We start from the raw sequence: 57,483 nt of genomic DNA on the forward strand, positions 1-57,483 counted from the left end.
CCGGCGCGCAGGCTGCGGCGGCCGAGTCGAAGAAGTGGTCCAAGTGGGCCCTGATCGTCGGTATCGCCTGGATCGCGATCGTCCTGGTGTGCTGCCTGGGCGGCGGCCTGCTGGGCTCGATGAGCGGCAGCAACGCCAGCGGTTTCTGAGCACCGGATGCAGCCCGGTCAACCCGGTCAGGACCCGTACGGCCAGCAGCCGCCGTACGGGGACCCGACCACGCCCCCGCCGGCGAACCCGTACGCGCCACCCCCGGCGAACCCGTACGCGCCACCGCCGGCGAACCCGTACGCCCAGCCGGCCGACCCGTACGGTCAGCAGCCCCCGGCCGACCCGTACGGTCAGCAGCCCCCGGCCGACCCGTACGGTCAGCAGCCCCCGGCCGATCCGTACGGTCAGCAACCGGAGGCCCAGCCGCCGGCCTCCCCCGGGCCCTACGGTCCGTACGCGCCGCCGGCCGGTCCCCCGCCGGCCGCCGGGCAGCCCCCGGCGTACGGCCAACCGGCGTACGGGCAACCGGGCTACGGGCAACCGGCGTACGGGCAACCGGGTTACGGGCAGCCCTACGCCGACCCGTACGGCCCGCAGCCCTACGGCGGCACGCCGATGTACCCGAACGCGGGTTTCACCGGCGCGCAGGGGCAGCAGAACACCCTCGGCCTGGTCGCGATGATCCTCGGCATCGCCTCGATTCCGTTGAGCTGCTGCTACCTCGGCATCCCGCTCGGGTTGGCCGCGCTCGTGACCGGCTGGCTCGGTAAGCAGAAGGCCGACCAGGGCCTGGCCGGCAACTCCGGTCAGGCACTCGCCGGCCTGATCTGTGGCGCGGTCGGGCTGCTGCTGGGTCTGCTGCAGATCGTGGTGGTCGCACTGAATGTCGGCGGGTCGGCGCTGTATCCCTGATCAGCAGCCTGCCCGCAGCCAGGGGCGTCCCGGTGCGTCCGGGACGCCCCTGGCGCGTCAGCGGGCCAGTTCGACCGCCCCACCTCGTGCGGAATCCGCACACCGCCGCCCCTCCGGGCGGCGGAGAGGGTCAGGTCGCGGGTCGGGTGAGCCAGCGGGTGGCAGCGGCACCGAGCAGTGCGCCGGCACCGGTGACCAGCAGTGCCGCGAGCGCCACCTGCCAACCGACCGGCCCGACCTGCGCCAGCCGGCCGCCGCCCAGCGGCCCACCGGACGCCTTCGCCGCCGCGCCCAGCAGCAGGCCGGCCACCGGTCCGGCGAGCGCCGCCGGCACGAGCAGCCGCCGCCAGGACAGCGATCTCCGTTCGGCGTTGGCCAGGCGCAGTAGGCGGCGCGCGAGCAGCCAACCGGTGGCCATTCCCACGAGGACGGGCAGCGCGAGGACGGTGACCGCGCCGAGCCCGGCCACCGGCCCGCTGGGCAGGCCGGCGAACAACGGCAGTGCCGGTAGCGCGCCGACCGACACCTCGCTGGTGCGTACCGCCGTGTCGGTGCCGACCGCGAAGCCGGGGCCGAGCAGGTAACTGGCCGACCACACGCTGACGTTCGGCGCGTACGCGAGGCTGACCAGGGTGATGCCGGCCTGACCGGCCACCCCGGTTTGGTAGGCGCCGATCAGGTCGGCCGCGTCGCCACCACCGGTCGCCACGGCCAGCCCGGCCACGGCAGCGCCCGCGCCGAGCAGCACCAGGGCGGCGACCAGGCCGGCACGTACGCCCTCGCGCAGCGGCATCGGCGTCTGCTCGGCGAAGACCTCCGCCACGCCGGTCGTCCGGGCCGCACCGAAACCGGCGGCGAGGGTGCCGACGGTCGCGAGCGTCAGCCCGGCGCGCACCGGCGACACGCTGGGCCCACCGGCTCCGACGAGCATGGCGGCGAGCGCTCCCAGCAGTCCGTACGCGACGCCGACGGCAGCGGCGGCGGCGAGCGTACGGCCCGGCGACCGGCCGCCGCGGGCACCGATCGCGCGGCTGGCGTGCACCCCGGCCCGGACCAGCCGCCAGACCGCCAACACCGTCACCGCGAGCGGCGCCAGGCCGAGCGGGCCGGTGGCCATGACCAGGGGCACCCCGTGCCCGAGGAGCCAACCCGCCGCTCCCGCCCGTGCGGCGTCGAGCAGGCTGCCGGCGTCCTCGCTGAGTTGGAACAGCCACAGCGCCAGCGCCACGGGCAACCAGGTGGTCACGGCCGCCCCGATGGCGGCGACAAGTGCGGCGACCGGGAGCGGTGCGTGACTGCGCCCGGAAGGTGCCGTCCGCGCGGCCGGCACCCGGCGCGGCGGGCCGGCGCGGCCGGGTGGCTGGCCACCGGCGCCACGGGCGTCGGTGGCCCGGCGAGGCTGGTCAGGGGTGACAAAGGACATCGGCTCTACTCTGGCATGCCGGGCCGGCCCCGGCTGCCCGACACCGCCCGTCGTGTCGGGCAGCCGGCGCGCCGAACACCCGAGTTCGGCTGATCCGGCGTGGGCGGGCACCGTCTCATCTAGCCTCGGCACAGGGGCCGTGACCGACGTCGCGGCAGCATGTGACCGGAAGGGGAGTCGTGAACGCTCCGTATCCACCGCCCCCGCCGCCACCCGTCGGCCGGGACCGTACGACCCTCTGGGGCGTAATCGGCATCGTGACCGGTGTGCTCTGCTGCGGCATCCTCGGCATCGTCTTCGGCTGGTTGTCGATCCGCGACGCACGCCGGTACCGCCAGTCGCCGGTGCTCGGCTACGTGGCCATCGGGCTGGGCGTGCTGAACATCGTCGTCAGCCTGATCCTGCAGGCCACCGGGAACTACCCGTACTGGAACCGCTGAGGGGCCGACCTTCCGGTCGGCCCCTCAGCGCGTGTTTCCCGCTCAGCCCGCGGACATGATCTCGCGCATCAGGTTGGCCGTCTCGGTCGGCGTCTTGCCGACCTTCACGCCCACCGCCTCCAGCGCCGCCTTCTTGGCGTCGGCGGTGCCCGCCGAGCCGGAGATGATCGCACCGGCGTGCCCCATGGTCTTGCCGGGCGGGGCGGTGAACCCGGCGATGTAGCCGACCACCGGCTTGCTCACGTTGGCCTTGATGAACTCGGCCGCCCGCTCCTCGGCGTCGCCACCGATCTCACCGATCATGACGATGGCGTCGGTGTCCGGGTCGGCCTCGAACGCGGCCAGCGCGTCGATGTGGGTCGTCCCGATGATCGGATCGCCACCGATGCCGACACAGGTCGAGAAGCCGATGTCGCGCAGCTCGTACATCATCTGGTAGGTCAGCGTGCCGCTCTTGCTGACCAGACCGATCCGGCCGGAGCCGGTGATGTCCGCCGGGATGATGCCGGCGTTCGAGGCACCCGGCGAGGCGATGCCGGGGCAGTTCGGGCCGATGATCCGGGTCCGCTCGCCCTTGGCGACGTTGTACGCCCAGAAGGCGGCGGTGTCGTGCACCGGCACCCCCTCGGTGATCACCACGGCCAGCGGGATCTCGGCGTCGATCGCCTCGATGACCGCGGCCTTGGTGAACTGCGGCGGTACGAAGATGACCGTGACATCCGCGCCGGTGTCCTTCATCGCGTCGGCGACGCCGGCGAAGACCGGCAGCTCGGTGCCGTCGAAGTCGACGGTGGTGCCCGCCTTGCGCGGGTTGACACCGCCCACCACGGTCGTGCCGGCGGCGAGCATCCGGCGGGTGTGCTTGGAACCCTCGGAACCGGTCATCCCCTGGACGATGACCTTCGAGTCCTTGGTCAGCCAGATAGCCATGTGTCAGACCCCCGCAGCCGCCAGCTCGGCGGCCCGCTCGGCCGCGCCGTCCATGGTGTCGACCCGCTCGATCAGCGGGTTGTTCGCGCCGTCGAGGATCGCCCGACCGGCCTCGGCGTTGTTGCCGTCGAGGCGGACGACGAGCGGCTTGGTGACCTGCTCGCCCCGCTGCTCCAGCAGCTCCAGCGCCTGCACGATGCCGTTGGCGACCGCGTCGCAGGCGGTGATGCCGCCGAAGACGTTCACGAAGACGCTCTTGACCGACGGGTCGGAGAGCACGATCTCCAGTCCGTTGGCCATCACCGCGGCGCTCGCACCGCCGCCGATGTCGAGGAAGTTGGCCGGCTTGACGTTGCCGTGCCGCTCCCCGGCGTAGGCGACCACGTCGAGGGTCGACATGACCAGGCCGGCCCCGTTGCCGATGATGCCCACCTCGCCGTCGAGCTTGACGTAGTTGAGGTCCTTCTCCTTGGCCGCCTGCTCCAGGGGGTCCACCGTCGCCTGGTCGACAAGTGCCTCGTGGTCGGGGTGCCGGAAGCCGGCGTTCTCGTCCAGCGACACCTTGGCGTCCAGCAGCAGCAGCTTGCCCTCGGCGGTCTTGGCCAGCGGGTTCACCTCCACCAGGGTGGCGTCCTCGGCGACGAAGGCCCGCCACAGGCCGACCGCGACGTCGACGACCTGGTCGGCGACCTCGGCCGGGAAGCCGGCCGCCTCGACGATCTCCCGCGCCTTTGCCTCGTCCACGCCCTTGACGGCGTCGATCGGCGCCTTGACGACCTTCTCCGGGGTCTCGGCGGCGACCTGCTCGATGTCCATACCGCCGGCGACGCTGGCGATGCAGAGGAACGTACGGTTCGCCCGATCGAGCAGGTACGAGAAGTAGTACTCCTCGGCCACGTCCGCGGTCACCGTGATCATGACCTTGTGGACGGTGTGACCCTTGATGTCCATGCCGAGGATGTCGGTGGCGCGGGCCACCGTCTCCTCCGCGCCCTCGGCCAGCTTGACGCCGCCCGCCTTGCCTCGTCCGCCGACCTTCACCTGTGCCTTGACGACCACCCGGCCGCCGAGGCGTTCGGCGATCGCGCGGGCCTCCTCCGGGGTCGTGGCGACGCCGCCGGCGAGCACGGGAAGTCCGTGCCGCTCGAACAGGTCCCGCCCCTGGTACTCGTACAGGTCCACGATTGCGCGTCCCGTCCCGTCTCTGCGGCGCACCGTCGCGCCGCCACCAGCGTATGGAAAGAAAACAGTGTGATGCCCGACATCAGTTGAAGTTGACGCAGGCGGTCGAACCCTCGCCACCGCGACCACGCGCCGCCGCCGACCTGACGGTGCGGCCCGCAAGGGGAGGTCGGAAAGGGTTCATTGGGCGCAGCCTAGCGATGCCGGCACCTCCGGCAACCGAGCGGGTGTGTGGTGTGCGGTAATGCACAAACCAGGTTGGCGTCGGGTCACACCGGAGCGCACCCGTCAGGGCGCGGACCGAGCCACGTCACCCGTTCGAGCGATCTTGCCTGGGTGGTGACGGTTCTCCGCGGTCCCGCGTAACCCCGCTGGAGGGACGTCGTTGAGTCAGGTGTCGGAGCGCTGGAGAGCGCGAAGACGGAAACGGCCGATGCCCTGTCGGTCGAGGGGTGGCGGCGGGGCATCGTGCATAGAGGGGCCGGACGTGTGAGGGGTGCGTCCGGCCCCTCCCCCTGTGCTCAGGCCACCGGCTGGGCGACGTTGTCCCGCACCCACTCCACGATGGACGTGGTGGTGGCGCCCGGGGTGAAGATCTTGGCCACGCCGAGGCGCTCCAACTCCGGCAGGTCGGCCTCCGGGATGATGCCCCCGCCGAAGACGACGATGTCCCGGGCCTGCCGTTCGTCGAGCAGTTCGAGGACCCGGCGGAACAGCGTCATGTGCGCCCCGGAGAGCACCGAGAGGCCGACCGCGTCGGCGTCCTCCTGGATCGCGGTCTCCACGATCTGCTCCGGGGTCTGGTGCAGGCCGGTGTAGATGACCTCCATGCCGGCGTCGCGGAGAGCCCGCGCCACCACCTTGGCACCACGGTCGTGGCCGTCCAGGCCCGGCTTGGCGACGACGACCCGAACACGAGAGCTCATCTGGGCATCCCTTTCACCGGCTCTGCGGCATTCACCTGAACGAACGGTAACCCGCCCGGCCTCGGCCGGGGAACCGGGGCCGGCAGGGCGAGCGGTAAACAGGGGTCGCCGTACGGATTCGCCGCAACCCCCTGCCGCGTCACGTAGGTACCACTGTCACCTCACGCAGAGGCACGACGGGCACGGGGGGCGTCAAGCGGGACGCCTCCGCCGATCGGTCACGGTGTGCGACGAACGGAGGATAACGAGGACACTCCACTACACCCGCGAGCCATGACAATCTCGGACGGAAGCGGACAGAACGTTGCAAGCAATTCGGCGTTCCGGCTTGTGACGGGACTGACGGTTGGCTACCGTGTCCACGGTTGTCATCAGGTCTACGGACGGGTGACGACGCGACCAGCCGACGGACGGTCACCAGATCCGGACGACGGTTGATCCGCATCGGAACCCCGACAACGGAGGGTATGCGTGCGCCAGCGCCTGTCGTCTGAGCCCGATCGATATCGCGGCCGCCGCCGCGTACCCACACCCCCGCGCAGCCGCTACGCCGCGGTCGTCACCACCGCCTTCGTCGGCGCCGGTGTGGTGGCGCTGGGAGCCAGCGCGATGCCGGACGCCAAGAGCGTCAGCCCGACGGTGCTCGACGAGCTCAAGCAGGCCTCGATCAGCAACCAGGGCGTGGCGGACCGGGCCGATGCCGCCGACCGGGCCTCCCGGGACGGCCGCGATGCCCCGGAGAGCGTCGAGGACACCGGCGTCTGGCTGTTGCCCCTGCAGGGCTACGACTTCAACTCCCCCTACGGCATGCGCTGGGGCAAGCTGCACACCGGCGTGGACCTGGTGGCGCCGGAGGGCACCCCGTACGTCGCGATCCACGAGGGCACCGTCACCAAGGCCGGCTGGTTCGGCGGCTACGGGAACGCGGTCATCGTCCAGCACGCCGACGGCAGCGAAGCCATCTACGGCCACTCCTCCGCGCTCAGTGTGCGCGAGGGGCAGCAGGTCAAGGCCGGTGACCAGCTCGGCCTGGTCGGCAACACCGGTCACTCCTACGGTTCCCACCTGCACCTGGAGATCCATGTCAAGGGGGAGCCACTCGACCCGGTGCCGTGGCTGCAGGAGCGCGGAGTGGACATCAAGCTGCAAGTCGAGGCAATCTACAGCGAGGTAGCCGCGTCCTGACCGGCCGTGACGTCCGTTGACCGCCCGGATCTGTCGATCCGGGCGGTTTCGCGTGATGCCCGCGACGGACAAGTGTCCCAGCTCACTCCGACAACTGTGACGGACGGCACAACGGCCGACCAGATCAGCATCGGGCAGTCGGGACCAGTCCGGCACGAAGACGGACAGCGGCGCCGGCCACCGCCCGCGCCGCTCACACCCCCGGTACCCGGCACCGCCCGGACCGACACCAGGATTTCGAGGTCACGTACCACTCGAAGCCAGTGAGGTCCGTACCCGTGCAGGACGACAGCCCCACCCCTATCCGCGAGATCCCCCACGCCCCGGCACGCCACCGTCGACGGATGAGCCGGCGTTCCCGCCTGCTGGCTGTCGGTGCGGCCGCCCTGGCGGCGCTCGGCGTCGGCGGTGTCGTCCTGACCGACCGCGATGAGCGGCCGACCACCAGCCCGGTCGCCCTGGACCCAGCGACCCGGGCAGCGGCCGCCGAGCGGGCCGACCGGTCGGCCCGCCAGCCCGCCGCCTCGGGCAGCCCGTCGCCGAGCGCCAGCCCCACCGCGAAGCCCAGCCCGAAGCCGAAGGCCAGCCGGACGGCCACCGCCAAGCCGAAGCCGAAGCCGAAGCCGAAGCCGAAGAAGAGTACGAAGCCGAAGTCCTCCTGGGTCCTGCCGATGTCCGGAGGTGCGGTCACCTCCTGCTACGGGCCCCGGTGGGGCACCCTGCACGCCGGAATCGACTTCGCCATGCCCGCCGGCACCCCGGTGCGCGCCGCCTTCGGTGGCACCGTGACCAAGGCCGGCGACGTCGGCGACGGGTACGGCATCTCGGTGGTCATCGACCACGGCAACGGCTACCTCACCCACTACGCCCACCTGAGCACGGCCAGGGTGAGCGTGGGCGCGAAGGTCAGCACCGGGCAGACGATCGGTCTGGAGGGCTCCACGGGCGACTCCACCGGCCCGCACCTGCACTTCGAGGTGCACCAGGGTCAGATGTGGAACCAGATCGACCCGGCGCCCTTCCTACGCGCTCGGGGCATCGACGTGGCCTGCTGACCCCCGACCGGCTGACCGGGTCAGATCTTCTCGATCGGGGCGTGGCGCAGCACCAACCACAGCGTCTGGTCGCCGAAGTCGATCTGCGCCCGGGCACCCGGGCCGTGCCCCTCCACGGTCACCACCCGGCCGAGACCGTACCGCTGGTGGTTGACCCGGTCCCCGGCGGTGACCTTCGGCCCCTGCGGCAGCTCGCTCGCGGTGGCCAACCGACTGCCGTCCACCCCGAGCTTGCGGGCCAGCTGGACCGCCCGGGGCGTACCGCCGGCAAAACCACCGCGACCGCCGGGCGCCCGGTCCGCACGGCCACCCACGCCGCCACCACCCCCACCCCACGAGGTGTACGACCCCTCGGTCCGCTCCCAGCGGACGAGTTCGGGTGGCAGTTCCTCGACGAACCGGGACGGCGGGTTGTAGGACGGCTGGCCCCACGCGGAGCGGGTCACCGCCCGGGAGAGGTAGAGCCGCTGCCGGGCACGGGTGATGCCCACGTACGCCAGCCGGCGCTCCTCCTCCAGCTCCCGGGTGTCGCCGAGCGAGCGTAGGTGCGGGAAGACGCCGTCCTCCAGGCCGGTCAGGAACACCACCGGGAACTCCAGGCCCTTGGCGGTGTGCAGCGTCATCAGGGTGACCACGCCCTGGTGCTCGGGGTCGTCGGTGGGCACCTGGTCGGCGTCGGCGACCAGTGCGACCTGTTCCAGGAAGCCGGCCAGGGTGGCCCGTTCGCCCTCCGCGCCGGTCGCCTCGATCCGCTCGGTGTACTCGCGCGCGACGCTCACCAGCTCCTGGAGGTTGTCGACCCGGCCGGCGTCCTGCGGGTCGAGGCTCTCCTCCAGCTCGGTCAGGTAACCCGAACGGGTCAGCACCGCCTCCAGCACCTCCTCCGGGGTGCCGTCGACGGCCAGCTCACGGGCGGAGTCGAGCAGCGCCACGAAGTCGGCGATGCCGTTGGCCGCTCGGGTCGAGATGCCCGGCGCGTCACCGGCTCGCCGCAACGCGGCACCGAAGGAGATCCGGTCCCGGCTGGCCAGTGCCTCCACACAGGCCTCTGCGCGGTCGCCGATGCCCCGGCGCGGGGTGTTGAGGATCCGGCGCAGGCTCACCGTGTCGTCGTCGTTCACCACCGAACGCAGGTAGGCCAGTGCGTCCCGGACCTCCTTGCGCTCGTAGAAGCGCACCCCGCCGACGACCTTGTAGGGCAGACCGAGACGGATGAACACCTCCTCGAAGACCCGGGACTGCGCGTTGGTGCGGTAGAACACCGCCACGTCGCCCGGTCGGGTCTCCCCGTCGTCGACCAACCTGTCGATCTCCCGGGCCACCCAGTCCGCCTCGGCGTGCTCGGTGTCGGCGACGTACGCGACGATCGGTTCACCCGCGCCGGCGTCGCTCCACAACCGCTTCGGCTTGCGCGACGTGTTGCGGTCGATCACCGCGTTCGCCGCGTTCAGGATGGTCTGGGTGGAGCGGTAGTTCTGCTCCAGCAGGATGGTGCGGGCGTCGGTGAAGTCGCGCTCGAACTCCAGGATGTTGCGGATCGTCGCGCCCCGGAAGGCGTAGATCGACTGGTCCGCGTCGCCGACCACGCACAGCTCCGCCGGGTCGAGGCCCTCGGTGCCGGAGACCAGCTCCTTGATCAGGATGTACTGCGCGTGGTTGGTGTCCTGGTACTCGTCGACGAGCACGTGCCGGAAACGACGGCGATAGCTCTCCGCGACGTGCGGACGCGACTGGAGCAGATGCACCGTCGTCATGATCAGGTCATCGAAGTCGAGCGCGTGGGCCTCGCGCAGCCGCCGCTGGTAGAGGGCGTACGCCTCGGCCAGGGCGCGTTCGTTGGGTCCGTTGGCCCGTGCGGCGAACGTCTCCGGGTCGACCAGCTCGTTCTTCAGATTCGAGACCTGGGTGGCGAGACCCCGCGCCGGATAGCGCTTCGGATCGAGGTCGAGTTCACGGGCGACGAGTTGCATCAGCCGGCGGGAATCGTCCGCGTCGTAGATCGAGAAGGTGGACTTCAGGCCGGCCTGCTCGTGCTCGGCACGCAGGATCCGCACACAGGCGGAGTGGAACGTGGAGACCCACATCAGCCGGGCCCGTGGGCCGACCAGGGCGGTGACCCGGTCCTTCATCTCGCCGGCGGCCTTGTTGGTGAAGGTGATCGCGATGATCTCGCCGGGGTGCACGTCCCGGGCGGCGAGCAGGTACGCGATCCGGTGCGTCAGCACCCGGGTCTTGCCGGACCCGGCGCCGGCCACGATCAGCAGCGGCGAGCCCGCGTGGGTCACCGCGTCCCGCTGCGGACCGTTGAGCCCCTCGACCAGCTCCGCCGGATCGAGGCGGCCGGGCGCGGGACGGTGGGGTGGCAACGCCCGGGCAGGCTCGGGCTCGGGCGGGGACGCGGGGATGTCGAAGAGAGGATGCATCGCACGGCGAGTCTATGCCGCCGGCCCGACATCCCCCGCCCACGGCACCCACCGACCAGATGTGGGGAAGGGACGGCTTTCCTTGCGTGCCACCCCGGAGAGCGGCATACTCGACAGCGTGTTCGATGAGCGCTTCTACTTTTACTACGGCTCCGGGAGTCCGGCAGCCGTAGGTCGCGCCTGATCGATCAGACCTACGAAATGCCCCGGGCTCTCGGAGCCCGGGGCATTTCGCGTCCCGGGATCCGGGCAACGGGCACCACATCGCGAGAGGTACCCGAAGATGACAGACGTGATGGAGCAGAACGGCAGCGCGAACGGGGCCGGTCCCGCCGGGCCCGAGGCTGGTGCCCCGGCCACCGGCACCGCCGAGCCGGACGCCGCCAGTCGGATCGCCGAGATCCGGGTACGGATCGACGAGATCGACCGAGCGCTGATCGAGTTGTGGCAGGAGCGGGCCGCACTCTCCCGGGAGGTCGGTGCGACCCGGATGGCCTCAGGCGGTACCCGGCTCGTCCTCTCCCGCGAACAGGAGATCCTGGAGCGCTTCCGGTCAGCCCTGGGCGCGGACGGCACCCAACTGGCCCTGCTGCTGCTCCGCGCCGGCCGGGGCCCCCTCTGAGCCACCCCACCCGCCTCCCGCACCATCCAGGTAAGTGTGGACCGGGGCGCCGGCTGCTGGTGACGGCCGACGCCCCGAATCACTGAGGAGGCACTACCTTCACCGCTGCTTCCGGTACGGATGGACGGAGCGGCGGCGTCTGTGGGGCTACTCCGACGCGTGCACCACGTCGCGCACCTCGGCGAAGTGGCAGGCGCTCGGGTGACCCGACTTGTCGCGGATCTCCAGCAGCGGCTGCTGCTCGGCGCAGACGTCCTGGGCCTTCCAGCACCGGGTGCGGAATCGGCAGCCCGAGGGCGGGTTGGCCGGCGACGGCACGTCACCGGTCAACACGATCTGATCCCGGTGCCCGCGCAGCCTCGGATCCGGCACCGGCACCGCCGACAGCAACGCCTGCGTGTACGGGTGGGTCGGGTTGTCGTAGATCTCGTCCTCGGTGCCGATCTCGATGATCTTGCCGAGGTACATGACCGCGACCCGGTCGGCGATGTGCCGGACCACCGAGAGGTCGTGGGCGATGAAGATGTACGACAGCCCGAGCTCCTTCTGGAGCTTCTCCAGCAGGTTGATCACCTGGGCCTGGATGGAGACGTCCAGCGCGGAGACCGGCTCGTCACACAGGATGATCTCCGGGTTGAGCGCCAGCGCCCGGGCGATGCCGATCCGCTGCCGCTGGCCGCCGGAGAACTGGTGCGGGTACCGGGTGATGTGGTCCGGGTTGAGACCGACCAGATCGAGCAGTTCCTGCACCTTGGCCCGTCGCCTGGCCTTCGGCAGCACGTCCGGGTGCACCTCGAAGGGCTCCCCGACGATGTCGCCGACGGTCATCCGCGGGTTGAGCGAGGTGTACGGGTCCTGCATCACCAGCTGGATGTTGCGCCGGCCCCGACGTCGCTCCTCGGCGCTGACCTTCGACATGTTCTTGCCCTGCACGAACAGGTCACCCGAAGTCGGCGTCTCCAGCCCGACCAGCAGCCGGGCCAGCGTCGACTTGCCACAGCCGGACTCACCGACGACGCCGAGCGTCTCGCCGCGCCGCAGCTGCAGGTTGACCCCGTCGACCGCCTGAACCGCGCCGTACTGCTTCTTGAAGACGATGCCCCGGGTCAGCGGGAAGTGCTTGACCAGGTCACGGGTTTCCAGCACCACGTCACTCATCACCCTTGACCTCCTTCCAGAAGTGGCAGGCAGCCGTCCGGCTCGGCGACACCTGGTACAGCGGTGGCGCCGGGTCCTGCCGGCAGACCTCCTGCGCGTACCCGCACCGGGGGTTGAAGGCGCAGCCCGGCGGGATGTTGGTGAGCATCGGCGGCAGGCCCTTGATGGCGCTGAGCTCGTGGCCCTTGAGGTCCAGGCGCGGAATCGACTCCAGCAGACCCTTGGTGTACGGGTGGGCGGGGCTGGCGTAGATGTCGTTCACGCCGGCTTCCTCGATGACCCGGCCGGCGTACATCACCGAGATCCGGTCCGCCACGTCGGCCACCACCCCCATGTCGTGGGTGATCAGCACGAGGCCCATGTTCCGTTCCCGCTGAAGCTCGGCGAGCAGCGCCATGATCTGCGCCTGCACGGTCACGTCCAGCGCGGTGGTCGGCTCGTCCGCGATCAGCACCTCGGGGTCGAGCGCCAGCGCCATAGCGATCATGACGCGCTGCCGCATGCCACCCGAGAACTGGTGCGGATAGTCGTTCACCCGCTGCTTCGCCGCCGGGATCTTCACCAGGTCCAGCAGCTCGACGGCACGTGCCTTGGCGTCCTGGCGGGACATGCCCCGATGCTTGCGGAACAGCTCGGCGAGCTGGAAACCGACGGTGAAGACCGGGTTCAACGCGGAGAGCGCGTCCTGGAAGATCATCGCGATCCGGTTCGCCCGCACCTTGCGGCGTTCCGACTCCGGCAGCTTGAGCAGGTCGACCCCCCGGTAGAGGATCTCGCCGCCGGTGATGAAGCCGGGTGGGGTGTCCAGGATGCCCATGATCGCCTGAGCGGTCACGCTCTTGCCGCAGCCGGACTCGCCGAGGATCGCCCGGGTCTCGCCGGCCCGCAGGTCGAAGCTCACACCGTTCACGGCGTGGGCGATGCCGTTGCGGGTGCGGAACTCCACGTGCAGGTCCTTGACCTGTAGTGGCAGCGCGTCCGGGTCGACGCCCGCCAGCGCCTCCATCTTGACGTTCACATCAGTGCTCATGCCGGCACTCCGCTCGCTCCGTGCCCTCGTGAGGCACCGTCGCCCTTGGCTGATGATTCGCTCGCTGCGACTCACTCATCGGACTCACCGGAACTTCGGGTCGAGGGCGTCACGCAGCGCGTCACCCATGAGGATGAAGGACAGCACCGTGCCGACCAGCAGACCACAGGGGAAGAGCAGCAGCCACGGGTCGTCCAGGAAGTAGACCTGGTGCTGGCTGATCATGATGCCCCAGGACTGGGTGGGCGGCTGGAGTCCGACGCCGAGGAAGGTCAACGTGGCCTCGGCGGCGACGAACGAGCCCAGCACGATGGTGGCGTAGACCAGCATCGGTGCAATCGCGTTCGGCAGGATGTGCCGGAACATCAGCCGGGAATTGCGGGCACCGACCGCCTTCGCCGCGTGCACGTAGTCCAGGTCCTTCGACGAGATGACGCTACCCCGGATGATCCGGGCGATGGTCGGCCAGGCCAGCAGGAAGAGCACGGCCGTGATGGTCCAGATGTTCTGCCGCTTGATCACGGTGAGGAACACGATCGCGCCGAGCAGGAACGGCAGCGAGAAGAAGATGTCCATCACCCGGGAGATGACCGCGTCGACCCAGCCGCCGTAGTAGCCGGCGAGCAGGCCGAGCACCCCACCGAACAGCACGATGCCGCTGGTCGCCATCACCGCGATCACCATCGACGGGCGGGCACCGTAGATCGCGTGCGAGTAGTAGTCGCAGCCCAGGATGTCGAAGCCGAAGGGGTGGTCCCAGCTCGGCGCGACCCGGGACCGGTCGGTGCTGCACGCCCGCGGGTCCTGGCTGGTCCAGAGCTTCGGGAAGAGCGCCATCGACCCGACCGCGAGGATGTAGAGAGACGCGATCACGAAGACCGGGTCGCGCAGCAACTGCCGCCGGGCGTCCGCCCACAGGCTCGCGTTGCGCTCCTTGCCGCCCGGCGCGTCGGGCGTAGGGCCGTCACCGGCCACCGGCGCACCGCCGACGGCGGAGCCCGCACTCGTCAGGTCACTCATGTCCACACCTCGTTTCGCTGCACCCGGCCATCAGGAACGGTCGGAAGACCTGCGTCCGCCACCGTGATTCGGTCACTCATAGCGGATCCTCGGGTCGAGCACGGCGTAGAGCAGGTCGACCAGCAGGTTGGCGACCAGGACAACAAGCACCAGCATGGTCACCACGCCGACCACCACCGAGGACTCACCGCTGCGCGCCGCCATCGTCACCAGCCGGCCGATGCCCGGCACGTTGAAGATGGTCTCGGTGACGACCGCGCCGGCCATCGCGGCGCCGATGTCGACGCCGAGGAAGGTGATCACGGGGATCAGCGAGTTGCGGAGCGTGTGCACGCCGATGACCCGCTTGTTGGTCAGGCCCTTGGCCTTCGCGGTGCGGACGTAGTCGGCACGGATGTTCTCCATGATGCTGGTCCGGGTGAGCCGAGCCGTCGTGGCCAGCGAGAGCGCACCGAGCACCATACCCGGGATCACCAGGCTGGCCAGCGGATAGTCGGGCTTGAAACCAGGCGTGAAGACGCCGACGGAGATCACGTCGGGAATCCAGTCCTGGTCGCGCAGCACGTTTCCGAACTTCACCCCGACGAACTCCCGGACCACCACGCCCAGCACGAAGATCGGCACCGAGATGACGAACACCGTGCTGATCTTCACCGCGTAGTCGGTGAAGCTGCCGCCGCGCAGACCGGCCAGCACACCCGCCGCGATGCCGACGACCGCCTCGAACACGATCGCGATGACCAGCAGCTTCAGGGTGAACGGAATGGCATCGGCGACCAGGTCGGTGACCTCCCGCTGGCGCAGGTTGATGCCGAAGTCGAAGTGGAAGAAAATGTTGCCCAGCCTGTCGAAGAACAGTCCCGGCTCGTAGCCGGTGCCCAACCAGCCGCTGCCACTTTCCGCCTCACGCCAGAGGCAGGGGTCACCCCGCTTGTCCAGACAGGGGTCGGCGTAGCCGAGCCGCTCGGTGATCGCCGCAAGCAGCGCGGGATCCGGCGTCCGGTCCCCGAACAGCGCCCGGACCGGATTCCCGCTGAACTGGACCGCCAGCGAGGTCATGTAGTGCAGTAGGAACATGGTGCCCAGCACGGTGGGGATGAACTGGAGCAACCGTCGAATGACGTAGCGCCCCATGACGGGGTCTCCTCTCGGCGCTGACGTGGCGGCAACGATCACCCTGGTGGGGTAACCGTTGCCGCCACGTCGTATTACGGCATGATCAGGAGTCTGAAGCTCAGTTCTGCTTCAGCGAAATCGCACCGTAGTCGGCGTCCGAGACGGCGTTCCAGACGAACTGGTCGACGTTCTCGCTGTAGACCGCGCCAACCTTGTTCCACCACATCGGGATGACCGGCAGGTCCTCGCCGAGGATGTCCTCCGCCTGCTGGTACGACGGGATGGCGGCCTGGATCGACTCGGCCGAGTCACCCTGCTTCATCAGGTTGTCGAAGGCCTCGTTCGAGTAGCCCGAGTTGTTGCTGCCGGCACCGGTGCCGTACAGCGGGTAGAGGAAGGTCTCCATGAACGGGTAGTCCGGACCCCAGCCGAGGCGGAACCCACCGGTGAACTTCTTCTGGTCCGCGGTCTCGAGGTACTCGGCGAACTGCAGGTTGACCTTGAGCTCGTAGTCGATGCCCAGGGCCTCCTTGATCTGGTCACCGACGGCCTGCAGCCACAGGTCGTGGCCGGCACCGGCGTTGGCCCACAGGATCAGCTTCTCACCGGCCGGCCAGCCGCCAGCCTCGGCGAGCAGCTGCTTGGCCTTCTCGACGTCCTTGGTGCAGTACTTGCAGACGCCCTCGCGGGCACCCTCGAAGGTCGGGGCCACGTAGCCGCTGGCCGGGGTGAACCGGCCGTCGAAGACCGCGTCGATGATCGACTGCCGGTCGATCGACAGCGACAGCGCCTGGCGGATCCGCTTGTCCTTGAAGGTGTCCTGGTACAGCGGCATGCCGACGTAGGTGAAGCTGTCACCCGGCTGCTCGTACATCCGGTCGCCGTACTGCGCCTGGGCCTCCTTGTAACGGGCCGGGGGCAGCGTGTAGAGCACGTCCAGCTCGCCGGCCTGGAAGGCGGCGTAGCCGGCGTCGATGTCGGCGAAGATCCGGTACTCGATGCGGTCCGGCTTGCCCGGCTCGCCCTTCCAGCTGTCGCTGCGCACCAGGTTGATGGCGACGTTGTGCTGCCAGCTGCCATCGATCTTGTAGGGGCCGTTACCGATCGGCTTCTCGTTGCACGCAGCGATGTCGTCGACGCAGGCCTGAGCCATCGGGAAGAAGCCCGGGTAGCCGATCGTGGTCGGGAAACCGGAGAACGGCGCGTCCAGCTCGACGGTGAAGGTCAGGTCGTCGACCTTCTTGAGACCCGACATGGTCTCGGCGGTCGGCTTCGGAGCCTCCTTCGGGCCCTCGCCGTCCGGGTCGGCCGGCGCCACGTCCGCCTTACCGGCGATCCGCTTCATGAAGTAGCCGTTGTTCTGGGCGTTCGGCCCGTAAGCGGCGTAGTTCCACGAGCGGAGGAACGCGTCGGCGTTGACCGGCTCACCGTTGTCGAAGGTGTAGCCGCTCTTGAGCTTGATGGTCCAGAGCTTCTGGTCGGTCGAGTCGACCGACTCGGCCAGGTCCATCTCGACCGCGGAGGTCTCGGCGTTGTACTTGACGAGACCGCGGTACAGCTGACGGATCACATACAACGACGGCTCGTCGTCGCCGCCGGACGGGGTCAGGAACGCCGGCTCGGCGTTGTACACCCGCAGCGTGCCGCCGGACTCGCCGGCCGGCTCGTTGTTGTCGTCGCCACCGCCGCTACAGGCGGTGGCCAACATGGCGGTGGCGGTCGCCGCGACCGCCACCTTCAGGAATTTCCCGCGCATGGGAGTGCCTCCTCAGGGCGCTCGGCTCACGAGGGGGTTGTGAGGTGCCTGCAACTGTGACACCCGATGCGCCCAGGCGGGAAGGCGTGTTATCAACCCGATACCCGCCCGGGACGGGGCCGACATCGACCCGCGGGTGCCTCTCCGGCACCCCCGACGCATGGTATGAGCTGCTCGTCAACCACATTTCCACGCTCGGCCGGCCGTCGGATGACGTGGGGTCGACGTCTCCGCGAACCCGCCGGACTATCGACGTGAACCCCGCCACTATTGGCTGGATGCTACCCGAAAGTATGAGTCTGATTCCAGACCGACAGCCGATCAACGTGGTCGGGTGAAGGGCCTTGTGCCCCGAAGCGATCCGACCCCGGATCCACTCGATCGGGATCCGGGGTCGGACGAGGTGCGGTGTTGGCGATCAGGCCGTGAAGTGAATCCGGCGACGACGCAGCACCAGTACGGTGACCGCACCGGCGACCAGGAGCACCAGTCCGGCGGCGATCGCGGTGACGATCGGTGCACCGGTCAGCGGCAGGCCGCCGTCGTTCGAGGCCGGCGAGGTGGACGGGGCAGGACTCGCCGGCGACTCCTCGGGAGTGCTCGGCGTCGGCTCCGGCGACGGGGACTCCGTCGGGGTGGACGGCGTCGGCTCCGGCGTCGTCGGCTCGGGGCTCGGCTGCGGCGCCGTGAAGGTGGCCTTCGCCTCGGCGGTCACCGTGGCGCCGGTGCTGCCGCCCAGGATCAGCTTCTGGGCCGCCTTGCGCCCGGTGTACAGGAACACCCGGCCGAAGGAGACCGAGTCAGCCGCGGACGCGGTCACGCCGACCTCGCCGGCCTGCTCGGTCGTGAGCCAGAACTGGCCGCCGTTGACGCTCGTGGTCACGGGCTTGCCCTCGGCGTCGACCGCCGACCCGCCGGTCACCGCCAGGGTGATCTCACCCGCCGGCCCCTTCACGGTGAACGGGCCGGCCTTCTCACCGACCTGCGCGGTGGCGCTGGTCGGATCGATGCTCAGCTCGGCCTTCGGCTCGGGCTGGTCGGTGGCGTTCGCGACCAGGTAGTCGTGAACCTTCTTGATCACGTCGTACCGCTGCTTGCCGACCAGGCCACGGCCGGCGACCCAGTCGCCGAGCTCGATGCCGTCGCTGAAGTGCCAGACGGCGGTCTGGGTGCCGAAGTAGAGCAGGTTGCGGCGTACCTTTTCGTTCGTCCCGGCGGGCACGGTGGCACCGGCGGCGGCCAGCAACGCGTCGGAGTCGGCGTTCGGGTACCCGTGAGTCAGCACCCACTGGACCTTCGCCAGGTTCTTCACCTGGGACTCGTCCCAGGTGCCCTCCTGGTACTTCCCGTCGATCGCGACCCGGGTGTGGTAGTCGATGCAGAACGCCGGGAGCAGCTTGCCGTCGATCTTGATGGCCAGCGCCGAGGTCGACTTGACCTTGTTGTCGAGCAGCAGCTTGACGCTGCTGCCCGGCACCGACTTCGCCACGCCGGTGGCCGGGTCCTCGGCGGCGGCCGGGGCGGCGGCACCGAGCGCGAGCGCGCCACCGGTGACGGCGGCGAGCGCGATCCGCGCCCAGCGCCGTCCTCGTTGTCCGTTCATGAGTTTCGTGCACCTCTCGGGCAGGGAGTGACCCGCGTACGCGCGGGCGGCCTGAGTCACCGTTCCTGCGGGATGAGCGGCATCCGCACGCGGGAAGGCGAGGGGCATTATCGGCCGCTGCTTGATCACTTGTCACGCCCTGCGGCGCAATTGGCCGCTTATGCCCAAAAGGTCGCTTATACCAGCCGGCGGTCCGCTGCCCAGCGGGACAACTCGTACCGATTGGACATCTGGAGCTTTCGCAGCACGTTCGAGACGTGCGTCTCGACGGTCTTGATCGAGATGTACAGCTCCCGGGCGATCTCCTTGTACGCGTACCCCCGAGCGAGCAGCCGCAGCACCTCGCGTTCCCGGTTGGTCAGCTGGTCCAGCTCCGGATCGGCGACCGGGGCGTCCGGCCGGGCCGCGAAGGCGTCCAGCACGAACCCGGCCAGGCGTGGGCTGAACACCGCGTCGCCGTCGGCCACCCGCCGGATCGCCGCGGCCAGCTCGTCCGGCGAGATGGTCTTGGTGACGTACCCGCGTGCACCGGCCCGGATCAACCCGATCACGTCCTCGGCCGCGTCGGAGACGCTGAGCGCCAGGAAACGGACCTCGGGATGGCTGCGGCGCATCGCCTCCAGCACGGCCCGACCACCACCGTCGGGCATGTGCACGTCGAGCAGCACCACGTCCGGCCCGGTGGCCGCGATCCGGCTGACCGCGTCGGCCACCGTGCTGGCCTCCCCCACCACCTCGACGTGCGCGCCGAGTTCGGCGCGTACCCCGGCGCGGAACATGGCGTGGTCGTCGACCAGGAAGACCCGCAGCCGTCCGGGCCCGGTGCCCTCCGGTTCGACCGGTGGTGTCGACTGCTCGGCCATCATCTGTCCCTCTCCGCCGTGGCCGAGTCCCGGGAGATCGGCAGGATCAACCGGACCTCGGTCCCCTCTCCAGGCCGGGAGCGGATCTCCGCCCGGCCACCGTGCCGCTTCATCCGCCCGACGATCGAGCCTCGGACACCGTGCCGATGGTCCTCCACCGTATCCGGGTCGAACCCGACACCCCGGTCCCGCACGAAAACGCTTACCTGCTCGGGCTCGACCTCGGCGTACAGCGAGACGGTCTGCACCCCGGCGTGCCGCGCGGCGTTCACCAGCGCCTCGCGCGCCGCCGCCACCAGGGCACCGATCCGCTCGTCGGTCTCCCGGTCGCCCACCACGACCGCCTCCACCGTCAACGCGAAGGTGTCCTCCACCTCGGCCGCGGCCTGTTCCAGCGCGGCGGCGAGGCGTTCGGTGGGTGAGGCGGTGGGCTTGTAGAGCCAGTTGCGCAGCGAGCGCTCCTGACCCCGCGCGAGCCGCTGCACGGTCTTGACGTCGCTGGCGTTGCGCTGGATCAACGCGAGGGTGTGCAGCACCTGGTCGTGCACCATGGCCGCCAGCTCGGCCCGTTCCTGCTCGCGGATGCGGCCCTCGCGCTCCGAGCGAAGCTGGTTCCAGGTACGCCAGAGCACCGGCGCGGCCACCACCCCCACACCCGCCAGCCCGACCGACGCGAAGATCACACCGTTGATCACGGCGTCGAGGTTCTGTGCCGGGGAGTAGACCGCGGCCACGCCGATGATGCCGACCGCCACCAGCACCCCGCCCCCGACGAAGCGCAACACGAACGCCCGCCGGTCGCTCTCCTCTATCACCGCGCCGAGCCAGGGCACGGGCATCGACTCGCCCCACTGCCGTCGCCGCTCGGGTGCCGACTGGTGCCAGATCACGCCGGCACCGACCGCGATGATGGCGACCAACCAGCCCGCGGTGCCGGTCGCGCCGACCGAGTCGAAGACCATCACCTGGATCAGCAGCACGCCGAGCCCGATGGCCACGAAGGGCAGCAACTGGCCGACGTCGCGGCGCGGCGGTACGGCGGTGTCACCGGGCCGCAGCGGCACGACCGCCCAGAAGGCCGCATAGAGCAGCAGACCAAGCCCACTCAGCCCGAGCAGCACCATGAAGGCGATCCGGACCCGAACCACCGGGACGCCGAGATGCTCGGCGATGCCGGCGGCCACCCCGGCGCCCATCCGGTGCTCCGGAGCGCGGTAGAGGCGGGGTGGTTGACTGCTGCTGCTGATCGCGAGCTCCCTGGTCAGGACGGTCGGGCCGGACGAGAGGCGATGTTCCGGCGCCGATCCGATCGTCACACGTGGTGTGGCCACCCGACCACGGGGACGCCCCCGACATTCGGGCAGCCCGGATCTCAGGGTGGGGTCAGGGTCGCCGCCGGAGGACGCTCGGGCCTCGGGCGCAGCAGGATCGAGGTATGACCGACGACGCTGCCCAGCCGTACCGGCCGGGGCCGACCGAACCGGAGCCGACGCCTCCGGCGGCCACCCGGTCGGCCGTACCCGAATCGTCCGGTGCCGGGGCGGACGGCCCGGCCGTGCCGCCCGGCGGGCAAGCGCCCGCCGACGGGACGGCATGGGACGACGCACCTCCACCCGTCGCCGCCGCGCCGCCACCCGGCGGAGCGACGGCGTGGGAGTACATCACCGCCCGCGGCAACGTCCGCCGGGCCGGGGGGGCCGGGTGGACCTGGTGGACCTGGTGGACCTGGCTGGCCGCCCGGCGGGCATGGCGGACCTGGCTGGCCGGGCGGGCCGCCGGGAGGCGGGCCGGGCGGATCCTTCGGGGGCACCGGCTTCACCTCCCGGTACGGTCTGGTCCGGCCTCGGGAGGGTCGTTACCTGGCCGGCGTCTGTGCTGCCGTCGGCCGGGCCACCAACACCGACCCCGTGCTCTGGCGGGTGCTGCTGGCGGTCCTGGGCTTCTTCGGCGGCGTCGGCATCCTGGTCTACGTCGCCGCCTGGTTGATCATTCCTGGCGAGGGCGACACCGCCTCGCCCATCGAATCCATGCTGGGCCGCGGGCGTTCCAGCATGTCCCCGGTCACGGTGATCATCCTCGGCGTGGTGGTCGCGGTGGGCTTCGGCTTCGTCGTAACCGACGCCTTCCGCGCGGTACTGCTCGGCGCGGCCATCCTGGTCGGCGGCGCGCTGCTGCTGAACCGTCAGCAGCGCGAAGCCCGGCCCCAGTCGGCCGCACCCGGTGCAGGCGTGCCCGCCAGTCCTCCACCGCCCCCTGGTCCGGTGCCTCCGGTCGGCTATCCAGCTCCGACCGGCTATCAGGCGTACCCGGAATTCGGTCGGACGGCCACCGTCACACCGCCCGCCTTCCACCTCCCCGGCTCGACGTCCGGCGTTTCCTCGCCACCGTCGGGGCCCGGCGGACCGGATGAGCCGACCATGCGGTTGCCGTCGGCTCCGGCATGGCCGACGAGCGCTGCCGCGTCGGGCCCGCCGGTCGCCCAACCGACCTACCGTCCCCCGTTCGCGCCGCACGGCCCCTACGCCGGTCCGCCGAAGGTGGCTGCGCCGCCACCACCCAAGTCGAAGCCGCCCCGCAAGCCCCGCGAGCGGTCGGCCCTGGGCGCGGTGACCTTCTCGTTGATCTTTGTCGCGTTGGGGCTCGTCGGCGTTCTCGACCTGCTGGACGTCTTCGGGATCGGCGCGTCGGCCTACTTCGCCGCGGCGCTCGCGGTGATCGGGCTCGGCCTGCTCGTGGGGACCTGGTTCGGCCGGGCCCGCTGGCTCATCGCGCTCGGCCTGGTGACCGCCGCCGCCCTGGCGGTGGTCACGGTCGTCGAGTCCTACGACCGGGTACGCGGCGTGGACGGCGCGGTCACCTGGGCACCGACGAGTCACCGCGACCTCGCCAACCGGTACGAACAGAGCTTCGGCGACGCGGTGCTCGACCTGCGGGCGATCGACTTCAGCCAGCAGGAGACGGAAATCACCGTCGCCATCAACTTCGGCGAGGCCACCGTGGTGCTGCCACCCGACGTGGACGTCACCGCGGTGACCAGGGTGACCGCCGGTGACGCGAACATCCTCGGCCAGCGGACGCAGGGCATGGACAACCGCCCGGTAGACACCGTCGATCTCGGCCCGGACGGCGCCGGGGGCGGCAAGCTGCGCCTCAACCTGCACGTCAACGCCGGACACATGGAGGTGAGCAGGTGAGGAGCCACCGCACCGACCTGGTCTCGTTCGCCTTCGGGCTGCTCTTCGTCGCCCTGGCCGCCTGGTGGTTGCTCGCTCAGGTGCTCGGTCTCGTGCTGCCACCGGTCGGCTGGTTCCTGGCCGGTGGACTGATCCTGGTCGGCGGGCTCGGCCTGATCGGTGCCCTGCGCTCCAGCCGGTACAACAGCCGGCCGACACCGGCCGATCCCCGTGCCGACACCGGCCAGGACGACCCGGCGCGCGACACCGGCGACGACGCGGCCGATCCGCTCCCGGACCGGGCGGACGTCGACACCTCGACGGGTGAGTCGACCCCGGTCAGCTCGGCCAGGACAGCCGAGCCGGAGCCGCTGGAGGACCGCACGCTCGATCTGTTCGGCGCGGCGGAGGAGACGCCACCGTCCGGACGGCAGGGGCGCGACGCCTGACCGTGCGGCAGCGGTCGCGCGCCGCCTATGCTGGCCGGTGTGCTCCCGCCAGCGCTGGCCGGCCCGCGCCGCAGGGTGACCCCGCGGGTCGTCGGCGTGCCCGGGCCGTCCGCGGCCGGGCCGACCTCGCCGCCGGCGGTGACCCTTGCGTCAGTCGCCTCTACCCGTCAGGAGCCCGTTCGAGATGACCCAGTCCCCCGCCGTGCGTACGCCCGACCGTTCCGGTTCGGTCCGCCTCGGCGAGCGCGCCGCCCGTACCCTCGTCTCCGAGCTTGCCCGGATCAACGACCCGAAGGCCGCCCTGCTGGTCGGCGCGGCTCCGGAGTCCGCGGTGCTGGCCGCGGCGATCGAAGCGCTGCTGCCCGGCGACACCCTCACCGTGGTGCCCGCCGAGCGGGTCAGCGCCACCACGCTGCGGGAGCACGTCACCGCCCAGGGCCGCTGGGTCGCCGAGCGGGTCCGGGTCGTGGACAGCCTGGCCGAGGCGGAGGCCGCCGCGGTGGTCATCGCCGCCGAGGCGTTCACCGGCACCGCCGAGGAGGCCCGCACCACCATCGGGGCACTCACCAAGTACCTGGCCGACGGCGCGGTGCTCAGCGTCGCCACCGCCGTCGCGCGGACCGCCGGCGCCGCCGCCGAGTTGGACCGGCAGGGCGTGCTGTACGGCGTCGGCAACGACCTGGTGCTGCGCAACAACCCGCCGGTCCGCGTGTACCGGCTCCGCTTCACCCCGGCCGAGGCCGCCGCGGCGGAGCAGCTCGCTCCCGCCTACCGGCCGTCGAGCGTGCCGCTCAGCCGGGACATGCACATCGACTCCAACGGGGTCGCCGCCGCCGGCATCGCCCTCGGGCTGGCCGCGCTCACCCGACTGGCCCGACCGAAGTCGAAGCTCTGGCTGCTGCCCGCGCTGGCCGCCGCGCCGGTGGCCGCCTTCTTCCGGGATCCGGAACGGGACGTGCCGGAGGATCCGTCGGCCGTGGTGGCCGCCGCCGACGGGCAGGTCCTGTCGGTGCAGCGCCTGACCGACGAACGCTTCGGCGACGGCGAGTTCCTGCGCGTCGCGGTCTTCCTGTCGGTGCTCGACGTGCACGTCAACCGGTCTCCGGTGGCCGGCAAGGTGGTCGACTACTTCGTGGCGGACGGTGGGTTCGTCAACGCGATGAAGCCGGATGCGGAGCACAACGTGGCCGCCTACACGGTGCTGGACACCACCCACGGCACCGTGGTGGTGGCGCAGCGGACCGGCCTGATCGCCCGCCGGATCGTGCAACGCGCTCCGATCGGCGCACTGCTGGCCCGTGGCGAGCGGTTCGGGCTGATCCGCTTCGGCTCGCGTACCGACGTCTACCTGCCGGCGGAGGCCGCGGAACCGCTGGTCGGGCCGGGTGACAAGGTGATCGGTGGATCGACCGTGATCGCCCGCTGGCGCTGAGTTTCGGACCCCGGGAGACGGAAAGGGCGCCGCGGCTCAGCCGCGGCGCCCTTTCAGGTACGGGTCAGACGACGGTGCGGCGCTGGCGCACCCAGAGCACCGGACCGCTGATCAGGTACCCGACCACGATCAGCCCGAAGGTGAGCCGGACGTCGATCAGGGCGCCGACCACCGGCGCGAGCCAGACCCACGGCGGCAGCTTGACCAGCCGGGCGAGCTTGGCGTACGGGAAGCTGCTGACCATGGTGAAGGCGAGCAGCGCCACCCCGGCGATCTGCACCGCCCCCGGCACCGGCATGCCGATCACCACCATCAGGGCGAGCACGGCGGCGGCCATCGTGGTGGGTACGCCGGAGAAGAACCGTCCGTCGTTGGGCGAGACGTTGAACCGCGCCAGCCGGATGGCGGCGCAGGCGGCGACGAGCGCGGCGGCCACCGCGGCGGCGGCTGTCGGCGCGGAACCGGCCAACGAGGCGTAGACCACCACGGGGGCGGCGAGGCCGAAGGAGCACATGTCGGCCAGCGAGTCCATCTGGGCGCCGAACGGGCTGGACACCCCGAGCTTGCGGGCCAGCGCGCCGTCCAGGCCGTCGAACGCGACGCAGGCGATCAGGAGCAACGCGGCCAGACGCACCTCGCCCTGCATGGCGACGAAGATCGCGTTGATGCCGAGCAGCAGGCTGGCCAGGGTGCACGCGTTGACCAGGGCGAACTTCATCCGCCGGGCCGGTGTCCGCTCGCCCGGCAGCAGCGGTGCCGGCGTCACTGTCGACGCGGCCGGCACCGGAGTCGGCGCGACGGGTGGGTTGACCGTGACCGGGCCGACCAGCGGGGCGACCGGGGCGATGGTCTCCATCCCGGTGCGGTGGAACCGCCTCAGGCCGTACCGGCGACGCGGGCGGTCCTGGTACCGGGGCTCGGGCAACACGTCGGTCACGCCGTGCAGTTCTGCATCTCGGCGGCCGACGCGAACCAGCAGGACCTGGCGGGCGAGGGTGCCGCTGCGGCGCAGCGGGCCCGTCCAGCTTCGCCCTGCGGGACGCGGGCTGTCAGTCGTACGACGCCGGCGCCATGGGGCTCTCGGCACGTTTCCTCCATCACCGGATCGGCTTACCGCCATGTGGCGGGCGTCCGGCTGTCTCGTGCCGGACCTTCCTGGCCCGGCAGCCGTTTTGCGGAGTACACCATCGCACAGGGGGTGGGGGAATGGCGATAGCTGCCGGCGGTACTTATATCTCCTTTAACCGCGCGAACCGCCGTCTTATTCCCATCCGGGACACGATCGCCCGTTTTCTACGCCTGCCCTGCCTCGACTGTACCGGAGGTGGTCCGTCCCGGCTCGGTGGTGAGTTCGACGCGGCAGGGCCACGACGGGTCACCTCGACGAGTCCAGGGCAATGACGGCGATCTCAGTCAAGGGAAGGGTGCGCAGCTCAGCGGGGGTGAACCAGGCGGCGCGGGCGGTGGAGCCGCCGGCCGTCTCGGTCACCGCCGGTTCGGTCGGCACGTCGACCGCCACCCGGTAGACGACCCGGACGCCGTGCCAGTCGAGGGGGTACCCCTCCGGTCCCAGGGCCGCCGGGTTGTGCAGGTTGTCCACCCCGATCAGCTCGGTCACCCGGCCCAGTTGGCCGGACTCCTCGACCAGCTCCCGTAGCAACGCGGTGACGGGCTGTTCGCCGTGATCGGTGCCTCCGCCGGGCAGGTGCCATCGCCCGGCACCGGGATAGCCCTCGGCGATCATGGTCAGCAACACCCGTCCGGCCGGATCGGTGACCACTCCGTACGCTCCGAAGCGCTGCCGGCGGTCGCCAGCGGGGCCGGGGAACGGCTCCCGGCGACGCAGAGCACCGGCCGGCAGCGGAACGACCGGCAGACCGACGGCTTCGGCGGTGAACGGCAGCAGCGGCAGCTTGGCCGTCTCGTCCAGGGTCAGCCAACGGGCCAGGTCGGTGCTGCCGTCACGCTCGGCACGCAGCCGCCCGCCCACCACGGTCACGTCGAACAGCATCCGATCGGTGTGCAGGGCGACCCCGAGGTCCGGGTACGGCACCACGTCCGCGACGACCGCCCGCAACCCGGTCACCTCGACGGTCAGCCCGGTCTCCTCGGCGACCTCGCGGACCACCGCGTGCGCGGGATGTTCGGCGTGCTCCAGCCCACCTCCGGGCAGCGACCAGACCCCGGGAAAGTCCGCCGACGCGGAGCCCCGCACCAGCAACACCTGCCGCCCGGTGTCCCGCAGCACCCCGTACGCCCCCACCCGCCGCACCCGCTCCACCAACTCCCCCACCCCCGCCGCCCCGCGCCCCACGCCGCGTCGATCGTGAAGTTATCGCCTTCGTCATCGGCGTGTCCCGACAATAACTTCATGATCGACGCATGGGCGAGGGCAGGGCGCGGGCAGGGCGCGGGGGCGCAGGGGGTGGGTCAGGTTAGGTGGGCGGCTTGGACGGCTTCGGCGGTGACCTCGGTGAGGCGGTCGGTGGGCAGGGCGCCGAGTTCCTCCCGGGCGAACCAGCGGGCCTCGCAGGTGGAGCCGCCGACGTCGCCGACGGTGGGCGGGGCCGGCTGGTCCACCACCACCCGGTAGAAGGCGCGTACCCCGTGCCAGTCGATCGGGTAGCCCTCGGGGCCGAGCGAGGCGGCATCCCGATGACTGGCCACGCCGAGCAACTCGACGAGCCGTCCGGTCTGCCCGGTCTCCTCGACCAGTTCCCGGATCAGCGCCGCGCCCGGCTGCTCGCCGTAGTCGGTACCGCCGCCGGGCAGGTGCCAGCAGCCGGCGCCCGGGTAGCCGTCGGAGACCCGGGTCAGCAGCACCCGCCCCTCCGGGTCGGTCACCACGGCGTACGCAGCGAAGCGCTGCGCCCGGTGCAGCCCGTCCGGGCCGGGTACCGCGTAGAAGGAGGGGAACTCCGGCGGCTCGTCGGGCACGATGTCCGCCGAGGAGGCCGGCAGCCCGAGAGCGCGGGCGGTGAACGAGCGAAGCGGCAACCGTGCCGCCTCGTCCCGGGTGAACCAGCGGGCCAGGTCGGTGGGCCGGTCGACCCGGTCGGAGAGCGAGCCGCCCCGCACCGACACCCGGTAGACCAACCGGTCGGTGTGGATGGTGATGCCTCGCTCCGGCAGTGCCCGCATGTCGGCCAGCACGTCGTGCAGGCCGGCGACGGCCACCGACAGGCCGGTCTCGGCGGCGGTCTCGCGGACGACGGTGTGGTGCGGGTCCTCGCCGTGGTCGACCGCCCCGCCGGGCAGGGACCACGTGCCGGGGGTGCCGGAGCGCTCCGATGCGCGGACCAGCAACACTCGGTCTACGGAATCAGTACAGACTGCGTATGCCGCGATCCTGCGCAGCGGCTCCAGCATGGTGGTCACGGAGCCAAATTCTCCCCGCAACCGGTTACCGACGCGGAAAAGAGTCGGATTCCTGACTGATGGCTCGCCCCTGAGACTTGGTTCAGGGTAAGGATCCGGGCGGTCACCGAGGTCGATACGCTGCGCGACGAGGACCGTGGAGACATGACCTCCACACCTCACGCTCCGTACCGGCAACTCCGACGCCCCACCACCGACCGGATGATCGCCGGTGTGGCCAGCGGACTCGGCCGCTACTTCGCCGTCGACCCCACCCTGGTCCGGGTGGCCTTCGCCGTCGTCACGCTGGTGACCGGCGGGATCGCCGCCCTGGCGTACCCGATCATGTGGTTCCTGATGCCCGAGGAGCCGGCCGGCGCACCCGCCTGGCCGCACCCGGCGCCCGGCGCGCCACACGGACCCGCCGGCGCGCCGCCCCAGCCGGCCGCCACACCGCACCCCGCCTGGCCGTTCCCCGGGCCGACCGGCCCGGTGCCGCACGCCGGACCGCCGGCACCGACCGCCTGGCCCCGGCGGCCAGCCCGCCCGCACCGCCGGCAGCACCGGTCCAACACCCCGACGCCCCGCCCGGCTCGGCGCCAACCGACACCGAAGCGGCCCATCCGGACACCACGCCGGAGACCGGGACGACGCCGGAGCCGGCACCGCGACCGGCACCGCAGCCGCCGGCGTGAGGCACCCTCAGGGCACCAGGACGGGCTACCGGGTCACTCCCACTCGATGGTGCCCGGGGGCTTGCTGGTGACGTCCAGCACCACCCGGTTCACCTCGGCCACCTCGTTGGTGATCCGGGTGGAGATCCGGGCGATGACGTCGTAGGGCAACCGCGACCAGTCGGCGGTCATCGCGTCCTCGCTGGAGACCGGGCGCAGCACCACGGGATGCCCGTAGCTGCGCCCGTCACCCTGCACGCCGACGCTGCGCACGTCGGCCAGGAGCACCACCGGGAACTGCCAGACACCCCGGTCGAGGCCGGCGGCGCTGAGTTCCTGGCGGGCGATGAAGTCGGCCCGGCGGAGCACGTCGAGCCGCTCGCGGTCGACCGCCCCGATGATCCGGATGGCCAGACCGGGGCCGGGGAACGGGTGCCGCCAGACCATCGCCTCCGGCAGCCCGAGCTGGAGGCCGAGCGCACGGACCTCGTCCTTGAACAGCGTGCGCAGCGGCTCGACCAGGGCGAACTTCAGATCCTCGGGCAGCCCGCCGACGTTGTGGTGGCTCTTGATGTTCGCGGTGCCGGTGCCGCCGCCGGACTCGACCACGTCCGGGTAGAGGGTGCCCTGCACCAGGAACTCGACGTCGCCGTGCGAGGCGATCTCCCGGGCGGCGGATTCGAAGACCCGGATGAACTCCCGGCCGATGATCTTGCGCTTCTGCTCCGGGTCGGTCACCCCGGCCAACGCACCGAGGAACCGGTCGGCCGCGTCGACCACCTTCAGCTTGATGCCGGTCGCCGCTACGTAGTCCTTCTCCACCTGCTCGGCCTCGCCCGCCCGCAGCAGCCCGTGGTCGACGAAGACGCAGGTGAGCTGGTCGCCGACGGCCTTGTGGACCAGCGCGGCGGCGACCGCAGAGTCCACTCCGCCGCTCAGACCGCAGATGACCTCCTTCTCGCCGACCTGCTCACGGATCCGGGCCACCTGCTCGTCGATGATGTTCTCGGCCGTCCAGGTCGGCTCGATCCCGGCGATCTCGTAGAGGAAGCGGGTGAGCATCTCCTGCCCGTGCGCGGTGTGCCCCACCTCCGGGTGGAACTGCACGCCGGCCCGCCGACCGGCCACGTCCTCGAATGCGGCGACCGGTGCGCCGGCCGACTCGGCGGTCACCGTGAAGCCCGCCGGCGCCTCGGTCACGCAGTCGCCGTGACTCATCCACACCGGCAGGTCGGCCGGCAGATCCCGCAGGAGTACGCCGGGGTCGAGCAGACGGGGGCGCAGCGGGGTGCCGCCGTACTCGCGGCTGCCGGTGCGCGCCACCGTGCCGCCGAGGGAGCGGGCCATCGCCTGGAAGCCGTAGCAGATGCCGAAGACCGGCACGCCCGCGGTGAACAGCCCGTCGTCGACCTGCGGTGCGCCCGGCTCGTAGACGCTGGCCGGGCCGCCGGAGAGGATGATCGCGGCGGGATCGCGGGCCAGCATCTCGGCCACGGGCATGGTGTGCGGAACGATCTCGGAGTAGACCTTCGCCTCACGCACCCGACGCGCGATCAGCTGGGCGTACTGGGCTCCGAAGTCGACCACGAGGACAGGACGCGGCAGGCTCATAGCCGGCAATCCTACCCAGCGTGACATTCCCTCCCCTCGCTGACCGCCCCCGTCGACGCACCCCCGTCGATCTTGCACTCTTGGTCGCTGTTATGCCCGTTACATGGAGCTATGCGGGGACACAAAGTGCAAGATCGCTGGGGTCAGGGGTGGCGGAGGGCGGCGGGGGCGTGCGGGGGGACGGCGGGGTGGTGGGGAGGGATGGGAGGGAGGCAGCGGTACGGGGTGCCGGGGGCGGGGCGGGGGTCGGGGTCGCCCTTGTTGGGCCAGAGGGACAGGGCGCGTTCGGCCTGGGCGGTGATGGTGAGCGACGGGTTGACGCCCAGGTTGGCCGAGACGGCGGCACCGTCGACGACGTGCAGGCCGGGGTGGCCGTGCACGCGGTGGTAGGGGTCGATCACGCCGTCGGCGGCGGTGACACCGATCACCGCTCCGCCCAGGATGTGCGCGGTCACCGGAATGTCGAACGGCTCGGTCAGCGCGCCGACCGGCGTACCGTCGATCTCCTCGGCGAGCAGCCGGACCGCCTCGTTGCCCGCCGGGATCCAGGTCGGGTTGGCAGGGCCGTGACCCGGACCGGAGACGAGCCGGCGGCCGAGCGGCCCGCGCCGCAGCCGGAGGGCGAGCGAGTTGTCGGTCGACTGCATGACCAGGGCGATCACCGTACGCTCCGACCAGCGGCGGACGGAGAGCATCCGGGCGGCCACCCGCGGCTGCCGGAGCAGTTGCCCGAGCCATCGGCGCAGCCGGTGCGGCCCGCCGTCGACCAGCAGCGACTGGAGCAGCCCCATCGCGTTCGAACCCCGGCCGTAGCGGACCGGCTCGACGTGGGTCTGCGGATCCGGGTGGAACGAGCTGGTGATGGCGACCCCCTGGGTGAAGTCCACGCCACGCTTGCGGGCCCGCCGGTGCGGCACGGAGGCGCCGAGGATCGCCTCCGAGTTGGTCCGGGTCAGCTCGCCGAGGCGGGGTGAGAGGTTGGGCAGGTGACCACGTTCCCGCATCTCGTGCAGCAGTCGCTGGGTGCCCAGCGCGCCGGCCGCGAAGACCACCTGGTCGGCGTGGACCACCTGCCGCCGTCGGCGCAGCCAGGCGCCGGTACGTTCGGTGTCCACCTGATAACCACCGTCGACCGGCCGGACCGCGCGGACCGTGGTCAACGGATGAACCCAGACACCGAGCCGCTCGGCCAGCCACAGATAGTTCTTGACGAGGGTGTTCTTGGCTCCGATCCGGCAGCCGGTCATGCAGGCGCCGCAGTGGGTGCAGCCGGTCCGCTCCGGGCCGGCCCCGCCGAAGTACGGGTCGGTGACCCGCTCGCGCGGCCGCCCCAGGTGCACCCCGACCGGGGTGGCGTGGAAGGTGTGCCCCACTCCCATCCGCTCGGCGACCCGCCGCATCGCCCGGTCCGCTCCGGTGTTGACCGGGTACGTGGTCGCCCCGAGCATCCGCTTGGCCTGGTCGTAGTGGGGGGCGAGTTCGGCCCGCCAGTCGGCGAGGTGCCGCCACTGCGGGTCGTCGTAGAAGGCGTCGAGCGGTTCGTAGAGGGTGTTGGCGTAGACGAGTGAGCCACCACCGACGCCCGCTCCGGAGAGCACCAGCACGCCGCCGCCAGCTCGCCGGTCGGCCGCCCGGAGCAGGGTGATCCGCTGGAGGCCTAAACAACCAAGCCTCGGCGCCCACAGGAAGCGCCGCAGCCGCCACGACGTCTGCGGGAACTCGTCGTCGGCGAACCGCCGGCCCGCCTCCAGGACGCCGACCGAGTAGCCCTTCTCGGCCAGCCGCAACGCGGCGACGCTGCCGCCGAACCCCGACCCGATGACCACCACGTCGTACCGCATGGACGCATCATTACTCGCGAGTAGCTCTCGCGCCAGGACCTCATTCCGCGCGATCATGCTCCGCACCGCGTCACTCTCGCCCGACCGGGACGCAACCATGAGCCCGGTTCAGCGCGTTGGACCGGTATCGACCCAGGGCGAGTGTCGAAGTCCGCCGTCGGTGACCTCAGCGGTCGGGCAGGGACTTCGACGGACGCCCCAAGGAGGCGGGGGATGATGCTCGGAGCAGACCGGAGACGGTTGACGTTGGCGCTGGCCGGTCTGGTCACGCTCGTGGTGGTCGCGGTGATCGGCGTGGTGGTGGCCCGTACGGTCGGCGACGACCCCCGGACGCCGACCGCCGCCACGGGCGGCCCGAGCACCTCGCCCAGTCCCAGCGCCAGCCCGAGCCCGAGCCCGCCGCCGGGTGCCGACATCACCGGCCCGCTCAACCTGCTGCTGGTCGGGGTCGACACCCGGGTGAGCGTGCCCGGCTGGGAACCGCACGCCGACGCGGTACTCGTGTTGCACGTACCGGCGGGGCTGTCCAAGGCGTACCTCTTCTCCCTCCCCCGCGACCTGGTGGTGGACATCCCGGCCTACAAGCCGGCCGGCTACCCGGGCGGGCGGACCAAGCTCACCCACGCGATGAGCTACGGCAGCCGGGTGCCGGACCGTCCCAAGCGACCCGACCCCGGCCAGGGGTACGAGCTGCTGCGCCGGACGGTCAGCGAGTACACCGGCCTGCGCATCGACGCGGGCGCGGTGCTCACCTTCGGCGGCTTCGACGAGTTGGTCGACAGCCTGGGTGGCGTGGACATCCGCGTCGACCAGCGGGTCGTGTCCCGGCACCGGCAGCCCGACGGCAAGCACCGGGAGCCGGGCCCGGGTGTCGGCGGCTACGTCGGGCCGCAGATGGTCTACGAGCCCGGCGAACGACACCTCAACGGCTGGCAGGCGCTCGACTACGCCCGCCAGCGCTACCTGCCCGGCGGCGACTACGCCCGGCAACGCCACCACCAGCAGCTGATCCGGGCGCTGCTCGGGAAGATCCTCGACCAGAACCTGGCCCGGCAGCCCGAGCGGATCGAACAGGTGGTCGCGGCGCTCGGCGACGCGCTGCGCTACGTCGGCGGCCGGCGAATCGTGGACTTCGCGTACGCCCTCGGCTCGTTGTCGCCGCAGGCGGTCACGCTGGTCGGGTTGCCCGGAGCGTCGGTGGGTCGGGGCAACGCCTACCGGGGCGAGGAACTGACCTCCGTCGGCCGCCGCTTCCTCACCCAACTGCGCGCCGGCAAGGCCGACGCCTTCCTGGCCGACAATCCGAAACTCAAGGTCAAGAGCTGACCGGAACGACCGGTTGACGGGGTCTCCGGTCAGGGCTGGCCGGGTGCGGCGGTGCCGGTCAGCCAGGCGTCGAAGAAGGGTCCCAGCTCGCGGCCGGAGACCCGCTCGGCCAGGGCGACGAAGTCGGCGGTGGTGGCCGTGCCGTCCCGGCGTTCGCTGGTCCACGTCCGCAGGATCTCGAAGAAGGCGTCGTCGCCGACGGTACGCCGCAGCGCGTGCACGGTGAGCGCCCCGCGCTTGTAGACGGCGGTGCTGAACATCTGCCCGGGGCCGGGATCGAGGGTGCGCCGGGACCAGTTGGTGGCCGCGTACTGGATCTCGAAGTTGCGTTGGGCGCTGCGCCCGCCGTCGTGCTCCTCCCACAGCCACTCGGCGTAGCTGGCGAAGCCCTCGTTGAGCCAGATGTCACCCCAGCGGGCCAGCGCCACGCTGTTGCCGAACCACTGGTGGGCCAGTTCGTGGGCGACCACGCTGTAGTTCGGTTCGCCGCCGCGGAAGAACCCCGGTCCGTAGACCGGCCGGGACTGGGTCTCCAGCGCGTATCCGATCCGCCCGTCCGAGACCACCACGCCGCCGTACGACTCGAAGGGGTACGGGCCGAAACGGGTGGCCAGGAAGTCGGCGATCTCGCCGGTGCGGGCCAGCGAGGTGGCCGCCGGCCCGGTCACCGGAAGCCCGTCCGGTACGGCGGTGACCATGGGCTTGCCGGCGTGTTCCTCGCTGCGCACCCGGTAGTCGCCGATCACGAGCGTGGTCAGGTAACTCGCCATCGGTGAGCGCTCGGCCCAGCGCCAGGTGGTCCAGCCGTCGGCGCTGGTCCGCTCCCCCGGCACTCCGTTGCTGAGCGCGGCGAGCCCGTCCGGGACGGTCACCTCGAGGTCGTAGGTGGCCTTGTCCGACGGGTGGTCGTTGACCGGGAACCAGGTGGCCGCCGAGTGCGGTTGGCCGAGGGCGATCGCGCCGTCGTCGGTGTGCTGGAAACCGCCACTGCCGAGCACGCCGTCGGCGTCCGCCTCGGGTACGCCGCCGTAGGCGACGTCCACCGTGAACCGGCTGCCGGCGTCGAGCCCTCGGGCCGGAGTGACCACCAGTTCGCCGTCGTCCCGCCGGTGCTCGGCCGACGCGCCGTCCACGGTCACCGAACCGACCTGCAACCCGGACAGGTCCAGGTTGAACCGGGACAGCCCGTGGGTCGCGGTCGCGGTGATCTCGGCGCTGCCGGTGAGCCGGTCGTCAGCCGGGTCGTAGCGCACCACGAGCCGGTAGTGGGCGACGTCGTACCCGCCGTTGCCGCTGCCCGGCACGTACGGGTCGCCGAGATCGACGCTGCCCGCCCGGAATCCGCCCGGCTCCGCCGCGTCCCGGTCCCCGATGCCGCTGACCAGCACCACCGCCGCCACCACGGCAGCGGCCACCGCCGCCGCGCCGGCCCCCCACCACCTGCCAACCCTGCTGCTCACCAGCCCGAGCCTACTGCCGCCCGCTCCGTCGATCATGGAGTTGTGGCACGTGGCGAATCGGGCATCAGCCATCCAACCGGGTGCGGGTCAGCGGTCGAGGACCAGGCCGACCTTCTGGAATTCCTTGAGGTCGCGGTAGCCGCACTTGGCCATGGCCCGGCGGAGGCCGCCGAAGAGGTTGAGCTGACCGTCCGGCTCGTCGGCCGGGCCGAAGAGGAGACGCTCCATGGAGCCGATGGGCTCACCGGCGGTCTCGAAGGCGCCGCGGGGCAGCGACGGGTGGCTGGCCGCCGAGTGCCACCAGGACCCGCCGGCCGGCGCCTCCTCGCACAGCGAGAGCGGCTCGCCGAGCATCACCGCGTCGGCGCCGCAGCCGAGCGCCTTGGCGATGTCGCCGGAGGTCCGGATGTCGCCGTCGGCGATGAGGTGCACGTACCGCCCGCCGGTCTCGTCGAGGTAGTCGCGTCGGGCCGCGGCGGCGTCGGCGATCGCGGTGGCCATCGGCACCCGGATGCCGAGCACAGACTCGGTGGTGGACCACTCGTCCCCGCCGATACCGATGATCACGCCGGCCGCGCCGGTCCGCATCAGGTGCAGGGCAGTCTTGTAGTCGGTGCACCCGCCGACGACGACCGGGAGGTCGAGGTCGGCGATGAACTCCTTGAGGTTGAGCGGCTCGTCGGTGGTGGACACGTGCTCGGCCGAGACGATGGTGCCCTGGATGACCAGGATGTCGACGCCCGCGTCGAGGATGACCGGCGCCAGCGCCAGCGTGTGCTGCGGCGACACCCGCACCGCCACCGTGCCGCCACCGTCGCGCAGCTCACGGACCCGCTCGGTGATCAGATCCGGGCGGATCGGCTCGGCGTACACCTCCTGGAGCCGCTTGGTGGCGCGGGCGTCCTCGTCGAGACCGCCGAGTTCCTCGAGCACCTTGCTCGGGTTCTCGTAGCGGGTCCACAGCCCTTCGACGTTGAGTACGCCGAGCCCGCCGAGCTGACCGAGCTTCACCGCGGAGGCCGGGCTCATCGTCGCGTCCGAGGGGTGCCCGACGCACGGAATGCCGAACTGGTACGCGTCCAGCTGCCACCCGGTGGAGACGTCGTCGACGTCGCGGGTCCGACGGGACGGCACGATGGCGATGTCGTCCAGGTGGTAGCCGCGCTGCGCGGTCTTGCCCAGCCCGATCTCGACCACGTCACGCATGGGGCACTCCAGATGTCTTCGGGGGTGGTGGGAGAGGTCAGCGGGTGTGGTAGTTGGGCGCTTCGACGGTCATCTGGATGTCGTGCGGGTGGCTCTCCTTGAGCCCGGCCGCGGTGATCCGGATGAGCTGTCCCCGCTGGTGCAGCTCGGGGATGCTCTCCGCGCCCGCGTACCCCATCGCCAGCCGCAGGCCACCGACCAGCTGATGGGCCACCCGGGCCAACGGTCCACGGTACGGCACCTGACCCTCGACGCCCTCCGGGACCAACTTCTCGTCGCTCGTCACGTCCTGCTGGAAGTAGCGGTCCTTGGAGTACGACTTGGCCTGCCCACGGGACTGCATGGCGCCGAGCGAGCCCATGCCGCGGTACGCCTTGAACTGCTTGCCGTTGACGAAGATCAGCTCGCCGGGGCTCTCCTCGCAGCCGGCCAGCAGACTGCCGAGCATCACCGTGTCCGCGCCGGCGACAAGCGCCTTGGCGATGTCGCCGGAATACTGGATGCCGCCGTCACCGATGACCGGTACGCCGGCCGGGCGGGCCGCCCGGGCGGCCTCCATGATCGCCGTGATCTGTGGGACGCCGACGCCCGCCACGATCCGGGTGGTGCAGATGGCACCCGGGCCGACACCCACCTTCACGCCGTCGGCTCCGGCCTCGACCAGCGCCCTGGTGCCGGCGTAGGTCGCCACGTTGCCGCCGACGATGTCGACCGTGACGTCCCTCTTGAGCCGGCTGACCATCTCCAGCACCGCGCGCTGGTGGCCGTGGGCGGTGTCCACGATGATGACGTCGACACCGGCGTCGACGAGCGCCCGGGCGCGCTTGTACGCGTCCTCGCCGACGCCGATGGCCGCCGCCACCCGCAGCCGGCCCGCCTCGTCCTTGGTGGCGCTCGGGTACTGCTCGCTCTTGGTGAAGTCCTTGACGGTGATCAGCCCGCGCAGCTTGCCGGAGTCGTCGACGATCGGCAGCTTCTCGACCTTGTGCTGGCGCAGCAGGCCGAGCGCCTCGTCCTTGCTCACCCCGACCGGGGCGGTGACCAGCGGTGCCCTGGTCATGATCTCGCGGACCGGCATGGCCGGGTCGGAGACGAAGCGCATGTCCCGGTTGGTGACGATGCCGACCAGTTGCCCCTGGGCGTCCACCACCGGCACCCCCGAGATGCGGTAGCGCCCGCAGAGCTGGTCGACCTCGCGCAGGGTGTCGTCGGGGCTCGCGGTCACCGGGTTGGTGATCATGCCGGACTCGGACCGCTTCACCAGGTCGACCTGGAGCGCCTGGTCCTCCACCGAGAGGTTGCGGTGCAGCACCCCGATGCCACCCTGGCGGGCCATCGCGATCGCCATCCGGGCCTCGGTGACCGTGTCCATGGCACTGGACAGCAGCGGGATGGAGAGCGAGACGTTACGGGTCAACCGGGTGATCGTGTTCACCCGGCTCGGTACCACGTCGGACTCGCCCGGCTGGAGCAGCACGTCATCGAAGGTCAACCCCAGCGGCACCACCCTGGCCGAACCGGAGGGCAGCTCGGGCAGATGGCCGCCCAGCTCGCCGCCCTCGACGCCGGCGGAACGGTCGGTACGGGGCGAATTCTCCACGATTGCTCTCCTGAGCTGCTTGAACCGGGCTTCAGCGAGGTGGCACGGTGGGCACCGGCGAACGCCGGGCGAGGGTGCGTCGGCCTCATCGTACCCACTGAAGCTTTGTCCCTTGAACCGCGCGGTGCCGGCACCGGTAACGGCTCGCGCGACCGGGGGACAGGCGTCGACCGGGGCAGGGGACTACGGTGAGGGGGTGCACGACGATCCCATCGACCCGTTCACCGGCGACCCGACCGATCCGGCGGCCGACCTGGAGGCCCCCGGCGACGACGCGCCGCTGGACCCACTGACCGACGTCGAGCGCCAAGACGTGCTTGAGGACCTCGCCGACCTGGAGATCTACCAGGCGCTGCTCGCGCCGATCGGCGTACGCGGGCTGGTCATCGAGTGTGAAGACTGCCGGGAACCGCACTACTTCGACTGGGACCTGCTCCGGGGCAACCTGCGGCACCTGCTCAGCTCCGGTCGACCCCGGGTGCACGAGCCGGCCTACGATCCCGACCCGGACCACTACGTCACCTGGGACTACGCCCGCGGCTACGCCGACGGCGTACACGACACCCTCAGCGAAGGCACCGAGGACGAGCCCGGCGCGGATCGCTGACCGGCCACCGGCAGCTCAGCCCGGCCGGGCCAACCCGCCCGGCGGACTCGGCCCGCCGGCTTGACCGGCCGGCGCGGCCGGACCGATCCGGCCGACCAGCTACGCGACCAGTCCGGCCCGGAATCCGGCGGCCACGGCGTGCGCCCGGTCGCGGGCACCGAGCTTGCGGAACAGCCGCCGGGCGTGGGTCTTCACGGTGTCCTCGGAGACGAACAGTTCCCGGCCGATCTCGGCGTTGCTCTTGCCCTCGGCCATGCCGAGCAGCACCTGCAGCTCCCGTTCGGTGAGGCCGATCGCGGACCGGTCGGCCCGGGCTGCCGACGCGGGCTTGTCCGGCTCGGACTCGGCACCAGACTCGGCGGGATCGTCGCCCCGCTGCACCGGCACCACCGCCGGGCCGCCCGCCGCGTCCGTACCCGGCCAGGCGGTCGGCGCCTCACCCCGGTGCGACCACCGGGTGCCGGGCGGGCCGGGCTGCCGACCGCCGCGGCGTCGCGGGCGGGATCAGCGATCCGGTGCCGGTTGGCCCGGCCGGGCGCGGCCAGCAGCAGCAACGCCTTGGCGACGGCGCTGGTCAGATCCTGGTCGACCCCCTGGATCAGGCCGCGTGCCCCGGCACCGATGGTCGCCGCGGCCGCCTCGGACTCCTCGGCACCGAGCAGCAGGACGGCGGCCTGCGGGGCGCGGGCCAGCACCCGCCGGACGAAGCCGACGCTGTCCGGGCGGGTGAGCGCGGTGTCGGCGAGCACCACATCGGCCGGACGTTCGGCCAGCCGCAACATCACCTCGGGGTCGGAGACCGCCGTCCGGACGGCACCCGACAATCCCAACCGCGCTGCCGCGGAGGTCAGGTGCTGCGCCGCGAGCGGCGTTCGAACGCACACGAGAACGGTACGCACAGGCATCTCCTCTCCGCTGACGAGCAGACCATGAGCAGCCCCGGTCGGGAGGAGGTTCCGGGCAATCCTCCCAACTTTTCCGACAGATAGGGCATATGACGCAATCCGCTGGATGTTTTGGATCAAAGACGTGTGAGCCGTGGGGCGGCAGGGTAGGGAGGGGCCAGGCCGGGAACGGTGCGCCTGCGCGGCCCCGCCGCCCGGACAACCGGCGACAAGCGTCTCGCGGTGCCGCGCGAGAGGAGGGGTGCTGATGTCGAACGTACGTAGACTGCCCGGACCCATCATCGACCTTTGGGACTGGCAGCGGCTCGGTGCCTGCCGAGGCCGCGACAGCGCCCAGTTCTTCCACCCTGACGGCGAGCGGGGCTCGTCCCGGTTGCGCCGGGAGTCCTCTGCCAAGGCCGTGTGCCGTGCCTGCCCGGTCCGCGCCGAGTGCGCCGCGCACGCCCTCGCGGTACGCGAGCCGTACGGCGTGTGGGGTGGCTTCAGTGAGTCCGAGCGGCTACGACTGCTCGCGGTCGGCTGGGAGGACCTCGCCGACCGACGCCAGACCCGCGTCGACGTCAACCGACTGGAGGCCAGGCTGGGCAGCTCGCACCGGTCGACGGTGCCCGTCCAGCGCAACGTCGCCTGACCAGACCGCACCACCGACGCCGCGTCCCGACCCGGACGCGGCGTCGCCCTGTCCGCCCACTCCCGCCACCACCAGCCAGTTGATCATGAAGTTGTTGTTCCCGACACGCCGACGGGGTGACAACAACTTCATGATCAACGGGTGTGGGCGGGGGGCGGTGTGGGCGGGGTGGTGCGCGGGGTCAGGTGATGGTGAGGGTGACGGAGTGCCAGCCGGTCGCGCCGTCGGGGGCGACATCCCGTGGCTCACCGGTTTGGGTCTCGCCGGTGCTGTCCGTCGCCCGCACCTGGAGGGTGTGCTCGCCCGGGGTGGCCTGCCACTGCCACGACCACTGCACCCAGGTGTCCACCGAAATGGTCGGCGCCAGTTGCGCCTGCTGCCAGGGCCCCTCGTCGACGCGGACCTCGACGCGGTCGATGCCCCGGTGCTGCGCCCAGGCGACGCCGGCGACCGTCACCGGGCCGGCGGCCGGTCGGTTACGCGGGCGGGGCGTGTCGATCCGCGACTGCGTCTTCACCGGCCCCTGCGCCGACCAGCCCCGGGGCACCCAGTACGCGTCGAAGTCCGCGAAACTGGTCAGCTCCAGCTCGGTGATCCACTTGCAGGCCGACACGTAGCCGTAGAGACCCGGCACCACCATCCGGACCGGGAAGCCGTGCTGCACCGGCAGTGGCTCGCCGTTCATGCCGACGGCGAGCAGCGCGTCCCGCCCGTCGCGCAGCACGGCGGTCGGGGTGCCGCAGGTCCAACCGTCGACCGAACGCCCGACCACCTGGTCGGCACCGTCCAGCGGCCCCACCTCGTCGAGCAGTTCCCGGATCGGTACGCCGAGCCAGCGCGCGTTGCCGATCAGGTCGCCGCCGACCTCGTTGGAGACGCAGGCCAGCGTCACGTACCGCTCCACCATCGGCCGGGCGAGCAGATCGGCATAGCTCAGCGTGACCGGGTTGCGGACCCGGCCGTGGATGCGCAGTTGCCAGGTCTCCGGGTCGACCTGCGGCACCACAAGCGCGGTGTCGATCCGGTAGAAGTTCCGGTTGGACGTGACGTAGCTGGCCAGTCCGGGCTGGGCCAGGTCGGCGCCGGCCGGCACCGGCGGTGCTGGCGAGACCGGGGCCGGCAGCGTGATCGCCTCACGGGCCGCCGACACGCCCTGCCGACCGGCCAGCCAACGCCCCGCTACTCCCCACGGCGGCCACCCCGAGCACGGTGCCGACGCCGGTGAGGAACCGCCGCCGAGAGTCCGGTCGACCCGGCCTCCCGCACCTCCCGGGACCGGCGGACTTCCCAGGATCGGCGGGCTTCCGGCGGTCGCCGTCCCGTCGGCGGGCGCGGTCGGATCGGTCGCCGTCCCGTCGGCGGGCGCGGTCGGATCGGTCGCCGTCCCGTCGGCGGCCCCGGCGGTTCCGACCGGATTCGGGTCCGGTACGGCGGCGGGACCGGTCGCCTTGGGCGGGCCGGCCGGCGTCGGTGGGGACCAGGGCCAGGGGTCGAGTTCCAGTGGACCGGCGACGAACGCCCACAGCGCCAGTCCGCCGACCGCCGCGCCGACCAGCGACGGCAGCACGTCGGTGGCGTCCGCACCGGCCCGGGTCAGGGCCGCCGCCGCGCCGACGCCGCCGAAGACGACGATGCCGGCCAGGCCCACCATCAGCCGCCGGGCCGCCACCATGCCGATCAGGGCGGCGAAGCCGCCGAGCAGCAGCGCCGTGCCGACCAGCAGGGCGATCTTGTCGTACGTGCCGAAGACCTCGATGCCGAACCGCTTGACCGGCTCGGGAGCGGTGTCCACGACGAGACCGCCGACCGCGACGAGCGGGGACGACCGGGGACCGGTCAGGGCGGCAACCAGTTCGGCGGTGCCGATGGCCGCAGCGGCGGCGGCGACGCCGGCCATGGCCGCGAACCGTGGTGTCGTGCTGCTCACCCGCCCAGTGTTTCCCACCGACCAACGGTCCGGTAGTCGGCGTCAGCGTTCGTAACCTCTCGTCACCGGTACGCCGACTCAAAGCGCGTGGGGCGCACCGTCTCGTCGACGGTGCGCCCCACGTCCGGCGTACGGCCGGGTCAGAAGCCCGGGCCGTGCTGGTGGCTGTGACCGTGGCCGTGCGAGTGGCCGTGGCCGCCCGCGGCGGGCTCCGGCTCGGCCGGCTTCTCCACCACGAGACTTTCGGTGGTGAGCAGCAGACCGGCGATCGACGCGGCGTTGGTGACCGCGTTGCGGGTCACCTTCACCGGGTCGATGATGCCGGACTTGGTCAGGTCGACGTACTCGCCGACGGCGGCGTCGAGACCGTGGCCCCAGTCGCTGCCGGAGACCTTCTGCACGACGACGTAGCCGTCGTGGCCGGCGTTCTGGGCGATCCAGCGCAGCGGCTCGACAAGTGCCTTACGCACGATCGACACGCCGACCTTCTCGTCACCGGTGAAGCCGAGGTCGTCGTCGAGCACCGACCGGATCTGCGCCAGGGCGGCACCGCCGCCGGGCACCGTACCCTCCTCGACCGCGGCCTTGGTCGCGGCGATCGCGTCCTCGATGCGGTGCTTGCGCTCCTTCATCTCGACCTCGGTGGCGGCGCCGACCTTGACCACCGCGACACCGCCGGAGAGCTTGGCCAGCCGCTCGGCGAGCTTCTCCCGGTCCCACTCGGAGTCCGAGGCCTCGATCTCCTTGCGGATCTGCGCGACCCGGTCGGTCACCTCGCTGGTCTGGCCACCACCATCGACGATGGTGGTGTTCTCCTTGTCGACCACGATGCGCCGGGCGCTACCCAGCACCTCCAGGCCAACCTGGTCCAGCTTGTAACCCAGCTCGGGGGCGACCAGCTCGGCGCCGGTGAGGATCGCCATGTCCTGGAGCATCGCCTTGCGCCGGTCACCGAAACCGGGCGCCTTGACCGCGCAGACCTTGATGGTCTTGCGGATCGCGTTGACCACCAGGGTGGACAGCGCCTGACCCTCGACGTCCTCAGCGATGATGAGCAGCGGCTTGTTGTTCTGGAGGACCTTCTCCAGCAGCGGCAGCAGCTCCTCGATCGCGGAGATCTTCTGCGTGGTGATCAGGATGTACGCGTCCTCCAGGACGGACTCCTGCGACTCCGCGTCGGTGACGAAGTTCGGCGAGATGAAGCCCTTGTCGAACTGGAGGCCCTCGGTGACGTCCAGCTCGGTGTGCAGGGCGGAGCCTTCCTCGACGGTGATCACACCGTCGCGGCCGACCTTCTCCATCGCCTCGGCGATCAGCTCACCGATCGTGGCGTCCTGGGCCGAGATCGTGGCGACGTGCGCCACCGACTTCTTGTCGGAGACCTCGACGGCCTTGGCGAGCAGCGCCTCGGAGACCTTGGTGGCGGCGGCGTCGACGCCGCGCTTCAGGCCGGCCGGGTTGGCGCCCGCGGTGACGTTGCGCAGGCCCTCGCGGACCATGGCCTGGGCGAGCACGGTCGCGGTGGTGGTCCCGTCGCCGGCGACGTCGTTGGTCTTGGTCGCCACCTCCTTGACCAGCTGCGCGCCGAGGTTCTCGTACGGGTTGGTGAGCTCGATCTCCTTGGCGATGGTCACACCATCGTTGGTGATCGTCGGCGCACCGAATTTCTTGTCGAGGACGACGTTGCGCCCGCGCGGCCCGAGGGTGACCTTGACCGCGTCAGCGAGCGCGTTGACACCGTGCTCCAGCAGGTGCCGGGCGTCGTCCGAGAAGCTCAGGATCTTCGCCATTAATGTCCCTTCGAAGCGACGTTGCCCCGGCCCGGCGAGCCGGACCGGGGCAACGACACTGATCGGTCTGTCTTACTTCTCGATGACCGCGAGGACGTCGCGGGCGGAGAGCACCAGGTACTCCTCGCCGGCGTACTTGACCTCGGTGCCGCCGTACTTCGAGTAGAGGACGGTGTCGCCGACGGAGACGTCGATCGGCACGCGGTTGCCCTTGTCGTCGATCCGGCCCGGGCCGACAGCGAGGACGGTGCCCTCCTGCGGCTTCTCCTTGGCGGTGTCGGGGATCACGATGCCCGAGGCGGTGGTGGTCTCGGCCTCGTTCGCCTGGACCACGATGCGGTCCTCGAGCGGCTTGATCGCAACCTTGGTCGCGGTAGTCACGGGCATACCCTCCTGGGGTACTTGGTTTCGTTGCCGATCGGCATGCCGACCGGCGTCAATCTGCCACATGCCACCGGGCGGGGCCGTCGTCGCGGGTGCCGGTCCGCCTGGCGTTCAACCCCCGGACACCAGGGCCCGAAGGTTGGCACCCTCAGGGTGAGAGTGCTAATCGCAGGTTATTCCTCGGCTAGCACTCCGTCAAGGAGAGTGCCAATCCGCCACCCTCGTGTCGCGGCTCCTCGGCACCCCGTCGCCACTTCTTCCACACGGTTCCGCGGTCGTTCGCCAGCGTTCACCGCAACACGCCGACAGTCACTTTCCCGCCGGAGGACCGGCCCTTACTCTCCGGCGCTATCACGTCACGGAGGGCGGGCAGATGGCGGACGTACCAACCCTGGGGTTCCTACGCGACCAGTTGCGCCGGGCGCGTAAGGTGCGCGGGCTCAGCCAGGAGGAGCTGAGCAAAATGATCAACTATTCGACGTCGGCGGTGAGCGCGATGGAGATCGGCCCGAACCAGCTCAGCGCCGACTACCTGGCCCGGTTCGACAAGGTGCTGGAGACCGGCGGGCTCTTCGTCGGCATGCTGGAGCTGATCCGGCTGCACGCCGAGCCGGACTGGTTCCGGTCGTGGGGTGAGATCGAGCGGGAGGCGGTCGCGCTGCGCTGGTACGACCCGGCCGTGGTGCCGGGCCTGCTCCAGACCGAGGCGTACGCCCGGGCGATGCTCCGGGCTGGTCCACCGCTCACCGACGAGCAGATCGAGAAGCGGGTGCTGGCCCGGATGGCCCGGCAGGAGGTGCTCGCCCGCGACGAGCCACCGCAGCTCGTCGCGGTGCTCGACGAACAGGTGCTGCGCCGGCAGGTCGGCGAGCGCGCGACCATGCGCGAGCAGTTGGAGCACCTGCGCACCCTCACCGACCGCCCGCACGTCCAGGTGCGGATCGTGCCGGCCGAGACCCCGTGGTACGGCGGTCTTGCCGGCCCGTTCGTGCTGGCCCGGCTCGCCGACGGCACCGAGGTGGCCCACCTGGACAACCAGCTCCGGGGGCACACAGTGGACAGCCCGAACGACCTTGCCAGCCTGGGGCGACGTTGGGAGACTGTGGCCGGTGAGGCGCTGCCGCGCCGGCAGTCCGCCCGCCTGATCGAGGAAGTGGCGAAGTCATGGACCTGACCCGCGCGGCCTGGCGCAAGTCCTCCCGCAGCAACCAGAATGGCGGCGCCTGCGTCGAGGTCGCCGACAACCTGCCCGGTGTCGTCGCCGTCCGCGACAGCAAGGACCCGGCCGGCCCGGCACTCGCCTTCACCCCCGCCGCCTGGCGCGCCTTCGTCGCCACCCACAGCCGCTAGACCCGACCCGGACGCCGCGTCCGCCCGCGCCGCGCGCCCGGTAACCGCCTCCGGCCCGGCTCGGCTCGGCTCGGCCCAACTCGGCCCGACTCGGCTCGGGCCGCCGAGTTGCCCGCCCTTGCCCCACAGGTGTGCGCGCTTGCCACCGCGGGTGTGCGCGCTTGCCTCCGCGGGTGTGCGCGCGGGTTGCGGCATGACGCGCCCTCCCGCCGAGCTGACAGCCCCAGATGCCGCAACCCGCGCCCGCCGGCCGCGCGTGGCATGCCGGACTGCGGCCCCGGGCCGAACGGCCTCCGAGCGAACCGAAATCCCGAGATGCCGCAAGTCGTGCCTTCCGGCCAGCGTGAGGGCCCGAGATGCCGCGAGTCGCGACCGGCATGCCGGCGAGGGCCGGCCTGGGCCTCGGGCGGGGCGGACAGGGCGGACGGAAGAATGGGCGGGTGGAGTTGGAGCAGTTCGCGGCGTTGCGTACCGCTGAGGGGTCGGCCGCGCTCGACGCGGCGGGCCGGGTGGCCGGCGGCGATCCGCTGGTCGCGGCGGCGGCGCTGCGTTCGGCCGGAGTGCCAGCCGGACTCGCGGCGGCGGCGCTGACCCAGGCGGAGCTGCGCCGCCGGGCGACCGGCAAGTCTGGCCTGCGGCGGCCGGCATGTTCTTCACCCGGCCGGGGCTGGAGCAGGCCACCCGGCGGGTCGTCGCCGACCGGAGGGCGCGGCGGCTGCGCGCCGCCGGGGTGAGCACGCTCGCCGACCTGGGCTGCGGGCTGGGTGCCGACGCACTCGCCGCCGCCCGCACCGGCATCCGGGTGTACGCGGTGGAGACGGACCCGCTCACCGCCGCGCTGGCCGAGGCGAACGCCCAGGCCGCCGGGCTGGCCGACCTGGTCACCGTCGAGTGTGGCGACGCGACCGCGTTCGACGTGAGCCGGGTCGAGGCGGTCTTCTGCGACCCGGCCCGACGCCGGGCCGGCACCGGCCGCCGGATCTTCGACCCGAACTCGTACTCGCCGCCGTGGGACTTCGTGACCGGGCTGGCCGAGCGGGTGCCGCGCACGGTGGTGAAGGTCGCGCCGGGAATCGACCACGCGCTGATCCCGCCCGGCGCCGAGGCGGAGTGGGTGAGCGTCGACGGCGACCTGGTCGAGGCGGCCCTCTGGTGCGGCGAGTTGGCCGAAGTCCCCCGCCGCGCGACCGTGCTCACCGCCGACAGAGCCGGCCGGGCCAGCGGCGAGTCGGTGCACCAGCTCGCGGGGTCGGGCACCAGTGAAGCACCGGTCGGGGCGGTGCGGCGCTTCGTGTACGACCCGGACCCGGCGGTGGTGCGCGCGCACCTGATCGCCGAGCTGGCCGCCGACCTGGACGCCACCCTCGCCGACCCGAGCATCGCCTACCTCTACGCCGACGCCGCGCAGCGCACGCCGTACGCCCGGTGCCTGGAGGTCACCGACGTCTTGCCGTTCTCCCTCAAGCGGCTGCGGGCGCTGCTGCGGGAACGGCGGGTCGGCCGGGTGGAGATCCTCAAGCGCGGCTCCGCGCTGGAGCCCGAGCGGCTCCGGCGCGACCTGCGGCTGGCCGGCGACCAGCCGGCGAGCCTGGTGCTCACCCGGGTCGCCACCGCCCCGACGGTCCTGGTCTGCCGCCCAGCGGTCTGAACCCTGCGGCCCGGAGCCGAACCATCGGCTGAGAAGGCGCTGGCTCGAACATCGGGCCGCGGCTACCTTGGCGGGCATGGCGGGACGTGGCACCCCGGCGACCGCGCTGCTGGCGAAGCGGAAGGTCGACCATCGCACCCATCCGTACGATGTCTCGCCCGACGAGCCCAACTACGGCGCGCTGGTCGCCGCCGCGCTGGCGGTGGCGCCCGAGCGGGTCTTCAAGACCCTGGTCACCGAGGTCGACGGGGCACTGACGGTGGCGGTGGTGCCGGTCACCGGCGACCTCGACCTCAAGGCGCTCGCGGCGGCCGTGGGCGGCAAGCGGGCCACGCTGGCCGAGCGGGCGGCGGCCGAGCGGGCCACCGGGTACGTACGCGGCGGCATCAGCCCACTGGGCCAGCGGCGACGCCTGCCCACGGTCGTCGACGTCTCGGCCCTGGCGCATCCGACGGTGTACGTCTCCGCCGGTCGCCGAGGGCTCCAGGTGGAACTGGCCCCGGCCGACCTGGCCACCCTCACCGACGCCCGGTTCGCCCCCCTCGCGAGCGCCTGACCGCCGCCGTTCCATCCCGCCGCCGGACCCGGACACCAGGGTCGTCGCCGGCACGGTGGCGGCGAGGTGTCGCTGGCGTTGCTGAATTGTTACCGCCGACAACAAACTCGTGACCGGCCCGGCCTTGTGCTGGCGTGTGGCGCGGAATACGTTGCCGGACACAACAAAACAAAACACCGACACCCTTCCCCACCCTCGAAAGGACCCTGCACATGCGCAAGGGCTTCCTCGCTGTCGGCACCGTGGGCCTGCTGGCCCTCGGCAGCCTGACGGCCTGTGGCGACGAGTCCGGCGGCGACCAGGCCGGCTCCGACGTGACCCCGAAGATCGGCGTGATCCTGCCGGACAGCAAGTCCTCCGCCCGCTGGGAGGGCGCCGACCGCAAGTTCCTCCAGGCCGCCTTCGAGGCCGCCGGCGTCGAGTACGACATCCAGAACGCGCAGGGCGACAAGACCGCCTTCCAGACCATCGCCGACCAGATGATCACGAGTGGCGTCACCGCGCTGATGATCGTCAACCTGGACTCCGGCACCGGCAAGGCCGTCCTCGACAAGGCCAAGTCGCAGGGCGTCGCCACCATCGACTACGACCGCCTCACCCTCGGCGGCTCGGCGGAGTACTACGTCAGCTTCGACAACGAGGCTGTCGGCAAGCTCCAGGGCGAGGGCCTGGTCAAGTGCCTGACCGACCAGAAGGCCGAGAAGCCGGTCGTGGCGTACCTGAACGGTTCGCCGACCGACAACAACGCCACCTTGTTCAAGAACGGCTACGACTCGGTCCTCAAGCCGAAGTTCGACGCGAACGAGTACGTCAAGGGCCCGGACCAGTCCGTGCCGGACTGGGACAACGCCCAGGCCGCCACGATCTTCGAGCAGATGCTCACCCAGACCGGTGGCAAGATCGACGGTGTGCTGGCCGCCAACGACGGCCTCGGCAACGCCGCCATCTCGGTGCTGAAGAAGAACCGGCTCAACGGCAAGGTCCCGGTGACCGGCCAGGACGCCACCACCCAGGGCCTGCAGAACATCCTCGCCGGCGACCAGTGCATGACCGTCTACAAGGCCGTCAAGCAGGAGGCCGACGCCGCCGCCGAGCTGGCCATCGCGCTGGCCAAGGGCGAGCGCAAGGAGACCGGCCAGACCGTCAAGGACCCGGAGGGCAACCGTGACGTCCCCGCCGTCCTGCTCACCCCGCAGGCGATCTACAAGGAGAACGTCAAGGACGTCATCGCCGACGGTTTCGTGACCAAGGAAGAGGTCTGCACCGGCAACTTCGCCGAGCTCTGCACCAAAGCGGGCATCAGCTGACCTCACCCGCCTAGGCGCCGCCGCCCGGCACGGTAACCCCGTGCCGGGCGGCGTGCCGCCGCTGGACGGGCCCCGATCTCCCTCCGCGACAAAGGAGAACCCCGTGTCCGCGACCCCTCTGCTGGAGCTACGCGGGATCGACAAGAGTTTCGGTCCCGTCCAGGTTCTACGCGATGTCGCCTTCGCCGCCTATCCGGGCGAGGTCACCGCGCTGGTCGGTGACAACGGCGCCGGCAAGTCGACCCTGGTCAAGTGCATCAGCGGCATCTACCCGACCGACGCCGGGCAGTTCGTCTTCGACGGCCGGCCGGTGAACATCCACAGCCCACGCGACGCCGCGGCGCTCGGCATCGAGGTCGTCTACCAGGACCTGGCGCTCTGCGACAACCTCGACATCGTGCAGAACATGTTCCTCGGCCGCGAGAAGCGCAGCGGCATCATCCTCGATGAGCCGACCATGGAACAGATGGCGGCCGAGACCCTCGCCGGGCTCTCCGTACGCACCGTCAAGTCGCTGCGTCAGCAGGTCTCCAGCCTCTCCGGCGGCCAGCGTCAGACGGTGGCGATCGCCAAGGCGGTGCTCTGGAACAGCAAGCTGGTGATCCTGGACGAGCCGACCGCCGCGCTCGGCGTCGCGCAGACCGCCCAGGTGCTCGAACTGGTCCGGCGGCTGGCCGACAACGGTCTGGCCGTCGTGCTGATCTCGCACAACATGAACGACGTCTTCGCCGTCTCCGACCGGATCGCCGCGCTCTACCTCGGCCAGATGGTCGCCCAGGTGAAGACCACCGACATCACTCACGCGCAGGTGGTCGAGCTGATCACCGCCGGTCGCTCCGGCGGGCTCGGCCTCACCGGCGAACCGGCCACCAACGGCAACGGCGCGGCGCCGGCCGGCAGCACCACGGGAGGCGTCTCATGAGCACCACCGCCGTCAAGCAGGAGGGTCCGGCCGCCGTCACGTCGACGCCCTCCGTCGGCAGTCACGTCCGCGGCTACTGGCGACGGGTACGCGGTGGCGACATCGGCGCCCTGCCCGCCGTACTCGGCCTGCTCGTTCTCTGCACCGTCTTCGCGATCATGCGGCCCTCGTTCCTCAGCGCCGGGAACTTCGCCAACCTGTTCACCCAGGGTGCGGCGGTCACTCTGATCGCGATGGGCCTGGTCTTCGTCCTGCTGCTGGGGGAGATCGACCTGTCGGCCGGTTTCGCCAGCGGCGTCTGCGCGGCGGTGCTGGCCAACGTGGTCACCGTGCTCGGATATCCCTGGTACGTCGCGGTGGCCGCCGCCGTGCTCACCGGCGTGGTCATCGGTACGATCCTCGGCCTCCTGGTCGCCAAGATCGGCATTCCGTCCTTCGTGGTCACCCTCGCCGGCTTCCTGGCCTTCCAGGGCGTGGTGCTGCTGCTCATGGAGGAGGGCCGCAACATCTCGGTGCGCGACTCGGTGCTGGTGGCGATCGCCAACCGCAACCTGCCGCCGCTGCTCGGCTGGACGCTCGCCGCCGTGGCCGTCGCCGGCTACGCCGCCGTGCAACTGCTGCGCTACCGCAACCGCGCCGCGCGGGGTCTGGTCACCGACCCGATGGTGGTGGTGCTCGCCCGGATCGGCGGACTGGCGGTCATCCTCGGTCTCGCCGTCTACGTGCTCAACCTGGAGCGCAGCCGCAACGTGCTGATCAGCTCGCTCAAGGGTGTGCCGATCGTCGTGCCGATCATCGCCGTGCTGCTCGTCGTCTGGACCTTCGTGCTGCATCGCACCAGCTACGGTCGGCACATCTACGCGGTCGGCGGCAACAAGGAGGCCGCCCGCCGGGCCGGTATCAACGTGGACCGGATCCGCATCTCGGTCTTCGTCATCTGCTCCACCATGGCCGCGATCGGCGGCATCGTGGCCGCGAGCCGGGCCAACTCGGTCGACCCGAACACCGGCGGCAGCAACGTGCTGCTCTACGCCGTGGGTGCGGCGGTGATCGGTGGTACCAGCCTCTTCGGCGGCAAGGGCCGGGTGCTGGACGCGGTGCTCGGCGGCGCGGTGGTCGCGGTGATCGACAACGGCATGGGCCTGATGGGCTACAGCTCGGGCGTCAAGTACGTGGTCACCGGCGTGGTCCTGCTCCTGGCGGCCAGCGTCGACGCGCTGTCGCGCCGGCGGGCCGCCGCCAGCGGTAGTCGCTGATCCACCGCACCGAAGGTAGTCACAACCGATGCGCGTGGGACCGAGCCAGGACGAGATTCGTCGACAGAATCTCGGTGCCCTGCTGCGCTACGTACACGTGCACGGTGCCACCACTCGTGCGGAACTGACCACCGCACTGGGGTTGAACCGGAGCACCATCGGCGCGCTCACCGCCGACCTCGCCGCGGCCGGCCTGGTGACTGAGGGGGCGCCGAAGGAAACCGGCCGGGCCGGACGACCGTCGTTGGTCGTCCGGCCCGAGTCGGACCGGGTCTTCGCGTACGCGTACAGCATCGAGGTGGACCGGCTGCGGGCCGCGCGGGTCGGGCTCGGCGGCGCGGTGATCGACCGCCGGGAGCTGGACCGCCCCCGCGGTCTGACCGCCGCCGAGGCCGCACCGCTGCTGGCCGGCGCGGTCAAGGAGATGCGGCAGGCGCTGCCGGAGGACGCCCTCTGCGTCGGTGCCGGGGTGGCGGTCTGCGGGATGGTCCGTCGCGACGACGGGCTGGTCCGGCTCGGTCCCACCACCGGTTGGGTGGACGAACCGATCGGCACCGCGCTCGGTACGGAACTCGGGGTCGACGTGCCGGTCACGGTCGGGAACGTGGCCGACGTGGCCGCCTTCGCCGAGCACGCCCGTGGCGCGGCGGCCGGCTGCGACAACGTCATCTACCTCTACGGCGACGTCGGCGTCGGCGCCGGGATCATCGCCGCAGGTCGGCGGCTGACCGGGCACGGCGGCTACAGCGGCGAGGTCGGGCACATGGTGGTGGTCCGCGACGGGGCCCGGTGCGAGTGCGGCAACCGGGGATGCTGGGAGACCGAGATCGGCGAGCACGGGCTGCTCCGGGCCGCCGGCCGTTCCGACGCCCGGGGCCGGGAGGCGATGCTGGCGGTCTTCGACGCCGCCGACCGCGGGGACGCCCGGGCCCAGATCGCGGTACGCCAGGCCGGTGACTGGCTCGGCTTCGGCGTCGCCAACCTGGTGAACATCTTCAACCCGGAGATGGTCATCTTCGGCGGCACCATGCGCGACCTCTACCTGGCCGCCGCCGCCCAGGTGCGCAGCCGGCTCAACTCCAACGGGCTGCCGGCCTGCCTTGAGCACGTCCGGTTGCGTACGCCGAAGCTCGGCGAGGACGCTCCCCTGGTCGGTGCGGCAGAACTCGCCTTCGACCGGCTGCTTGCCGATCCGCTCGACGTCAGCTGACCTCCAGTTCCAGATTTCGCGAACCGGTTTCGCCATCCGCTGAACTGATCGGTCGCACAATCCGTACCAGGTTGCGGACGGCCGACGGGGTGCGGACGTCCGACGCTCAACGATCGGTTCTCGTCCGAGGAGGCGCCGCAGACATGGCACCGCTGGATTCCGCTCGTCGCCGGCAGGGCAACCGGTCCCGTCGCTTGGCGGTGCTGCTCACCACGATCGTCGCAGCTCTCGTCGTCCTGCCCGGCGTGGCGCTGGCCGCGCCCGCCGCTCAGCAACTCGCCGCCGCCGACCAGGCCCTGCTCGACGGCGTGCGGCTGGCCGGTCTGTGGGAGATGCCGGCCGGGCAGATGGCCGCCGAGAAGGGCCAGTCCCGGGTGGTCCGCGAGGTCGGTGCCGAGATCGCCCGGCAGCACGAGGAGCTTGACCGGATCACCGTGGAGGCGGCCAACAAGCTGGGCGCGGTCATCCCCAACGCGCCGACCGCCGAGCAGCAGGGCTGGCTCACCGAGATGAAGGACGCCCGCGGCGCCCGCTTCGACCAGATCTTCGTCACCCGGCTCCGGGTCGCCCACGGCAAGATCTTCCCGGTCATCGGTGCGGTGCGGGCCAGCACCCGCAACGAGGTGATCAGGGACCTGGCCAACTCGGCCAACACGTTCGTCGGGGACCACATGCGGATGCTGGAGAGCACCGGCCTCGTCCGCTACGCCGAGCTGCCGCCCGCCGCACTGCCGGCACCGGGCAACGACGGCCTGCTCGCCGCCGCGCAGGCCAACACCGGCCCGCAGATCGGCGTCAGCGACACGCTCATCTGGGCGATCTTCCTCGGTGCTCTGGGCACCGGCGGCTTCCTCACGTACCGCTTGTTCCGTCGTAGCTGATCGCCACCGCCCGATCGATGACCGCCCGCACCCGAGCCGCTGCCCTGCTCGGGCTGATTCTCACCGCGCTGTGCGCCGCCCTGGGTCCCGCCGGCCCGGCGGCGGCGCACGCCGTGGTGGTCGCCACCACCCCGCAGCGCGACGAGGTGCTCGGGTACGCGCCGCGCGAGGTGCTGGTGACCTTCAGCGAGACCATCGCCGTGGTCCCCGGCCGGGTGCAGGTCCTCGCCCCCGACGGCAAGCGGATCAACGTCGGCGAGCCCGAGGTCCGGGACCGGACCATCCGGATCACCCTGCGGCCCTCCGACCGTCCACTCGGCACCTACCTGGTCAGCTACCGCGTCATCTCGGCGGACAGTCATCCGGTGGCGGGCAGCTTCACCTTCGCCGCCGGAGCACCGTCGGCGACCCCGCCGGAGCCGGCCCTGGCGGAGTCCGAGTCGCCGGCCGGGGTGCTGGTCCCGGCCGCGAAGTACCTCGGATACCTGGGGCTGCTCCTGGCGGTCGGCCCGCCACTGCTCGCGGCCACCATGTGGCCCCGCCGTCGCTCCCGTCGAGGTGCCACGGCCACCGCGCTGGTCGGGCTCGGTCTGGTTGCCGCCGGCACCCTCGGCACCTGGGTCGGGCAGGCCGCCCAGGTGGTGGGTGCGCCGGTCGGGCAGCTCTCCCCGGCCGACCTGCGGGCCGTCGCCGACAGCGACGTCGGAGTGGTGCTGGCCGCCCGGCTGGCGCTGATCGGCCTGGCGGCGGCCCTGCTGCCGGCGGTGCTGCGGCGCGTTGGTGAGCGCTCGTCGACCGGTCGGGGCGTCGCCGGACGAATGCGGGGTGCGGCACTGGCGGCCGTCGGCCTGGCCGGGTTCGTCACCTGGCCACTGGCCGGGCATCCGGTCGCCTCGCCGCTGCCGCCGGTGAGCATCGCCCTGGGCACCCTGCACGTCGCGGGGGTGACCGCCTGGTTGGGCGGACTGATCGCGCTCACCGTGTTTCTGCTCCGGGGCACCCACCAGCGGGTGCTCGCCCGGATCCTGCCGGCCTGGTCCCGGCTGGCCACCCTCGCGGTGGCCTGGCTGGTCGCCGCCGGCCTCGGGCAGGCCGTCATCGAACTCGGCCGGCCCGCCGCCCTGTGGGAGAGCACGTACGGTCGCCTGCTGCTGGCCAAGGCGGTACTGCTGGCCGGGGTGCTGGCGGTGGCGGCCGGGCAGCGCCGACTGATCAGGCGACGGGTCGCGGCGGCCCGGCCCCGGTGGGTCGCCCGGGCCGCCGGCGTGGAACTCGCCGTGACGGCGGTGGTGCTGGCACTGACTGCGGTGCTGGTGCAGACCCCGCCCGGCCGGTCCGTCGGCACCGCGGCCGACGGGGTGAGCCGGGAGGGCGTCGCGCAGTCGCTCACCACCGACCTGTTCACCCTGCAGTTCGACATCTACCCGGCGGTCGCCGGCACGACGAACAGCCTGCACGCCTACGTCTACACCCCGCAGGCGAAGGAGTTGCCGGTGGCGGAGTGGACGGTCACCGCCGCCCTGCCGGAGGCCGGCATCGAGCCGATCACCGTCGACGTCTTCGCGCTGGAGCCGCACCACGGCAGCGCCGAGATCCACTTCCCGGTCGCCGGTGACTGGACGTTGCGGGTCAGCGCGCGGACCAGCGAGATCGACCGTTCCACCGCCACCACCACGGTGACCATCCGCTGACCCGACCCGGCGCGCTGAACGCCTCAGCGGTCGACCTGGGTGAAGTCCCAGGAATGCGGCTGCCGGGCGAGCAACATGACCGGCGGGTCGGGCAGCGGCCGAGGGCTGCTGCGCCACTTGGAGATCACCACGACCCGGTGGTCGGTGGAGGAGAAGACCTCGCTGGACACGTGCAGCGGGTCGTGTTCGAACTCGGGCAGCGCGCTGTCGCAGACCCAGGTGATCAGCTCGGCGAGCGCGTACGGCTCCGCCCGCGCCTCCCACATCCGTACGATCACGTCGCCGTCCCCTCAGACGCTGACCGTGGTCAGCGGCATGGCCGAATCCGCGGGCAGGTCGAGCCGGCTCGGTGCGACACCCGAGGCGACCAGGTGCGAGCCGAGGGCCGCCACCATCGCGCCGTTGTCCGTGCACAGGCCGGGCCGGGGCACGCGGACCCGGATGCCGTGCCGGGCGGCCCGCTGCTCGGCCATCGCCCGCAACCGTGAGTTGGCCGCCACTCCCCCGCCGATCACAAGCGTCTCGACACCCTGGCCACGGCAGGCGTCCAGCGCCTTGTTGACGAGTACGTCGCAGACCGCCTCCTGAAAGGACGCGGCGACGTCCGGGACCGGGACCGGCTCGCCGGCCCGCTGGCGCGCCTCCACCCACCGGGCCACCGCGGTCTTCAACCCGGAGAAGGAGAAGTCGTGGCGGTGCGTGACGAGATCCTTGGCGGCGGTCAGGCCACGCGGGAAGGCGATCGCCGCCGGGTCGCCGGCCCGGGCCTCCCGGTCGATGTACGGCCCACCGGGGAAGGGCAGGCCGAGCAGCCGGGCCACCTTGTCGAACGCCTCGCCGGCCGCGTCGTCGATGGTGGCGCCCAGCGGGGTGACGCCCCGGGCCAGGTCGTCGACCAACAGCAGCGACGAGTGGCCGCCGGAGACCAGCAGCGCGATCGCCGGCTCGGGCAGCGGGCCGTGCTCCAGCGTGTCCACGGCGACGTGCGCGGCGAGATGGTTGACCCCGTAGACCGGCTTTTCGGCGGCGACCGCGTACCCCTTGGCCGCAGCCACCCCGACCAGCAGCGCCCCGGCCAGACCGGGGCCGGCGGTGACCGCGATCGCGTCGATGTCGGCGAGCGTCACCCCCGCCTCGGTCAGCGCCCGCCGCATCGTCGGCACAATGGCCTCCAGGTGCGCCCGGCTGGCCACCTCCGGCACCACCCCACCGAATCGGGCGTGCTGGTCCACGCTCGACGCGAGCGCGTCGGCGAGCAGGGTGTGCCCGCGCACGACACCGACGCCGGTCTCGTCGCACGAGGTCTCGATGCCGAGGATCAGTGGTTCGTCAGCCATGGCAGGTCTCAGTCCTGGGTGCGCTGCATGACCAGCGCGTCGGTGTTGCTCGGTTGGTAGTAGCCGCGCCGCACGCCGATCGGCTCGAAACCGTATGTCGCGTAGAGCCGCTGGGCCGGTCCGTTGTCGGCGGCGACCTCCAGCAGCACGGCGCGTACCCCGAGCCGGGTGGTCTCGGCGAGCAACGCCTCCAGCAGCAGCCGGCCGATCCCCCGGCGCTGGGCGTCCCGCCGGACCGCGATGTTCTGCACCCATGCCTCGTCGGGCGGAGCGACCGCGAGCCCGGCGTAACCGAGCACCGCGCCCTCGCCGTCGGTCGCGACCCGGTAGAAATGCCCGTGGGCCAACTCGTTCCAGAACATCGGTGCCGACCACTGCTCGGCACCGAAGAGGTCCGCCTCGATCGACAACACCTCGTCGATGTGCCACCAGCGGAACCGGCCGAGTCGCACCTCACTCACCACAAGACCGCTCTGCCCGCGGCTCACGGCAGGACCGGTTTGCGCGCGGTCGCCGCCACCGCGTCCGGGCGACGCAGGTAGAGCGGCGTCAACGGATCACCGGGCGCGCCGGTGCGGATCCGCTCGGCGGCCAGGGTGGCCAGCGCGGTCGCGTCCGGGTAGCGCGGCTCGGGTCGCAGCGGCAGCCCGAGGCATCGGCGTACCGGTGTGCGCCGTCGCCGACCGCGACGGTGACGGCCAACGCGCGGGCCCGCTCGGCGGCTACCGCGGGCGCGCCGACCTCCGGCCCGACCAGGCGCTGGCCGGCACCGTCGTAAACCGCCCAGTAAATCTCCCGGCGCCGCGCGTCGTCGCCGCCAGCACCGGCTCGCCGGCCGCCGCCGGGTGGCCGATCGCGTCGAGCGAGCAGACACCGTACGCGGGAATGTCGAGCACCTGGGACATGGTGGCGGCGGTGACCAGCCCACCCGCAGCCCGGTGAACGGCCCCGGGCCGACCCCGGCGACGATCGCGTGCAGGTCGGCCGGCCTGGCGCGACGTCGGCGAGCACCGCGTCGACCTGCGGGGCGAGCAGTTCGCCGTGCGCCCGAGCGTCGACGGTGCACCGGTGCGCCCGGATCGTGACGCCGCTCGCGGTGACCTCGACGAGCGCCGCGGTCACCGCCGGGGTCGAGCTGTCCACCACCAGTACGAGCACAATGACCCAGCCTAGCCGTATCGCCTTTGGCCCCTGAACGCCCGCCCGCCATAGCCGCCGGGTCGTGGTTCTCACGGAGGTTCGGGGCCAGGCGCGTCAGCGCCTGGCCCCGAATCGACCGATCAGTTGCGTCGGCTCCACTGCTGGTTTGCTCCACCC

The 57,483-nt window shown here is 71.5% G+C and carries 46 protein-coding genes and 7 pseudogenes (2 of these 53 running past the window's edge); 23 read left to right on the plus strand and 30 right to left on the minus strand.

Annotated elements, in window-relative coordinates:
• Positions 1–149, plus strand: the 3' end of a protein-coding gene (locus ENC19_RS15100; protein ID WP_164447804.1) for a CD225/dispanin family protein. 151 nt of this gene lie to the left of the window's left edge; 149 of the gene's 300 nt are visible here — the last part of the coding sequence; its start codon lies beyond the left edge, outside the window; the stop codon is at positions 147–149.
• A gap of 7 nt (positions 150–156) precedes the next feature.
• A complete protein-coding gene (locus tag ENC19_RS15105; RefSeq protein ID WP_164447805.1) occupies positions 157–903 on the plus strand; it encodes a DUF4190 domain-containing protein in 747 nt (248 codons plus the stop codon).
• Positions 904–1,033: 130 nt separating this feature from the next.
• Here ENC19_RS15105 and ENC19_RS15110 read toward each other — a convergent pair whose 3' ends face one another.
• Positions 1,034–2,326, minus strand: coding sequence for a cell division protein PerM (locus ENC19_RS15110; RefSeq protein WP_164447806.1), 1,293 nt, complete (start codon positions 2,324–2,326; stop codon positions 1,034–1,036).
• A gap of 179 nt (positions 2,327–2,505) precedes the next feature.
• Here ENC19_RS15110 and ENC19_RS15115 point away from each other — a divergent pair, with 179 nt between their 5' ends.
• Positions 2,506–2,766, plus strand: a complete 261-nt coding sequence (locus ENC19_RS15115) for a DUF4190 domain-containing protein (protein ID WP_164447807.1) — start codon at positions 2,506–2,508, stop codon at positions 2,764–2,766.
• Between the two features lie 42 nt (positions 2,767–2,808).
• On the opposite strand, the gene sucD is transcribed toward ENC19_RS15115, so the two are convergent.
• The 3 genes from sucD to ENC19_RS15130 all read right to left on the minus strand — a co-directional run bounded on the left by sucD (position 2,809) and on the right by ENC19_RS15130 (position 5,804).
• Entirely contained in the window at positions 2,809–3,696 is an 888-nt protein-coding gene (gene sucD / locus ENC19_RS15120) for a succinate--CoA ligase subunit alpha (protein ID WP_164447808.1), read from the minus strand.
• Positions 3,697–3,699: 3 nt separating this feature from the next.
• Complete coding sequence (gene sucC / locus ENC19_RS15125) at positions 3,700–4,878, minus strand: ADP-forming succinate--CoA ligase subunit beta (RefSeq protein WP_164447809.1); 1,179 nt, start codon at positions 4,876–4,878, stop codon at positions 3,700–3,702.
• A 521-nt stretch (positions 4,879–5,399) separates the two neighbouring features.
• Entirely contained in the window at positions 5,400–5,804 is a 405-nt protein-coding gene (locus ENC19_RS15130; protein ID WP_164447810.1) for a cobalamin B12-binding domain-containing protein, read from the minus strand.
• 471 nt (positions 5,805–6,275) lie between these two features.
• Between ENC19_RS15130 and ENC19_RS15135 the strand changes: the two genes are divergently transcribed.
• Positions 6,276–6,989, plus strand: coding sequence for a M23 family metallopeptidase (locus tag ENC19_RS15135; protein WP_164447811.1), 714 nt, complete (start codon positions 6,276–6,278; stop codon positions 6,987–6,989).
• Between the two features lie 278 nt (positions 6,990–7,267).
• The gene (locus tag ENC19_RS15140) at positions 7,268–8,044 is read left to right on the plus strand and encodes a M23 family metallopeptidase (RefSeq protein ID WP_164447812.1); all 777 of its coding nucleotides are present in this window, start codon (positions 7,268–7,270) and stop codon (positions 8,042–8,044) included.
• Positions 8,045–8,064: 20 nt separating this feature from the next.
• Here ENC19_RS15140 and pcrA read toward each other — a convergent pair whose 3' ends face one another.
• On the minus strand, positions 8,065–10,467 hold the full coding sequence (pcrA, locus tag ENC19_RS15145) for a DNA helicase PcrA (protein ID WP_164447813.1): 2,403 nt from the start codon (positions 10,465–10,467) through the stop codon (positions 8,065–8,067).
• Positions 10,468–10,750: 283 nt separating this feature from the next.
• Here pcrA and ENC19_RS15150 point away from each other — a divergent pair, with 283 nt between their 5' ends.
• Positions 10,751–11,089: a chorismate mutase gene (locus ENC19_RS15150; protein WP_164447814.1), complete on the plus strand. Its 339-nt coding sequence runs from the start codon at positions 10,751–10,753 to the stop codon at positions 11,087–11,089.
• A gap of 147 nt (positions 11,090–11,236) precedes the next feature.
• Here ENC19_RS15150 and ENC19_RS15155 read toward each other — a convergent pair whose 3' ends face one another.
• From ENC19_RS15155 to ENC19_RS15190, 8 genes are all read right to left on the minus strand, one after another.
• Positions 11,237–12,247, minus strand: a complete 1,011-nt coding sequence (locus tag ENC19_RS15155) for an ABC transporter ATP-binding protein (protein WP_164447815.1) — start codon at positions 12,245–12,247, stop codon at positions 11,237–11,239.
• Complete coding sequence (locus ENC19_RS15160) at positions 12,240–13,277, minus strand: ABC transporter ATP-binding protein (protein ID WP_164447816.1); 1,038 nt, start codon at positions 13,275–13,277, stop codon at positions 12,240–12,242. The genes ENC19_RS15155 and ENC19_RS15160 overlap by 8 nt, the downstream gene beginning before the upstream one ends.
• 84 nt (positions 13,278–13,361) lie before the next feature.
• On the minus strand, positions 13,362–14,297 hold the full coding sequence (locus ENC19_RS15165) for an ABC transporter permease (RefSeq protein ID WP_164447817.1): 936 nt from the start codon (positions 14,295–14,297) through the stop codon (positions 13,362–13,364).
• Between the two features lie 72 nt (positions 14,298–14,369).
• The gene (locus ENC19_RS15170) at positions 14,370–15,431 is read right to left on the minus strand and encodes an ABC transporter permease (protein WP_164447818.1); all 1,062 of its coding nucleotides are present in this window, start codon (positions 15,429–15,431) and stop codon (positions 14,370–14,372) included.
• Positions 15,432–15,531: 100 nt separating this feature from the next.
• The gene (locus ENC19_RS15175; protein ID WP_164447819.1) at positions 15,532–17,169 is read right to left on the minus strand and encodes a peptide ABC transporter substrate-binding protein; all 1,638 of its coding nucleotides are present in this window, start codon (positions 17,167–17,169) and stop codon (positions 15,532–15,534) included.
• A gap of 418 nt (positions 17,170–17,587) precedes the next feature.
• The gene (locus ENC19_RS15180) at positions 17,588–18,772 is read right to left on the minus strand and encodes a thioester domain-containing protein (protein ID WP_164447820.1); all 1,185 of its coding nucleotides are present in this window, start codon (positions 18,770–18,772) and stop codon (positions 17,588–17,590) included.
• 176 nt (positions 18,773–18,948) lie between these two features.
• Positions 18,949–19,635: a response regulator gene (locus ENC19_RS15185; RefSeq protein ID WP_164447933.1), complete on the minus strand. Its 687-nt coding sequence runs from the start codon at positions 19,633–19,635 to the stop codon at positions 18,949–18,951.
• Complete coding sequence (locus tag ENC19_RS15190) at positions 19,635–20,900, minus strand: ATP-binding protein (protein WP_164447934.1); 1,266 nt, start codon at positions 20,898–20,900, stop codon at positions 19,635–19,637. Before ENC19_RS15190 ends, ENC19_RS15185 begins: the two co-directional genes overlap by 1 nt.
• Before the next feature lie 387 nt (positions 20,901–21,287).
• Between ENC19_RS15190 and ENC19_RS15195 the strand changes: the two are divergent.
• The 3 genes and pseudogenes from ENC19_RS15195 to ENC19_RS15205 form a co-directional block, all read left to right on the plus strand.
• A pseudogene (locus tag ENC19_RS15195) lies at positions 21,288–22,829 on the plus strand (PspC domain-containing protein); the annotation flags it as partial.
• A pseudogene (locus ENC19_RS31415) lies at positions 22,826–23,008 on the plus strand (hypothetical protein); the annotation flags it as partial. The pseudogenes ENC19_RS15195 and ENC19_RS31415, both read left to right, overlap by 4 nt.
• A 433-nt stretch (positions 23,009–23,441) precedes the next feature.
• The gene (locus ENC19_RS15205; protein ID WP_164447821.1) at positions 23,442–24,689 is read left to right on the plus strand and encodes a phosphatidylserine decarboxylase; all 1,248 of its coding nucleotides are present in this window, start codon (positions 23,442–23,444) and stop codon (positions 24,687–24,689) included.
• A 64-nt stretch (positions 24,690–24,753) separates the two neighbouring features.
• Here ENC19_RS15205 and ENC19_RS15210 read toward each other — a convergent pair whose 3' ends face one another.
• From ENC19_RS15210 to ENC19_RS15220, 3 genes are all read right to left on the minus strand, one after another.
• On the minus strand, positions 24,754–25,701 hold the full coding sequence (locus tag ENC19_RS15210; RefSeq protein ID WP_164447936.1) for a CDP-alcohol phosphatidyltransferase family protein: 948 nt from the start codon (positions 25,699–25,701) through the stop codon (positions 24,754–24,756).
• A gap of 363 nt (positions 25,702–26,064) precedes the next feature.
• Positions 26,065–26,973 carry an NUDIX hydrolase gene (locus tag ENC19_RS15215; protein WP_166458675.1) on the minus strand — a complete coding sequence of 303 codons (909 nt, stop codon included), beginning with the start codon at positions 26,971–26,973 and terminating at the stop codon, positions 26,065–26,067.
• A 146-nt stretch (positions 26,974–27,119) separates the two neighbouring features.
• Entirely contained in the window at positions 27,120–28,067 is a 948-nt protein-coding gene (locus ENC19_RS15220) for an NUDIX hydrolase (RefSeq protein ID WP_164447822.1), read from the minus strand.
• 144 nt (positions 28,068–28,211) lie between these two features.
• On the opposite strand from ENC19_RS15220, the pseudogene ENC19_RS15225 reads away from it, so the two are divergent.
• Positions 28,212–28,553, plus strand: a pseudogene (locus ENC19_RS15225) (PspC domain-containing protein); the annotation flags it as partial.
• A 221-nt stretch (positions 28,554–28,774) separates the two neighbouring features.
• Here the strand turns inward: ENC19_RS15225 and guaA are convergent.
• Complete coding sequence (gene guaA / locus ENC19_RS15230) at positions 28,775–30,331, minus strand: glutamine-hydrolyzing GMP synthase (protein ID WP_164447823.1); 1,557 nt, start codon at positions 30,329–30,331, stop codon at positions 28,775–28,777.
• Positions 30,332–30,474: 143 nt separating this feature from the next.
• Positions 30,475–32,172 (minus strand): FAD-dependent oxidoreductase, encoded by a 1,698-nt coding sequence (locus ENC19_RS15235; protein ID WP_164447824.1) that lies wholly within the window; start codon positions 32,170–32,172, stop codon positions 30,475–30,477.
• Positions 32,173–32,385: 213 nt separating this feature from the next.
• On the opposite strand from ENC19_RS15235, the gene ENC19_RS15240 reads away from it, so the two are divergent.
• The gene (locus ENC19_RS15240; RefSeq protein ID WP_164447825.1) at positions 32,386–33,498 is read left to right on the plus strand and encodes an LCP family protein; all 1,113 of its coding nucleotides are present in this window, start codon (positions 32,386–32,388) and stop codon (positions 33,496–33,498) included.
• Between the two features lie 29 nt (positions 33,499–33,527).
• Here the strand turns inward: ENC19_RS15240 and ENC19_RS15245 are convergent, their stop codons facing one another.
• From ENC19_RS15245 to guaB, 3 genes are all read right to left on the minus strand, one after another.
• A complete protein-coding gene (locus ENC19_RS15245) occupies positions 33,528–34,958 on the minus strand; it encodes a M1 family metallopeptidase (protein ID WP_373688933.1) in 1,431 nt (476 codons plus the stop codon).
• An 87-nt stretch (positions 34,959–35,045) separates the two neighbouring features.
• Positions 35,046–36,164: a GuaB3 family IMP dehydrogenase-related protein gene (locus tag ENC19_RS15250; protein WP_164447827.1), complete on the minus strand. Its 1,119-nt coding sequence runs from the start codon at positions 36,162–36,164 to the stop codon at positions 35,046–35,048.
• A 37-nt stretch (positions 36,165–36,201) separates the two neighbouring features.
• Positions 36,202–37,764 carry an IMP dehydrogenase gene (guaB, locus tag ENC19_RS15255; protein WP_164447828.1) on the minus strand — a complete coding sequence of 521 codons (1,563 nt, stop codon included), beginning with the start codon at positions 37,762–37,764 and terminating at the stop codon, positions 36,202–36,204.
• A 196-nt stretch (positions 37,765–37,960) separates the two neighbouring features.
• Between guaB and ENC19_RS15260 the strand changes: the two genes are divergently transcribed.
• Entirely contained in the window at positions 37,961–38,371 is a 411-nt protein-coding gene (locus ENC19_RS15260) for a DUF5319 domain-containing protein (RefSeq protein ID WP_164447829.1), read from the plus strand.
• Positions 38,372–38,470: 99 nt separating this feature from the next.
• Here the strand turns inward: ENC19_RS15260 and ENC19_RS15265 are convergent.
• A pseudogene (locus ENC19_RS15265) lies at positions 38,471–39,270 on the minus strand (response regulator transcription factor).
• Positions 39,271–39,523: 253 nt separating this feature from the next.
• Between ENC19_RS15265 and ENC19_RS15270 the strand changes: the two are divergent.
• On the plus strand, positions 39,524–39,907 hold the full coding sequence (locus ENC19_RS15270) for a WhiB family transcriptional regulator (protein ID WP_164447830.1): 384 nt from the start codon (positions 39,524–39,526) through the stop codon (positions 39,905–39,907).
• A 181-nt stretch (positions 39,908–40,088) separates the two neighbouring features.
• Here the strand turns inward: ENC19_RS15270 and ENC19_RS15275 are convergent.
• From ENC19_RS15275 to groES, 3 genes and pseudogenes are all read right to left on the minus strand, one after another.
• Positions 40,089–41,834, minus strand: a pseudogene (locus tag ENC19_RS15275) (molybdopterin-dependent oxidoreductase).
• 140 nt (positions 41,835–41,974) lie between these two features.
• On the minus strand, positions 41,975–43,624 hold the full coding sequence (gene groL / locus ENC19_RS15280; RefSeq protein ID WP_164447831.1) for a chaperonin GroEL: 1,650 nt from the start codon (positions 43,622–43,624) through the stop codon (positions 41,975–41,977).
• A 72-nt stretch (positions 43,625–43,696) separates the two neighbouring features.
• Entirely contained in the window at positions 43,697–44,011 is a 315-nt protein-coding gene (groES, locus tag ENC19_RS15285; protein ID WP_089155197.1) for a co-chaperone GroES, read from the minus strand.
• Between the two features lie 370 nt (positions 44,012–44,381).
• On the opposite strand from groES, the gene ENC19_RS15290 reads away from it, so the two are divergent.
• The 10 genes and pseudogenes from ENC19_RS15290 to ENC19_RS15335 all read left to right on the plus strand — a co-directional run bounded on the left by ENC19_RS15290 (position 44,382) and on the right by ENC19_RS15335 (position 54,829).
• The gene (locus tag ENC19_RS15290; protein ID WP_164447832.1) at positions 44,382–45,182 is read left to right on the plus strand and encodes a helix-turn-helix domain-containing protein; all 801 of its coding nucleotides are present in this window, start codon (positions 44,382–44,384) and stop codon (positions 45,180–45,182) included.
• Entirely contained in the window at positions 45,173–45,358 is a 186-nt protein-coding gene (locus ENC19_RS15295) for a DUF397 domain-containing protein (RefSeq protein ID WP_164447833.1), read from the plus strand. Before ENC19_RS15290 ends, ENC19_RS15295 begins: the two co-directional genes overlap by 10 nt.
• 440 nt (positions 45,359–45,798) lie before the next feature.
• A pseudogene (locus ENC19_RS15300) lies at positions 45,799–47,006 on the plus strand (THUMP-like domain-containing protein).
• A gap of 76 nt (positions 47,007–47,082) precedes the next feature.
• Positions 47,083–47,562 carry a Cys-tRNA(Pro) deacylase gene (ybaK, locus tag ENC19_RS15305; RefSeq protein ID WP_164447834.1) on the plus strand — a complete coding sequence of 160 codons (480 nt, stop codon included), beginning with the start codon at positions 47,083–47,085 and terminating at the stop codon, positions 47,560–47,562.
• A gap of 212 nt (positions 47,563–47,774) precedes the next feature.
• Positions 47,775–48,869: a sugar ABC transporter substrate-binding protein gene (locus ENC19_RS15310; protein WP_164447835.1), complete on the plus strand. Its 1,095-nt coding sequence runs from the start codon at positions 47,775–47,777 to the stop codon at positions 48,867–48,869.
• A gap of 103 nt (positions 48,870–48,972) precedes the next feature.
• Entirely contained in the window at positions 48,973–49,791 is an 819-nt protein-coding gene (locus ENC19_RS15315) for an ATP-binding cassette domain-containing protein (RefSeq protein WP_164447836.1), read from the plus strand.
• A complete protein-coding gene (locus tag ENC19_RS15320) occupies positions 49,788–51,047 on the plus strand; it encodes a sugar ABC transporter permease (RefSeq protein WP_164447837.1) in 1,260 nt (419 codons plus the stop codon). The genes ENC19_RS15315 and ENC19_RS15320 overlap by 4 nt, the downstream gene beginning before the upstream one ends.
• Positions 51,048–51,075: 28 nt before the next feature.
• On the plus strand, positions 51,076–52,257 hold the full coding sequence (locus ENC19_RS15325; RefSeq protein WP_164447838.1) for an ROK family transcriptional regulator: 1,182 nt from the start codon (positions 51,076–51,078) through the stop codon (positions 52,255–52,257).
• Positions 52,258–52,400: 143 nt separating this feature from the next.
• Complete coding sequence (locus tag ENC19_RS15330; protein WP_164447839.1) at positions 52,401–53,138, plus strand: DUF4142 domain-containing protein; 738 nt, start codon at positions 52,401–52,403, stop codon at positions 53,136–53,138.
• A gap of 17 nt (positions 53,139–53,155) precedes the next feature.
• Positions 53,156–54,829, plus strand: coding sequence for a copper resistance CopC/CopD family protein (locus tag ENC19_RS15335; RefSeq protein ID WP_164447840.1), 1,674 nt, complete (start codon positions 53,156–53,158; stop codon positions 54,827–54,829).
• A 23-nt stretch (positions 54,830–54,852) separates the two neighbouring features.
• On the opposite strand, the gene ENC19_RS15340 is transcribed toward ENC19_RS15335, so the two are convergent.
• From ENC19_RS15340 to ENC19_RS15360, 5 genes and pseudogenes are all read right to left on the minus strand, one after another.
• Positions 54,853–55,107 carry a hypothetical protein gene (locus tag ENC19_RS15340; protein WP_164447841.1) on the minus strand — a complete coding sequence of 85 codons (255 nt, stop codon included), beginning with the start codon at positions 55,105–55,107 and terminating at the stop codon, positions 54,853–54,855.
• 12 nt (positions 55,108–55,119) lie between these two features.
• Positions 55,120–56,166, minus strand: a complete 1,047-nt coding sequence (gene tsaD / locus ENC19_RS15345; protein WP_164447842.1) for a tRNA (adenosine(37)-N6)-threonylcarbamoyltransferase complex transferase subunit TsaD — start codon at positions 56,164–56,166, stop codon at positions 55,120–55,122.
• An 8-nt stretch (positions 56,167–56,174) separates the two neighbouring features.
• Positions 56,175–56,627 (minus strand): ribosomal protein S18-alanine N-acetyltransferase, encoded by a 453-nt coding sequence (rimI, locus tag ENC19_RS15350; protein WP_328824253.1) that lies wholly within the window; start codon positions 56,625–56,627, stop codon positions 56,175–56,177.
• Between the two features lie 23 nt (positions 56,628–56,650).
• Positions 56,651–57,324: pseudogene (tsaB, locus tag ENC19_RS15355) on the minus strand (tRNA (adenosine(37)-N6)-threonylcarbamoyltransferase complex dimerization subunit type 1 TsaB).
• Between the two features lie 122 nt (positions 57,325–57,446).
• On the minus strand, positions 57,447–57,483 hold the 3' portion of the coding sequence (locus tag ENC19_RS15360; RefSeq protein ID WP_166458574.1) for a glycoside hydrolase family 11 protein. It continues 1,118 nt past the right edge of the window; the window shows 37 of its 1,155 coding nt (coding positions 1,119–1,155); its start codon lies off the right edge, out of view — the gene reads right to left on this strand; the stop codon is at positions 57,447–57,449.

This window comes from Verrucosispora sioxanthis, assembly GCF_010560025.1.
Classification (GTDB): Bacteria; Actinomycetota; Actinomycetes; order Mycobacteriales; family Micromonosporaceae; genus Micromonospora; species Micromonospora palythoicola.

What these genes read in the sequence shown, in the direction of transcription:
- groL (WP_164447831.1), bottom strand. Translation starts at nt 43,624, where the DNA reads ATGGCGAAGATCCTGAGCTTCTCGGACGACGCCCGGCACCTGCTGGAG.
- ENC19_RS15150 (WP_164447814.1), top strand. Translation starts at nt 10,751, where the DNA reads ATGACAGACGTGATGGAGCAGAACGGCAGCGCGAACGGGGCCGGTCCC.
- ENC19_RS15295 (WP_164447833.1), top strand. Translation starts at nt 45,173, where the DNA reads ATGGACCTGACCCGCGCGGCCTGGCGCAAGTCCTCCCGCAGCAACCAG.
- pcrA (WP_164447813.1), bottom strand. Translation starts at nt 10,467, where the DNA reads ATGCATCCTCTCTTCGACATCCCCGCGTCCCCGCCCGAGCCCGAGCCT.
- ENC19_RS15185 (WP_164447933.1), bottom strand. Translation starts at nt 19,635, where the DNA reads ATGGCCGAGCAGTCGACACCACCGGTCGAACCGGAGGGCACCGGGCCC.
- ENC19_RS15290 (WP_164447832.1), top strand. Translation starts at nt 44,382, where the DNA reads ATGGCGGACGTACCAACCCTGGGGTTCCTACGCGACCAGTTGCGCCGG.
- ENC19_RS15175 (WP_164447819.1), bottom strand. Translation starts at nt 17,169, where the DNA reads ATGCGCGGGAAATTCCTGAAGGTGGCGGTCGCGGCGACCGCCACCGCC.
- ENC19_RS15335 (WP_164447840.1), top strand. Translation starts at nt 53,156, where the DNA reads ATGACCGCCCGCACCCGAGCCGCTGCCCTGCTCGGGCTGATTCTCACC.
- ENC19_RS15270 (WP_164447830.1), top strand. Translation starts at nt 39,524, where the DNA reads ATGTCGAACGTACGTAGACTGCCCGGACCCATCATCGACCTTTGGGAC.
- guaA (WP_164447823.1), bottom strand. Translation starts at nt 30,331, where the DNA reads ATGAGCCTGCCGCGTCCTGTCCTCGTGGTCGACTTCGGAGCCCAGTAC.
- ENC19_RS15180 (WP_164447820.1), bottom strand. Translation starts at nt 18,772, where the DNA reads ATGAACGGACAACGAGGACGGCGCTGGGCGCGGATCGCGCTCGCCGCC.
- ENC19_RS15110 (WP_164447806.1), bottom strand. Translation starts at nt 2,326, where the DNA reads ATGTCCTTTGTCACCCCTGACCAGCCTCGCCGGGCCACCGACGCCCGT.
- ENC19_RS15325 (WP_164447838.1), top strand. Translation starts at nt 51,076, where the DNA reads ATGCGCGTGGGACCGAGCCAGGACGAGATTCGTCGACAGAATCTCGGT.
- ENC19_RS15155 (WP_164447815.1), bottom strand. Translation starts at nt 12,247, where the DNA reads ATGAGTGACGTGGTGCTGGAAACCCGTGACCTGGTCAAGCACTTCCCG.
- ENC19_RS15165 (WP_164447817.1), bottom strand. Translation starts at nt 14,297, where the DNA reads ATGAGTGACCTGACGAGTGCGGGCTCCGCCGTCGGCGGTGCGCCGGTG.
- tsaD (WP_164447842.1), bottom strand. Translation starts at nt 56,166, where the DNA reads ATGGCTGACGAACCACTGATCCTCGGCATCGAGACCTCGTGCGACGAG.
- ENC19_RS15310 (WP_164447835.1), top strand. Translation starts at nt 47,775, where the DNA reads ATGCGCAAGGGCTTCCTCGCTGTCGGCACCGTGGGCCTGCTGGCCCTC.
- sucD (WP_164447808.1), bottom strand. Translation starts at nt 3,696, where the DNA reads ATGGCTATCTGGCTGACCAAGGACTCGAAGGTCATCGTCCAGGGGATG.
- ENC19_RS15235 (WP_164447824.1), bottom strand. Translation starts at nt 32,172, where the DNA reads ATGCGGTACGACGTGGTGGTCATCGGGTCGGGGTTCGGCGGCAGCGTC.
- ENC19_RS15105 (WP_164447805.1), top strand. Translation starts at nt 157, where the DNA reads ATGCAGCCCGGTCAACCCGGTCAGGACCCGTACGGCCAGCAGCCGCCG.
- ENC19_RS15130 (WP_164447810.1), bottom strand. Translation starts at nt 5,804, where the DNA reads ATGAGCTCTCGTGTTCGGGTCGTCGTCGCCAAGCCGGGCCTGGACGGC.
- ENC19_RS15160 (WP_164447816.1), bottom strand. Translation starts at nt 13,277, where the DNA reads ATGAGCACTGATGTGAACGTCAAGATGGAGGCGCTGGCGGGCGTCGAC.
- ENC19_RS15170 (WP_164447818.1), bottom strand. Translation starts at nt 15,431, where the DNA reads ATGGGGCGCTACGTCATTCGACGGTTGCTCCAGTTCATCCCCACCGTG.
- ENC19_RS15240 (WP_164447825.1), top strand. Translation starts at nt 32,386, where the DNA reads ATGATGCTCGGAGCAGACCGGAGACGGTTGACGTTGGCGCTGGCCGGT.
- ybaK (WP_164447834.1), top strand. Translation starts at nt 47,083, where the DNA reads ATGGCGGGACGTGGCACCCCGGCGACCGCGCTGCTGGCGAAGCGGAAG.
- ENC19_RS15330 (WP_164447839.1), top strand. Translation starts at nt 52,401, where the DNA reads ATGGCACCGCTGGATTCCGCTCGTCGCCGGCAGGGCAACCGGTCCCGT.
- ENC19_RS15205 (WP_164447821.1), top strand. Translation starts at nt 23,442, where the DNA reads ATGACCCAGTCCCCCGCCGTGCGTACGCCCGACCGTTCCGGTTCGGTC.
- ENC19_RS15250 (WP_164447827.1), bottom strand. Translation starts at nt 36,164, where the DNA reads ATGCGTGACGTGGTCGAGATCGGGCTGGGCAAGACCGCGCAGCGCGGC.
- ENC19_RS15320 (WP_164447837.1), top strand. Translation starts at nt 49,788, where the DNA reads ATGAGCACCACCGCCGTCAAGCAGGAGGGTCCGGCCGCCGTCACGTCG.
- groES (WP_089155197.1), bottom strand. Translation starts at nt 44,011, where the DNA reads ATGCCCGTGACTACCGCGACCAAGGTTGCGATCAAGCCGCTCGAGGAC.